The organism is Streptomyces sulphureus DSM 40104 (assembly GCF_000381025.1).
Lineage (GTDB): Bacteria > Actinomycetota > Actinomycetes > Streptomycetales > Streptomycetaceae > Streptomyces > Streptomyces sulphureus.
On sequence record NZ_KB905828.1, the window covers coordinates 56,810 to 112,567 of the forward strand.

50 protein-coding genes and 1 rRNA gene (1 of these 51 running past the window's edge) are annotated in these 55,758 nt (G+C 71.0%); 17 read left to right on the top strand and 34 right to left on the bottom strand.

Annotated elements, in window-relative coordinates:
- The 6 genes from F603_RS0129295 to F603_RS0129320 all read right to left on the bottom strand — a co-directional run.
- Positions 1-1,374, bottom strand: partial view of a sensor histidine kinase gene (locus F603_RS0129295; RefSeq protein ID WP_019549492.1) — the 5' portion only. Its footprint begins 159 nt before the window's first position; only the first 1,374 of its 1,533 coding nucleotides appear in the window; the start codon lies at positions 1,372-1,374; its stop codon lies off the left edge, out of view.
- A complete protein-coding gene (locus F603_RS0129300; protein ID WP_019549493.1) occupies positions 1,374-2,120 on the bottom strand; it encodes a response regulator transcription factor in 747 nt (248 codons plus the stop codon). Before F603_RS0129300 ends, F603_RS0129295 begins: the two co-directional genes overlap by 1 nt.
- A 91-nt stretch (positions 2,121-2,211) precedes the next feature.
- The gene (locus F603_RS0129305) at positions 2,212-3,837 is read right to left on the bottom strand and encodes a CotH kinase family protein (protein ID WP_019549494.1); all 1,626 of its coding nucleotides are present in this window, start codon (positions 3,835-3,837) and stop codon (positions 2,212-2,214) included.
- Entirely contained in the window at positions 3,837-4,514 is a 678-nt protein-coding gene (locus F603_RS0129310; RefSeq protein WP_019549495.1) for a DUF4956 domain-containing protein, read from the bottom strand. Before F603_RS0129310 ends, F603_RS0129305 begins: the two co-directional genes overlap by 1 nt.
- Positions 4,511-5,476 (bottom strand): polyphosphate polymerase domain-containing protein, encoded by a 966-nt coding sequence (locus F603_RS0129315; protein WP_026328821.1) that lies wholly within the window; start codon positions 5,474-5,476, stop codon positions 4,511-4,513. The genes F603_RS0129310 and F603_RS0129315 overlap by 4 nt, the downstream gene beginning before the upstream one ends.
- Before the next feature lie 213 nt (positions 5,477-5,689).
- A complete protein-coding gene (locus F603_RS0129320) occupies positions 5,690-6,376 on the bottom strand; it encodes a UbiX family flavin prenyltransferase (RefSeq protein WP_019549497.1) in 687 nt (228 codons plus the stop codon).
- A 105-nt stretch (positions 6,377-6,481) separates the two neighbouring features.
- Here F603_RS0129320 and F603_RS0129325 point away from each other — a divergent pair, with 105 nt between their 5' ends.
- Both F603_RS0129325 and F603_RS0129330 read left to right on the top strand, forming a co-directional pair.
- On the top strand, positions 6,482-7,657 hold the full coding sequence (locus F603_RS0129325) for a hypothetical protein (protein ID WP_019549498.1): 1,176 nt from the start codon (positions 6,482-6,484) through the stop codon (positions 7,655-7,657).
- Positions 7,658-7,835: 178 nt separating this feature from the next.
- Positions 7,836-8,426: a rhomboid family intramembrane serine protease gene (locus tag F603_RS0129330; protein WP_019549499.1), complete on the top strand. Its 591-nt coding sequence runs from the start codon at positions 7,836-7,838 to the stop codon at positions 8,424-8,426.
- Positions 8,427-8,429: 3 nt separating this feature from the next.
- Here the strand turns inward: F603_RS0129330 and mqnP are convergent, their stop codons facing one another.
- Positions 8,430-9,350 (bottom strand): menaquinone biosynthesis prenyltransferase MqnP, encoded by a 921-nt coding sequence (mqnP, locus tag F603_RS0129335; protein ID WP_019549500.1) that lies wholly within the window; start codon positions 9,348-9,350, stop codon positions 8,430-8,432.
- A 16-nt stretch (positions 9,351-9,366) separates the two neighbouring features.
- Positions 9,367-10,818: a menaquinone biosynthesis decarboxylase gene (locus F603_RS0129340; RefSeq protein ID WP_019549501.1), complete on the bottom strand. Its 1,452-nt coding sequence runs from the start codon at positions 10,816-10,818 to the stop codon at positions 9,367-9,369.
- A 140-nt stretch (positions 10,819-10,958) separates the two neighbouring features.
- On the opposite strand from F603_RS0129340, the gene F603_RS0129345 reads away from it, so the two are divergent.
- A complete protein-coding gene (locus tag F603_RS0129345; RefSeq protein ID WP_019549502.1) occupies positions 10,959-11,447 on the top strand; it encodes a PLD nuclease N-terminal domain-containing protein in 489 nt (162 codons plus the stop codon).
- Positions 11,448-11,484: 37 nt separating this feature from the next.
- Here F603_RS0129345 and F603_RS0129350 read toward each other — a convergent pair whose 3' ends face one another.
- From F603_RS0129350 to hemL, 9 genes are all read right to left on the bottom strand, one after another.
- A complete protein-coding gene (locus F603_RS0129350; RefSeq protein WP_019549503.1) occupies positions 11,485-13,026 on the bottom strand; it encodes a type 1 periplasmic-binding domain-containing protein in 1,542 nt (513 codons plus the stop codon).
- Between the two features lie 65 nt (positions 13,027-13,091).
- Positions 13,092-15,161 carry a hypothetical protein gene (locus F603_RS0129355; RefSeq protein WP_051096421.1) on the bottom strand — a complete coding sequence of 690 codons (2,070 nt, stop codon included), beginning with the start codon at positions 15,159-15,161 and terminating at the stop codon, positions 13,092-13,094.
- Between the two features lie 187 nt (positions 15,162-15,348).
- A complete protein-coding gene (locus tag F603_RS0129360; RefSeq protein ID WP_245600939.1) occupies positions 15,349-16,311 on the bottom strand; it encodes a hypothetical protein in 963 nt (320 codons plus the stop codon).
- Positions 16,312-16,487: 176 nt separating this feature from the next.
- Positions 16,488-17,627, bottom strand: coding sequence for a c-type cytochrome biogenesis protein CcsB (gene ccsB / locus F603_RS0129365; RefSeq protein WP_019549506.1), 1,140 nt, complete (start codon positions 17,625-17,627; stop codon positions 16,488-16,490).
- Positions 17,624-19,498 carry a cytochrome c biogenesis protein ResB gene (gene resB / locus F603_RS0129370; RefSeq protein WP_019549507.1) on the bottom strand — a complete coding sequence of 625 codons (1,875 nt, stop codon included), beginning with the start codon at positions 19,496-19,498 and terminating at the stop codon, positions 17,624-17,626. The genes ccsB and resB overlap by 4 nt, the downstream gene beginning before the upstream one ends.
- Before the next feature lie 3 nt (positions 19,499-19,501).
- The gene (locus F603_RS0129375; RefSeq protein ID WP_019549508.1) at positions 19,502-20,317 is read right to left on the bottom strand and encodes a cytochrome c biogenesis CcdA family protein; all 816 of its coding nucleotides are present in this window, start codon (positions 20,315-20,317) and stop codon (positions 19,502-19,504) included.
- A 7-nt stretch (positions 20,318-20,324) separates the two neighbouring features.
- Positions 20,325-20,936 (bottom strand): TlpA family protein disulfide reductase, encoded by a 612-nt coding sequence (locus F603_RS0129380; protein WP_019549509.1) that lies wholly within the window; start codon positions 20,934-20,936, stop codon positions 20,325-20,327.
- Between the two features lie 95 nt (positions 20,937-21,031).
- A complete protein-coding gene (locus F603_RS0129385) occupies positions 21,032-21,760 on the bottom strand; it encodes a histidine phosphatase family protein (protein WP_019549510.1) in 729 nt (242 codons plus the stop codon).
- A gap of 60 nt (positions 21,761-21,820) precedes the next feature.
- Positions 21,821-23,140, bottom strand: coding sequence for a glutamate-1-semialdehyde 2,1-aminomutase (gene hemL / locus F603_RS0129390; RefSeq protein ID WP_026328824.1), 1,320 nt, complete (start codon positions 23,138-23,140; stop codon positions 21,821-21,823).
- A 138-nt stretch (positions 23,141-23,278) separates the two neighbouring features.
- Here hemL and F603_RS0129400 point away from each other — a divergent pair, with 138 nt between their 5' ends.
- From F603_RS0129400 to F603_RS0129425, 6 genes are all read left to right on the top strand, one after another.
- Positions 23,279-23,824 (top strand): hypothetical protein, encoded by a 546-nt coding sequence (locus F603_RS0129400; RefSeq protein WP_193386468.1) that lies wholly within the window; start codon positions 23,279-23,281, stop codon positions 23,822-23,824.
- Between the two features lie 161 nt (positions 23,825-23,985).
- Positions 23,986-24,441, top strand: a complete 456-nt coding sequence (locus F603_RS0129405; protein WP_019549513.1) for a tellurite resistance TerB family protein — start codon at positions 23,986-23,988, stop codon at positions 24,439-24,441.
- 88 nt (positions 24,442-24,529) lie between these two features.
- A complete protein-coding gene (locus tag F603_RS33190) occupies positions 24,530-25,099 on the top strand; it encodes a BlaI/MecI/CopY family transcriptional regulator (RefSeq protein ID WP_019549514.1) in 570 nt (189 codons plus the stop codon).
- Positions 25,096-26,094, top strand: coding sequence for a M56 family metallopeptidase (locus F603_RS0129415; protein WP_019549515.1), 999 nt, complete (start codon positions 25,096-25,098; stop codon positions 26,092-26,094). Before F603_RS33190 ends, F603_RS0129415 begins: the two co-directional genes overlap by 4 nt.
- 342 nt (positions 26,095-26,436) lie before the next feature.
- On the top strand, positions 26,437-26,850 hold the full coding sequence (locus F603_RS0129420) for a hypothetical protein (RefSeq protein ID WP_019549516.1): 414 nt from the start codon (positions 26,437-26,439) through the stop codon (positions 26,848-26,850).
- Positions 26,847-28,211 (top strand): LCP family protein, encoded by a 1,365-nt coding sequence (locus tag F603_RS0129425; protein WP_019549517.1) that lies wholly within the window; start codon positions 26,847-26,849, stop codon positions 28,209-28,211. The genes F603_RS0129420 and F603_RS0129425 overlap by 4 nt, the downstream gene beginning before the upstream one ends.
- Positions 28,212-28,227: 16 nt before the next feature.
- Here F603_RS0129425 and F603_RS0129430 read toward each other — a convergent pair whose 3' ends face one another.
- Positions 28,228-29,445, bottom strand: coding sequence for an RtcB family protein (locus F603_RS0129430; RefSeq protein WP_019549518.1), 1,218 nt, complete (start codon positions 29,443-29,445; stop codon positions 28,228-28,230).
- A gap of 181 nt (positions 29,446-29,626) precedes the next feature.
- On the opposite strand from F603_RS0129430, the gene F603_RS0129435 reads away from it, so the two are divergent.
- From F603_RS0129435 to F603_RS34855, 3 genes are all read left to right on the top strand, one after another.
- A complete protein-coding gene (locus F603_RS0129435; protein WP_019549519.1) occupies positions 29,627-30,565 on the top strand; it encodes a hypothetical protein in 939 nt (312 codons plus the stop codon).
- 167 nt (positions 30,566-30,732) lie between these two features.
- Positions 30,733-31,428 (top strand): hypothetical protein, encoded by a 696-nt coding sequence (locus tag F603_RS0129440; protein ID WP_019549520.1) that lies wholly within the window; start codon positions 30,733-30,735, stop codon positions 31,426-31,428.
- 237 nt (positions 31,429-31,665) lie between these two features.
- Positions 31,666-33,435 carry a DUF2637 domain-containing protein gene (locus tag F603_RS34855; RefSeq protein ID WP_026328826.1) on the top strand — a complete coding sequence of 590 codons (1,770 nt, stop codon included), beginning with the start codon at positions 31,666-31,668 and terminating at the stop codon, positions 33,433-33,435.
- Positions 33,436-33,777: 342 nt separating this feature from the next.
- Here the strand turns inward: F603_RS34855 and lysS are convergent, their stop codons facing one another.
- Positions 33,778-35,520 (bottom strand): lysine--tRNA ligase, encoded by a 1,743-nt coding sequence (gene lysS, locus F603_RS0129450; RefSeq protein WP_019549522.1) that lies wholly within the window; start codon positions 35,518-35,520, stop codon positions 33,778-33,780.
- A gap of 346 nt (positions 35,521-35,866) precedes the next feature.
- Between lysS and argS the strand changes: the two genes are divergently transcribed.
- Entirely contained in the window at positions 35,867-37,633 is a 1,767-nt protein-coding gene (gene argS, locus F603_RS0129455) for an arginine--tRNA ligase (protein ID WP_019549523.1), read from the top strand.
- 48 nt (positions 37,634-37,681) lie between these two features.
- Positions 37,682-38,326 carry a nucleoside/nucleotide kinase family protein gene (locus F603_RS0129460; RefSeq protein WP_019549524.1) on the top strand — a complete coding sequence of 215 codons (645 nt, stop codon included), beginning with the start codon at positions 37,682-37,684 and terminating at the stop codon, positions 38,324-38,326.
- 4 nt (positions 38,327-38,330) lie between these two features.
- Here the strand turns inward: F603_RS0129460 and hemB are convergent, their stop codons facing one another.
- The 6 genes from hemB to F603_RS0129490 all read right to left on the bottom strand — a co-directional run bounded on the left by hemB (position 38,331) and on the right by F603_RS0129490 (position 44,688).
- Positions 38,331-39,323 carry a porphobilinogen synthase gene (gene hemB / locus F603_RS0129465; protein WP_019549525.1) on the bottom strand — a complete coding sequence of 331 codons (993 nt, stop codon included), beginning with the start codon at positions 39,321-39,323 and terminating at the stop codon, positions 38,331-38,333.
- Positions 39,320-41,020: a bifunctional uroporphyrinogen-III C-methyltransferase/uroporphyrinogen-III synthase gene (locus tag F603_RS0129470; protein ID WP_019549526.1), complete on the bottom strand. Its 1,701-nt coding sequence runs from the start codon at positions 41,018-41,020 to the stop codon at positions 39,320-39,322. The genes hemB and F603_RS0129470 overlap by 4 nt, the downstream gene beginning before the upstream one ends.
- The gene (gene hemC / locus F603_RS0129475; RefSeq protein ID WP_019549527.1) at positions 41,017-42,012 is read right to left on the bottom strand and encodes a hydroxymethylbilane synthase; all 996 of its coding nucleotides are present in this window, start codon (positions 42,010-42,012) and stop codon (positions 41,017-41,019) included. Before hemC ends, F603_RS0129470 begins: the two co-directional genes overlap by 4 nt.
- Positions 42,009-43,340 carry a glutamyl-tRNA reductase gene (locus tag F603_RS0129480; protein WP_026328827.1) on the bottom strand — a complete coding sequence of 444 codons (1,332 nt, stop codon included), beginning with the start codon at positions 43,338-43,340 and terminating at the stop codon, positions 42,009-42,011. The genes hemC and F603_RS0129480 overlap by 4 nt, the downstream gene beginning before the upstream one ends.
- Positions 43,337-44,116 carry a redox-sensing transcriptional repressor Rex gene (locus tag F603_RS0129485; protein ID WP_019549529.1) on the bottom strand — a complete coding sequence of 260 codons (780 nt, stop codon included), beginning with the start codon at positions 44,114-44,116 and terminating at the stop codon, positions 43,337-43,339. Before F603_RS0129485 ends, F603_RS0129480 begins: the two co-directional genes overlap by 4 nt.
- A 335-nt stretch (positions 44,117-44,451) precedes the next feature.
- Complete coding sequence (locus F603_RS0129490) at positions 44,452-44,688, bottom strand: glutaredoxin family protein (protein WP_037957352.1); 237 nt, start codon at positions 44,686-44,688, stop codon at positions 44,452-44,454.
- A gap of 136 nt (positions 44,689-44,824) precedes the next feature.
- Between F603_RS0129490 and F603_RS0129495 the strand changes: the two genes are divergently transcribed.
- The 3 genes from F603_RS0129495 (at position 44,825) to F603_RS0129505 (ending at position 48,590) form a co-directional block, all read left to right on the top strand.
- A complete protein-coding gene (locus F603_RS0129495; RefSeq protein WP_019549531.1) occupies positions 44,825-45,769 on the top strand; it encodes an HAD family hydrolase in 945 nt (314 codons plus the stop codon).
- Positions 45,770-46,195: 426 nt separating this feature from the next.
- Positions 46,196-47,086 carry an ECF subfamily RNA polymerase sigma factor, BldN family gene (locus tag F603_RS0129500; RefSeq protein ID WP_019549532.1) on the top strand — a complete coding sequence of 297 codons (891 nt, stop codon included), beginning with the start codon at positions 46,196-46,198 and terminating at the stop codon, positions 47,084-47,086.
- Positions 47,087-47,357: 271 nt separating this feature from the next.
- On the top strand, positions 47,358-48,590 hold the full coding sequence (locus tag F603_RS0129505; RefSeq protein WP_019549533.1) for a DUF5667 domain-containing protein: 1,233 nt from the start codon (positions 47,358-47,360) through the stop codon (positions 48,588-48,590).
- A 27-nt stretch (positions 48,591-48,617) separates the two neighbouring features.
- Here F603_RS0129505 and F603_RS0129510 read toward each other — a convergent pair whose 3' ends face one another.
- The 9 genes from F603_RS0129510 to rrf form a co-directional block, all read right to left on the bottom strand.
- On the bottom strand, positions 48,618-49,721 hold the full coding sequence (locus F603_RS0129510) for a lysophospholipid acyltransferase family protein (RefSeq protein ID WP_026328829.1): 1,104 nt from the start codon (positions 49,719-49,721) through the stop codon (positions 48,618-48,620).
- 13 nt (positions 49,722-49,734) lie between these two features.
- On the bottom strand, positions 49,735-50,766 hold the full coding sequence (locus tag F603_RS0129515) for an NAD-dependent epimerase/dehydratase family protein (RefSeq protein WP_019549535.1): 1,032 nt from the start codon (positions 50,764-50,766) through the stop codon (positions 49,735-49,737).
- A gap of 212 nt (positions 50,767-50,978) precedes the next feature.
- Positions 50,979-51,077 carry a 30S ribosomal protein bS22 gene (locus F603_RS34475; RefSeq protein WP_003948845.1) on the bottom strand — a complete coding sequence of 33 codons (99 nt, stop codon included), beginning with the start codon at positions 51,075-51,077 and terminating at the stop codon, positions 50,979-50,981.
- A 204-nt stretch (positions 51,078-51,281) separates the two neighbouring features.
- Positions 51,282-51,491 carry a helix-turn-helix domain-containing protein gene (locus F603_RS0129525; RefSeq protein WP_033196280.1) on the bottom strand — a complete coding sequence of 70 codons (210 nt, stop codon included), beginning with the start codon at positions 51,489-51,491 and terminating at the stop codon, positions 51,282-51,284.
- Positions 51,449-52,156: a phosphatase gene (locus F603_RS36630; RefSeq protein WP_078503789.1), complete on the bottom strand. Its 708-nt coding sequence runs from the start codon at positions 52,154-52,156 to the stop codon at positions 51,449-51,451. Before F603_RS36630 ends, F603_RS0129525 begins: the two co-directional genes overlap by 43 nt.
- A 163-nt stretch (positions 52,157-52,319) precedes the next feature.
- Positions 52,320-53,498: an acetoin utilization protein AcuC gene (locus F603_RS0129530; RefSeq protein WP_019549536.1), complete on the bottom strand. Its 1,179-nt coding sequence runs from the start codon at positions 53,496-53,498 to the stop codon at positions 52,320-52,322.
- Entirely contained in the window at positions 53,467-54,663 is a 1,197-nt protein-coding gene (locus tag F603_RS0129535; RefSeq protein ID WP_019549537.1) for an MFS transporter, read from the bottom strand. Before F603_RS0129535 ends, F603_RS0129530 begins: the two co-directional genes overlap by 32 nt.
- 45 nt (positions 54,664-54,708) lie before the next feature.
- Positions 54,709-55,365 carry an HAD family hydrolase gene (locus F603_RS0129540; protein ID WP_019549538.1) on the bottom strand — a complete coding sequence of 219 codons (657 nt, stop codon included), beginning with the start codon at positions 55,363-55,365 and terminating at the stop codon, positions 54,709-54,711.
- 104 nt (positions 55,366-55,469) lie between these two features.
- Positions 55,470-55,586 (bottom strand): 5S ribosomal RNA (gene rrf / locus F603_RS0129545).
- Between the last annotated feature and the right edge of the window lie 172 nt (positions 55,587-55,758).

Consider the following 55,758-nt stretch of genomic DNA (forward strand, 5'->3'; position numbering starts at 1 on the left):
CAGGTCGGTGCGGTAGAAGCGCTCGAAGACACGTGAGGCGTCCTCCTCGGCCAACCCCGGCCCCTCGTCGGCAACTTCCACCACGCAGATGTGCTCCCCCCTGGGCAGCGGCGGGGACCCGGCGGTCCGTCCCTTCCGCTCGCAGCCTCCGGCCGAGGTACCGGCCAGGGCCGTCCCGACCCGCACGGTGACGGGTGTACCGGCCGTTGCGTGGGTGAGCGCGTTGGTGAGGAGGTTGCCGACGACCTGGCGCAGGCGGTGCGGGTCGCCCAGCGCCTCGACCCTCTCGTAGGCCTCGCCCTCGGCCCGCTCGGGTCCTCGGCGCCGCAGCGGCTCCAGGTGGACGGCGCGGTCCGGGCAGCTCACGGCAGCCGCTGCCACCGCGTCGGCTGCTGCGGAGAGCAGGTCCACCGGGGCGTTGCCGTAGGAAGGCTCACGGCCGAGCTTGGCGAGCAGTACCAGATCGTCGATGAGTACGTTCATGCGTTCCGCGTTCTGCGCTATGAGGCGCTGCGCCTCCCGCTGCTCCTCCCCCGTCAACTCCTCCGAGCGCGAGGTGAGTTCGGCGAAGCCCTGGATGGAGGTGAGCGGGGTGCGCAGCTCGTGCCCCGCGTCGGCGACGAAGCGGCGCAGCCGCTCCTCTGACTCAGCGCTCTGGCGCAGCGCCTCCCGGAGACGCTCCAGCATGGTGTTGAGGACGCTTCCCAGGTAGCCGATCTCCGTGCGCGGGTCGGTGTCGGAGAGGCTCAGCCAGAGGTCTCCTGCGGCGATCCGCTGGGCCGTGCGCTCCGTGCGCGTCAACGGGCGCAGCGCGACACGCACGACGCCGTGTCCGAGCACGACCAGCCCCCCGGCGGCGACGGCCAGGAGCCCGAGGTCGAGCCAGAGCAGCTTGGAGGTGGCACCCTCGACGGTCGCGAGCGGCAGGCCGACCACGGCCTGCACGCCGCCTGGGCCCGCCACTCGCAGCACCCGCCAGTTGCCGCCGCCGGAGTCGGCGGGGACGGTCGCGAGGCCGCCCTCCGCGGTGTCGAGCCCCTCGGCGCGCTGCGGCAACTCCGGGCCCGCGTCGCCCTCTTGGCCGAGCGCTTCGTCCTGGAGCCCTCCCGAGGCGTCGTAGAAACGGACTTGGAAGTCCGTCGGCAGCATGTCGGTGTTCCTGACGTGCTCGGGGAAGCCGTCCGGGCTGACGGCGTCGCGGTACGCGCGCTGCGGGAGATGGAAGTCGCGGAGCTGCTGGTCGACCCTGTCCCGCAGCCAGGAGTCGAGGACCGTGTACCCGACCCCCTGGGAGGCGAGGACGGCGACGGTGGCGAGCAGCGTGGCACCGAGGACGAGGCGCAGCCGCAGGGACCTCGGGCGGGGGAGGTGCATCAGGTCCCCGTTCGCGGGTTCCCCGGCTGCTCGCGCGGTAGCCGCAGGCAGTACCCGACGCCGCGCACGGTGTGGATCAGCGGGGGGTCGAAGCGGTCGATCTTGCGCCGCAGGTACTTCACGTACGTGTCGACGATCCGGGAGTCGCCGGCGAAGTCGTGGTGCCAGACCTCTTGGAGGATCTCTGCCTTGCCGAGCACCTGGTTGGCGCGGGCCAAGAGGCAGGCGAGCAGCCTGAACTCGGTCGGCGAGAGCGGGATGTACTCGCCCGCGCGGTGGACCTCGTAGGCCGCCGTGTCCAACTCCAGGTCGGCGAAGCGCCGTACGGGGTCCGACCTCCCCTGTTCCATACCGCCCGTGCGCCGCAGGACGGCCCTGACCCGCAGCAGTACCTCCTCCACGTGGAAGGGCTTGGTGACGTAGTCGTCGCCGCCCGAGCTGAGGCCCGCGATCCGGTCGCCGACCTCCGTGAGCGCGGTGAGGAAGACGACGGGTGTGTAGACGCCCGTCGCCCTCAACTGCCGAGTCACGGCGAAGCCGTCGAGGTCGGGGAGCATCACGTCGAGGATGATCAAGTCCGGGCCGAGGCGCTCGATCTCCCGCAGCGCGGATCTGCCCGTCTCTGCGGAGCACACCTCGAAGCCGCCCACGCGCAGCGCTGAGGTGAGCAGAAACCTGATGCTCTGGTCGTCCTCGACGACGAGGACCGTGTGCCGGGCGGGCGGGAGGTGGTCTGGCTCGGACATGGGGCTCCGATCTGTGGCGGTGTTCGGTCGCCGGCAGGGCATACGCGCGCGCCCGCGGGCCGCCGACGGCGGCCCGCGGGAGAGGAGTTGCTCAGCCGGCTACCTCTTCGTCCTGGGAGAGAGCCTTGGCGCGCTGGGTGAGCGTCCGGCGGAGCTTCTTCACCTCGGCGTCCAACTTGTCGCCCGCGCCTGCCTTCTTCGCCTGGTCGGTGAGGTCCTCCAGCGCTTCGCGGGCCTCGCCCGACTCGTAGAACCGCTGGTACAGCTCGCGGTAGGCCGACTTGTAGTCGGAGTCGAAGGCATCCGAAGCGAGGAACTTCTCCTTGAGGACGTGGCCGCCCATCTTGCCGGGGCCGCCGCCGCTTCCTCCTCCGGGAGCTGTGCTGGGCATACCTTCGGGCAGCCCCTCGGGCGGTCCGTCGGGCATGCCCGCGGGGGCTTCGCCGTCCTTTCCGCCGGGCTGCATGCCGCCCATGCCGGTGTCGTCATCGGGGCCGGTCCCCGCGTCGCCGCTGAAGGTGAGGTTGAAGTCCCAGCCGAGGACACTGAACTTCTTGGTGTCCAGGTCGTACCAGAGGAGGTAGTTGTTGCCCGGACCCGCCATGTCGTCGAAGTTGAGCAGGAGGTTCTGCGTCGCGACGTACTTGGCGAACGAGTCGACATCGACGTGGTCGCCCAGCTCCTCCTCGAACTCCTTGTCCGACGCCCGGTCCGCCCACTTGATCAGCTTCATCACGGGTTCGAGGTCCTGACTTCCCTTCTTGTTGAGCTGGTTGAAGGACTCCTCGTAGTCGGTCGGGTCGTCGCCCTTGTACTCGAAGCCGCCTCCCGCGCGCGCTTTGTAGAGCACGCCGTTGCCGTCGACGGCCGTATCGGCGTAGTCCTTGCTCGGGTTCTCCACCATCAACCTGGTTACCTCGGGGCGGTCGTTGACCTCGACGGAGGCGAAACCGGCGCGCTCCGCCGTCTGCCCGGAGTCCCGCATGAGGGAGAGGGAGAGCGCCTCGTTCATGGGAACCTGCTCGTCCGTGCCGGGGCGCAGGGAGATCTGCCGGTGGCCCTGGTAGGCGCGGCCCTCCAGGTACTGGTCGACCTGGATCAGCCAGGGCAGCTCCTCGGGCTTGTCCGCCGACAGGTCGTAGGCGACCATGCCGCCGCCGGGCTGCCGGCCGCCGCCCTTTCCGCCTGGCTGCTTGCCGTTGCCCTGCCGGCCACCGTTCTGCTGGTTGCCCTGCTGCTGCCCGCCGCCCTTCCGGTCGCCGCCTTGGCCGCCGCCCTGGCCGCCGCCCGGTGGACCGCCGCCGTTGCCGTCGTTGCGGAGGGACATCAGTGTGGAGTTCCCCTTGAGGCGGATGCCGACGCTTTCGAGGAAGGTGCCGTCGATGGTCAGATCGGCCTCGATGAAGTCCTTGCTGCCCTCGTCCTTGAACTCCTTCATCATCTTGTCGAAGTCGGTCTGGCTGTACTGAAGTTGGATCGAGTGCGGGACGGAGTCGTCGTAGAGGTCGACGGAGCCCTCGATGTTCTCGGTGATCCGGTCGGCTTCCTGGACGGAGGCGCTGGTGACGTACGGCGAGATGCGCGCGTCCCCGAAGAAGGCGACGAGCAGCAGGAGTCCGACGCACAGCGCAGCGGCGGGCTTCCAGTGGTGCCGCAGCCGTACGGGTATCCGGTGCTTCAGGCGCCTCGGCCCTGGTGCTGGGGTTGGAGTACTCATCACAGGTCGGTCTGGTCGTATCCGGTCAGTACCGTCACCCGCTGGCCCGAGGTGCGCTCCTGCAGAGCCGAGACGAGGTCGCTGGGCTCCGCCCCCTTCTTCATGCGCACCGTATAGAAGACTTCGGTGAGTGCGCCGCCCCGGATGGTCTCGGTACTGACGAGTTCGTACTCGGTGGTGTACTTGATCAGCACATCGCTGATGGCCGGGGTATGGTCCCCGCCCGCCGGGATCTGAACCTTGACCACCTGGCGCTGCACGTTGAGCTGGAACCAGTTGAACTTGTGCATGACGATGATGATCAGGCAGATCGCGACAGCCGCCACGGCGGCGAGTACGTAGAAGCGGGCACCGCAGGCCATGCCTATGCCCATCGTCAGGAAGATGAACCCGACGTCCCTGGTCTCCTTGATGGCGTTCCGGAAACGCACGACGGACAGGGCTCCGACGAGCGAGAACGCGCGCGCGAGGTTGGAGCCCACGACGAGCATGATCAAGGCGACGATCATGCCGACGATGACGAGCGTCTGCACGTACGACTGGCTGTACGAGACGTTGCGGTGCGTGCCCCGGTAGACGTAGCCGATCATGGTGCTGAGGACGAAGGACAGCCCCATGGCCGCCACGATGTCCAGGACACTGAAGGTGCCGCTGAGTTCCTGCAGGTCGAAGTTCACTGTGCTCGTGCCTCCGTGGGCGGTGTGACGGGCTGCTTGTCCAGCCGTGTTCTCTCGGTTGCGGGCGCGGGCTTCTCCGTCGCCGGCACGGGGAAGTCGGCTTCCCTGATGTGGAAGACGGAGCGCGGCGCGAGCCCGTGGGCCTCGATGCTCTGCACGTACTTGGAGACACGGACGAGGTTGAGGTTCCGCTTGGCCGCGAGGTCGGTGATCCAGTACGGGGTGCGCTCGTTGACCTTGACCTCCATCACCGCCAGGTGCGGCGGGATGGTGAAGCGGTTCTCCGCATGCGGGGTGCCGAGGTGGAAGTCGCGGTCCCTGCCGCGTACGCGCCGGTCGAGGGTGACGCGCAGGCCGGTGTCGACGTCACGGCCGACCAGGGCCTCGCGCTGGTAGCCGGTGATCGCGGTGGGACGCAGATCGAGGCGGACGATCAGCTCCAGGACCTCCTGGACGAAGGCCGCCTCCTTCGGCGAGTGCTCGATCAGCTCCCGTCCGTCGCAGAGCCTCCGGGCCGCCTCGTACGGCAGGGTCATCCGCCGCTTCTGCGTGACCCGGTTGACGCGCTGCTTGATCTCGACGCAGACCGGTGAGTCGTCGTCGATGCCCGCGAGGTCGCCGTAGTGCCGGATGCGCAGCTTCCGGCGGAACTTCAGACCCTCGATCTTCTCCCAGTAGAACCGCAGTCGGGGTGTGTCGTAGTACAGGCTCCACACCCCGTACCCGCCGGGCGGGCTGTTGCGGTCGACGTCCATGCGCTCGGCGAGTTCGTCGCGGATCTCGGAGGCACGCTCGACCGGCACGAGGTACTTCAACTCGAACCTGTTGAACGCATGCAGACGGCTGGCGACTTCCAGAGCGGGCTCCTCGGCCTCTGCACCGGTCCGACCGCCCTCCGGCACGTCGGCCGGCTCACCGGAATCGGACCGCCGCAACCCGCCAGGGGTGCGTCGCCACCACATACGTCTCCTCTCACCGCGGTTGGCCAGGTACGGAGACCAAGAAACCCGGCAGCGATGAGAAGCCGATGAGAGAAAGGGGAGAATCGCGAGAGTATTCAGCGCGTACCTGAGGCGATCACAAGGTGTACGCGCAGCGAACCGCCGACGACGGCGGCGCGGAGCCCGGGCAAGTGCCCCGGGTCGGCCGGGTGCGGTCGGACTCGAGGGTGCGCCTCACCGTCCGGGCGTGACGCCGCCGCGCCACCGGCGGTAGAGGGTGTGCTCGACGCCGGCGGCGTCGAGCACCCGTCCGGCCACGAAGTCCACGAGCCCCTGCACCGTCCGCGCCCCCGAGTAGAACGCAGGAGAGGCGGGCACCACGACGGCGCCGGCCTCGTCGAGCTCCACCAGGTGCTGCAACGTCCCCCGGTGCAGCGGCGCTTCGCGTACCGCGACCACCAGCGGGCGGCGCTCCTTCAGCGTCACCGAGGCGACACGCTGGAGCAGGTCCTTGGAGAGCCCGAGTGCGACGCCCGCGACGCACGCCGTCGAAGCCGGCACGATCAGCATCCCCTGCGCCGGGTACGAGCCGGACGAGGGCCCGGCGGCGAGGTCGCCAGGAGTCCAGTGGCGGACGCGGGCGGCGCCGAGCGCTTCCGCGTCGAAGGTGTCGTCGGTGCCGTCCGCGCCCTGCGCGAGCCAGCGGCCGAGGTCCTCGGCGGCGTGCGCGTCGCGGAACGGGTGGCCCGTCTCGTCGAGGACGGTGAGCCGGGAGGCCCTGCTCACCACGAGGTCGACGTCCTCGCCCGCCTCCAACAACCCCCGTACGACGGCCGCCGCGTACGGGGTGCCCGAGGCACCCGAGACCCCGACGATCCACGGTTTCCTCGGGTTCCGGGTGCGCGCGTCCTCGTCGTTCACATCCGCCGAGCCTACTCGTCCGCCGACGGGCGGCAGCCGCCGCGGTGGAGCGGAAGCAGGCGTACCGACTGGCGCCTGCGGCCGTCGATACGGTTGGCTCTGGGGATGGACGTCTCACGCCTCTTCCGCTCACGCGCCCGAGTGGCCGGTGCCGCGGTGTGCGCGGCGGCGCTCGCCGCAGCGGTCACCTCCTGTTCCGCGACCGAGAAGCTGACGACAGGGCTCCAGGTGAAGCGGTCCGTGGAGAAGCTCGGCGACAAGCCGGCGGCGACGGTGCTCGTCGCGGCCGACGCCTCGCAGCAGGAGGCGCACGACTTCCTGCGGGCGGCGAGGGGCGGCTCCGCCGGCGGCTCCCTCGAGGAGCAGGCCCGGCTCCTCTCGACGGGCGAACTCACCTTCGCCGTCGGCTCGGAGGAGGAGAAGACGGCGCTCGCGGACCTCAGCAAGTCGGAGCGCCTCAACGTCGCCGCCGCGCTCAACTTCGGCGGCAAGGACACCGTCGCGGCGAAGTCCGTCGCCGAGCAGCTCTACGTCCGTGTCAACCTGCGCTCCGTCGCCCACCACTTCGAGTCCGCGCAGCTCGACGCCGACCGGGCCGACCGCCTCGTCGCGCTCGCCGACCGGCTCCCCGCGACGCTCGGCTCCGCCAAGGACGCGTTGCGGGGCAAGTGGGTCCGCGTCGACCCGGACGCCTTCGACGCGTTCGTCGCGGCGGCGCAGCAGATGCGCGAGGCGGCGCAGGCCCCGGCGACCTCCGAGGGTGAACGCGCGGGCCAGGAGCGGGAGAAGAGCCCCGCGCCGAAGCCGACCCAGGAGTTCGCCCGCGCGACGGCGCTCGGTTCGGCGCTCGCCGGGCAGTCGGAGCGCGAGTTCCTCGACGGGCTCCAGAAGACCCTCGCCGAGCACGCGACGTTCGCGAAGGCGGGCGAGCGCGACGGCGCCGAGCACGTCACGGCGTCGATGCCCGGCAGGGAGACGGCGCGCGACCTCTCCCGCGCCCTCACCGCACTCGGCATACGTCTCGACCCGTCGACGGTCCCGGACGAGCGGATCACCGCCGACCTGGAGATCCGCCGCGGGCAGCTCACCGGCATGACGCTCGACGCCGGGCAGTTCCTTCCGCCGCAACGGGACGCCGAGTCCCCCTCGCTCCCGCTGGAGTTCGACTTCGGCGGCGGCGACGCCATCCCGACCCTCGCGCCCGACGGCGCCCGCACCCTCCAGCCGCAGGACCTCCTCGCCGCCGTCGTCTACGGCGCCTTGGGCACCGGCAGGCTGTAGCAACATCCTTGGGGAGCGGAGTTGCCCTCCCGCCTGGAACGGGTAGGGATCGCGCTCCGTTGTACGTGCGAGGGGGACCCGGAGGGGCCCCTGCGACTGCCCGTGAAAGCCGACCGCACGCGGAGGCCGCCACCGCGGCACCGCCGACCGAACGAGCACCCGCCGCAGGGGAGGGCCCATGCCGAACGGCTCCGCGTCCCGCACCAGGACGGCCTTCCAACTGGTCCTGGGGTGGCTGGCGCTGCTCTGGGTCCTGGAGATCGTCGACCAGGCCACGGGCAACGCGCTCGACACCTTCGGCATCGAGCCGCGGAAGATGGACGAGCTCGTCGACATCGTCCCGGCCGCCTTCATGCACTTCGGCTTCGACCACCTCGTCGCCAACACGCTGCCGCTGGCGGTCCTCGGCTTCCTCGCCGCGGTGCGGGGTCCGGGGCGGTTCGTCGCGGTCGCGCTGATCACGATCGTGATCAGCGGCTTCGGGGTGTGGCTCATCGCGCCGCCGGGGAGCAACACGGCGGGCGCCTCTGGGTTGATCTTCGGCCTCTTCGGCTTCCTGCTCGTCCGCGGCTTCGTGGACCGCCGGATCACCGACGTCGCGATCGGCGCCGTCGTCGCCGTCTTCTACGGGTCGATCCTCTGGGGGGTGCTGCCGACCGAGTCGGGCGTCTCCTGGCAGGGGCACCTCTTCGGGCTCGTCGGCGGCGTCGTCGCCGCCTTCGTCACGGCGCCCCCGCGCCCGGAGGGGGTCAAGCCCGCCTGGCACTGAGGCTCAGACGTGCAGCCCGCGGACGGCGAGGTCGAGCAGGGTGCAGACGAAGAGCGCCACCCCGATGAAGCCGTTGACGGTGAAGAACGCGCGGTTGAGCTTCGAGAGGTCGTGGGGCCGCAGCAGCGCGTGCTCGTAGACGAAGGCGCCGACGGTGACGAGGAGCCCGAACCAGTACCAGAGCCCGGCCCCCGTCATCGCACCGAAGACCGCGAGCAGCGCGACCGTGACGACGTGCGCCCCGCGTGCGCCGTAGAGCGCGGCAGCGATCCCGAACCGCGCGGGCACCGAGCGGACGCCGCCCGCGCGGTCGGCCGCGACGTCCTGGCAGCCGAAGATGAGGTCGAAACCGCCGATCCACACGCCGACGGCGAGCCCGAGCACCACCGCCTCCCACGACCAGGCCCCCGTCACCGCGAGCCAGGCGCCGATCGGCGCGATCGCCTGCGCGAGACCGAGGATCGCGTGGGGGAAGTCGGTGAACCGCTTGCCGTACGGGTAGACGACCATCGGCACGACGGCGAGCGGCGCAAGCGCGAGGCAGAGCGGGTTGAGCAGGGCGCAGACGCCGAGGAAGAGGACGAGCGCGATGAGGGCACCCGTCCACGCGGTGCGCACCGAGACGGCGCCCGTGACGAGTTCGCGCGAGGCGGTGCGCGGGTTCCGCGCGTCGATCTCGCGGTCGATGATGCGGTTGGCGGCCATCGCGAACGTACGCAGGCCGACCATGGCCGCGGTGACGAGGAGCAGCTCCCGCCAGTGCACGGTGCCGTCGGCGAGGAACATCGCGGTGAGCGACGCGATATAGGCGAAGGGCAGAGCGAAGACGGAGTGCTCGATGAGCACCAGCCGCAGGAACGCTTTGATCTTTCCCGGCTCGGGGCGCGCAGGGCCCTCCCCCAGTACGCCTTCCGCAGCGCTCACCGCAGGGTCACTCCACTCACAGTCCGTACTCCTTCCACCGCCTGGTGACCTTTTCGGCCGTCCGCGGGTCCGACTCGATCATCCGCGGCCAACCGCCGTCCCGCGTGTAGCCCTCACCGGGGAGCTTCCGGGTGGCGTCGACGCCGGCCTTGCCGCCCCAGAACTGCTGGTACGAGGCGTGGTCGAGGTGGTCGACCGGGCCCTCGACCACGGTGAGGTCCCGCGCGTAGTCGACGTTGCCGAGCGCGCGCCACGCGACCTCCTGGAGGTCGTGGACGTCGCAGTCCGCGTCCACGACGACGATCAGCTTCTCCAGCGAGAGCATGTGCGCGCCCCAGATCGCATGCATCACCTTCTGCGCATGCTTGGGGTACTTCTTGTCGATCGCGACGATGATGCAGTTGTGGAAGCCGCCGGCCTCCGGCAGGTGGTAGTCGACGACGTCCGGAACGATGATCTGGAAGAGCGGCAGGAAGAACCGCTCCGTCGCACGGCCGAGCGGGCCGTCCTCCGTCGGCGGGCGCCCGACGACGACCGACTGGAGGAGGGGGCGGCGGCGCGTCGTGACGCAGTCGATCGTCAGCGCGGGGAACGGCTCCTGCGGCGTGTAGAAACCGGTGTGGTCGCCGAAGGGGCCCTCGGGGAGCATCTCGCCCGGCTCCAGCCACCCTTCGAGCACCACCTCGGCCGCGGCAGGGACCTGGAGCGGGACCGTCTTGCAGTCGACCATCTCGACGCGCTTGCCCTGGACGAAGCCGGCGAAGAGGTACTCGTCGATGCCGCCGGGCAGCGGGGCCGTGGCTGCGTAGGTGACGGCGGGCGGGCAGCCGAAGGCGATCGCGATCGGGAGCTTCTCGCCGCGGCGGGCGGCGACTTGGTAGTGGTTGCGGCTGTCCTTGTGGATCTGCCAGTGCATGCCCACGGTGCGCTTGTCGTGGCGCTGGAGGCGGTAGAGGCCGAGGTTGCGGACGCCGCTCTCGGGGTCCTTGGTGTGCGTCAGGCCGAGGTTGAAGAAGGAGCCGCCGTCCTCGGGCCAGGTGAAGAGCGCGGGGAGTGCCTCCAGGTCGACGTCGTCGCCGCGGGCCACGACCTCCTGGACCGGCGCCTCCTTGACCTTCCTCGGCGGCACGTGCGTCATCGAGCCGAGCTTGCCGAACGCCTCGCGGACGCCGAAGAAGCCCTGCGGGAGCTCGGGTTTGAGGAGTCCGCCGATCTGCTCGGTGATCTGCTCGAAGGAGTCGAGGCCGAGCGCCTTCAGCAGCCGGCGGTCGGTGCCGTAGACGTTCATCGCCAGCGGCATCGACGAGCCCTTGACGTTCTCGAAGAGGAGCGCGGGGCCACCGGCCTTGTTCACACGGTCGGTGATCTCACCCACTTCCAGGTACGGGTCGACTTCCGCCTTGATCCTCGTGAGGTCACGGTCGCGCTCCAGCGCCCGCAGCAGCGAGCGGAGGTCGTCGTATGCCATGCCCCCAGTATCCGGCATCGCCTCTCTCCCCCTCGCCGCGGGGCCGCCCCGGGCCAGTACCCTTGCGTGGTACGGGGGCCGGACCACCCGAAGACGCGCGCCCCCAGCGCCCCGCACCTGCGCACACCGAGGGAGCATCCATGCTCAGGTACCTGCCCTTCCTGCTGATCATCGCGGTGTGGATCTACTCGTTCATCGACGTCCTCAACACCCCGGAGAAGGAGGTACGGAAGCTTCCCAAGCTGGCCTGGGTCTTCATCGTCCTCCTCTTCGGCCAGGTGCTCGTCGGCCCGATCGCCTGGTTCGTCGCCGGCCGCCCGCGGAAGAACGCGCCCTACGGCGCCGTACGGCCGCAGGAGCGGCGGTGGGTGGCGCCCGACGACAACCCGGACTTCCTCAACTCCCTGAAGGACAAGCCCACTTCCCGCGACGACGACCCCGCGCCCGAGCCCCCGGAGGGCGAGGCCGGGACCGAGGAGCGGAAGCCGGGGCAGGACGCCGCCGACACGGGCAAGGGCGAGGAGCGCCCCCGGGACGGCGGCGGCCCGGCGGCCGGCGGTGTCGAGGACCACCTGCGGGAGTGGGAAGAGGACTTCAAGCGCGGCGGCGACGACAACCCCGGCCGCTGAGCCCGCCTCACTCCCCGTGCGGGCAGTTGCCGGCGGGTCACTCGTCCTGCGGGCAGTCGTCTGCGGGGGACTCGCTTTCGGTTCGGTAGAGTTCGGCCGGTCCTGCCCGCTTGCCGCTGCGCTCGCCGTCGCCGCGCCGCGCCGCCTTCGGCGCCGGGTACTCCAGGATGTGGACCGCCTTGCAGACGGGCCACAGCCCCTTGCTCTCCAGTTGGTTGAACCCGTAGGTGCCGCTGGCCCCTGTGACACAGGAGCCGCACCGGCCGTCGGAGTCCCGGTACGGCTTGAAGTTGAGCAGCTTGTTACGGACGTTGTTCCGGACACGCGCCGCCGTCTTCTGCTCGTCCTTGCCGGCCTCCGCGAAGGCGTGCCCCGACGCCTCGGTGACGGTGTGGACGGCGTCGTAGTACATCACCGCGTAGCCGTCATCCAGCAGCTCGGGGTCGTCCACGTCCATCCCCGCCTTCTTGGCGACGGTCGCGAAGTACTTGGAGAACCGGGGGAACCCGGTCGGCTTCGACTTTTCGCGCGGCCACTCCGGGTCGACGGCCGCGGCGTTGACGAGGACGATGCGGGCCTCGCGCATCTGCTTCGTCAGGTCGTCGTCCGTCAGCTCGGGCGGCAGCCCTATGCCGACCTTCAAAATGCGCAGCGGCTTCTTGCCGCATTTGTAAGAGTCGGCGAGTTCTTCCACCAGCAAGGGGAGGTCGTCGTCGCGGCCCACGTAGAAGATGGTGTCGACGGGCGATTTGCAGATGTCGGCGACCGGCGTCTTGAAGAGCCGCACCTCCCCGGCCTCCTCGCCACGACCGCCGATGAAGCTGGAACTGTTCTTCCGCAGTCGGTACTCGTCGCCGAAGCTATCCTCTATCTTCTGGCGCAGGTTGAGGGAGTAGGTGTCCTTCGGGTGGTCGTCGTAGACGAGGTGCTTGTCGCCGTCGCCCGGGTTGTCCTCGAGCCACTCGTCCAGCGCCTCGACGAAGTGCTTGTTGGACGGCGAGTTCTTGAAGAAGTACCCGTCCGCGTTCATGTTCGACGAGGTGATCACCGGGCCCATCGACGGGATGTCGCGGGCGCGGAGCGCCTCTATGAACTCCTTGGAGTACGAGGTCGAACTGCCCAGCCCCGCCGTGGCGATCAGCGGTGAGTCGTCGTTCCCCTTGAGTTGCCCGAGGGTCTTGACGACGGGTTTCCACTCCTTCATCCCCCTGCCGATGTCGGCAAGGAGAAGCTGGTGTTCCGGACCGCCCCCGGCGGCCTCGTTGGCGGCACGCTGCGCGGCGGCGGCGCCTGCGAGTCCGTGCTGGATGAGGTCGAGCGGCATCGCACTCGTGCGGTCGGAGGAGAACGGCATCGTCACCGCGATCCGTTGGAACGACTCCGCCTCTTTTGCCACCCTGTTGTTCTCCTCGGCGATGGAGCGCACCAGCCCGCGCAACTCGCCGTCGTACGCGAAGTCTTCGGCCGAGACTCCCATGCAACTCTCCTCGACCTGCTGGAGCCCCTCGCTGCACTCGGAGTCGCGCGTCGCGAAGGCCACGGCGACGAGGACGCCCGCGAGGACGGCGAGACCCAGCACGGCAGCGACTGTCTTCTCCCCCGGACCGAGGGGACGGCGACGCGTTCGATTCGGCACGGCTGTCTTCAGTCCAATCCTTCGACGGGATACGGCCGCCTGCCCTCCCAGGCGGCCGTCGGCCACGAGCGGGCAGCGGCGTTGAGCACGTAGCGGCCTGAGGCATGGCGCAGTGAGAGGAAGTCCAACTCGGTGCCGAGGTCCGTGCACACCTCGCGGATCGGTGCGCGCAGCGGGTCGCCGAGGTACCAGAGGCCGTGGACCAGCCGGTTGATGGAGCGCTGCACGTCCCCCGCGCCCGCGTACCTGTGGTCCAGTTCACCGCGCGCGGTCTCGGTGCGCTCGTCCCGCCACTCGGCGAGCGGCGGGTGCGGGGCCGTCGCGACGTGCCGCACCGCGGCGAGGAAGGCCGGCGCGTCCTCGCGCTCGGTGAACCACTCGGCGAGGAGCTCGCAGACGCGCGGCGCGTCGCCCAACGCCAGGGTGTGGCGCAGCGCTTCGGCCTCGTCGCCCGGCGCTCCCCGCCTCGTGTGGAAGTCGCGGAGGAAGGCGTGGAGGTCGCCCCACTGGCGGCCCGGCTCCTCGCTCGGCGAGGCGCGGCGGGTCTCGTGGACGAGCAGCGTGTACAGCAGCGGGTCGGAGACGAAGGAGGGCGCGGGGACGAAGGGGTGCCCGCGCGGCACCGTCCACTCCTCGCGCTCCAGGTAGCGCTCGGCCTCCACGACGCGCGCCCGCTCCGCGTCGACGACGCCCGCGTGCCCCTGAATCGCCTCGCTCGTGAGGCCCTCCCCCGCCAGCGCCTCCGCCGCCTCGCGGTCGCGTGCGAGCGAGAGGACCATCAGGTGGTGCCTGGTCGGCAGCGCGGGAAGGAGCCTGCGGACGAGGTGCTCGCCGACGGGCACACCGTCCTCCGTCGGCAGGTCGAGGAGGCTCTCCGGGGTGACGGGGCGCTCCTCCGCCGCCTCGACGGCGACGTCGCAGAGGACGCTGCCGCCGAGCGGGTGCCCGCCCGTGAGGCGGTATATGACGGTGCGGAGTTGGGCGTGGCCGGGCGTGGCGGTGCGCTGGAGGAGGGTGAGCAGGTCGTCGGCGGTGAGCGGCGGCAGCGGGACGCGGAGCACCCCGGCGGAGCGCCGGTCGGAGGAGCGGCGCTGCCACTGCAACGGCTGGGCGAGGTCGGCGAGTTGGCGGCGCTGGGCGTGCGGGTAGCGGTCGGCCCCGTCGCCGAGGTAGGTGGCGAGAACGACGAGCGGGTCCGCGGTGCCGCTCTGCGCGGCGATGCGGCGCTCCTCCAGCAGCCGCTCGAGGAACGCGCGGCCCGCCTCCGTGTGCACGTCGTCGAGGAGCGCGAGCGGGCGCGGAACCCGGTTGACCCGGCGCCACCAGCCCGTGTAGCCGTCCGCCAGGTCCTCCAACAGGGCTGCCACGAGGGTCTGTTCGACGGGCGGGAGGAGGTCGCCGCCCTGGTGGAAGTCGAGGCAGAGCCGGACGAGCGGGTCGATCTGCTCGGTGTCTGGGGCCTGCGGGCGCGCGCGGTACCAGGCGTTGGCCTCGGCCCGCTTCGCCGCCGTCGAATGCTGCTGCATGTACGCCTCGACGACGAGGGTCGCGACGGTCTCGACGTCCTCGTCGCCCCCCGCGTCGGCGAGTTGGTCGGCCACCGCCGTGACCCAGTCCTCCCCGTCGCGCTCGGCACCGCCCACGGCGAGCGGCAGCAGGCGGCCGATGCGCTCCGTGGCGAGGACGCGCTGTGCCTGCTGGGCGCGGCGCCAGCTCGTGACGGCGAAGAGTCCCGGGAGGAGCCTCGGGAAGCGGCACGGCTGGTAGCCGGGGACGGCGGCGGAGAGCCCGACGGCGATCCGCTCCAGGACCTCGACGACCCCCGAGGTGTTGGGGAGTTGGGTGTAGGGCTCGGGCCCCGCCTCCTGCTGGGGCGCGCCGAGTGCGGCGAGGTCGACCCGCGCGAAGGGCACCAGGCCCCGGTAGTTCTCCTCCGCCGCGTCGAGCGCCGCCGTCTTGCCCGTGCCGTGCTGGCCCGTGAGGAGAACGACGGGAAGGTCGCCCTTCGGCTCCTGCCGCACCAGCCGGACGCGCGGCACCGTCTCCAGGCCGACCAGCCTCGGCAACAGCTCGTCCACGAGCGGCTCTTGCCCGTACAACCGCACTTGCGTGTCCCCCCGCTAGTTGGTCCGAACCGACGTCGACGACCTGCCCGTGACCGCCGCTGCAACGCCGTCCGCCACGACGTCGTCGCCGTCCCGCTACCCAATCGTCACCCTCCGACACGCGGGCTCCCGGCGGGGAGGGGGCGGCACGGCGGCGGCGTCAACCTCCCATCGCCCGGCTCATCACCTGCTCCATCACGAGATCGAGGAGCTCCTTCGCCGCGCCGTTCGACGCCGAGGACATCACCTGGCGCATGCGCTGGAGCACCCCGCCGGAGCGCGTCTGCGCCTCCTCGCCCCCGCTGTCGTCCTGGAGGGCGAGCTGGTCGCTGAGGCGGACGAGCTCCTGCGTCGGCCCTTCGGGCAGGTGTAGCTGCGGCGCCATCTCCCTGATGAGCACGGCGAGTTGCTGCGAGTTGAGTTCGATCGAGTAGGTGACGTCGCTGCTGTAGAGGTCGCGTCCGGCGATCTGGACCTTGTTGGCCTGGTGGATGACGGTCTGCATCACCGGCTGCTGGCGCTCCCTGCGCTGCCGGAGGTAGTCGTCGAGGCGCGCGCCGCCCCAGACGAACTCACGGCCGTCGTCGGTGAGCGAGAGCTGACGGCCGCCGAGCGCGTCCTCCTCGCCGTAGGCGACGAGGTCGATGGAGACGAGGTAGTCGACCGCGGCCGCGACCTCCTGGCTGGAGAGCGCGTCGCCGAGGAAGAAGACCTGCGGGGAGTCGTGGAACTCGCCGATCCGGGAGCCCGGTTGACCGCGGCGGGAGCCGAGCCAGTCGAGGAGCGCGTCCTGTGCGTACCGCCAGCGCTCGTTCTCGTCCTGCCTGCGGTGGTTGAGGCGGCCGACCTGCTCGACGCCCGCGGGTTCGAGGACGACCTCTTCGCCGCTGCTGCCGTAGTGGGTGTACCTGCGCAGGAATCCGAGCCCTGCGAGGTGATCGACGAGGCTGTCGAGGACCGTCGGATCGAGGCTCTGCCGCTGCCGGAACTCGGTGCAGTCGACGGGGTGTTGGGAGTCCGCGCCGGAGTTCTCCGAGACCCACAGCAGTAGCCGCGGCGCGTACCGGTCGAAATCCGCGTCCGGAGCGCCGTGGCTGGGGCGAGAGGGCAACGAAGCAGTCACTGTGTCGGCGAGCCTACCCAACACGGTTGATGCAACCAAGGGTTGTCGGCCAATCACCAGCTCACCACGCACACGTGTGCGGCGCGGCGCAAGAGCGCCCCGCCGCACCGATTGCCCTCTTGGAAGGGGGAGTTGCCGCCCGCGGGGTCCGTGTGGCGGACCCCGGCGCGGGCGGCTCAGATTCCGGCGTACGAGTGCTTGCCGTTGAAGAACACGTTGACGCCGTAGTAGTTGAAGAGGAAGCACGCGAAGGCGAACAGCGCGAGGTAGGCCGCCTTGCGCCCCTTCCAGCCGGCCGTGGCGCGTGCATGCAGGTACATCGCGTAGGCGACCCAGGTGATGAACGACCAGACCTCCTTGGGGTCCCACCCCCAGTACCGGCCCCAGGCGTCGCCCGCCCAGATCGCTCCGGCGACGATCGTGAACGTCCAGAACGGGAAGACCGCCGCGTTGATCCGGTAGGCGAACTTGTCGAGCGAGCCGGAGGAGGGCAGCCGCTCCAGGACCGAGGTCGCGAACCCGCCGGGCTTGCCGCCCGACATCAACTTCGTCTCGTAGCGGTCGCGGAAGAGGTAGAGCACGGTCGCCACGGCGCCGAGGTAGAAGAGCGCGCCGCAGATGATCGCCAGCGAGACGTGGATGTAGAGCCAGTACGAGTGGAGCGCGGGGACGAGCTGGTCGCTCTCGGTGTAGAGGACGGTCACGGCGAGACCGAGGTCGAGGAGGACCGTCGTCACCAGCGGCAGCCCGATCCAGCGCACGTTCTTCTTGGCGAGCAGGAAGGCGAGGTAGGCGCCGACCGCGACCATCGCGAACGTCGTCGAGAACTCGTACATGTTCGCCCACGGTGCGCGCTGCACCGAGAGCGCACGCGTGAGGACGCCGGCGAAGTGGAGCAGGAAGGCGAGGACGGTGAGCGATACGGCGATCCGCCCGTACATGTCGCCCTGCACGTCGCCGCCCGCGGCGCCGGGGCCGTCGGGGACGTCGCCGCGCCTGCCCGCGCGGGTGACCACCTTCGGCGGCTCCAGCACCGTGGTGCTGGAGCCCGACTTGACCTTGACGGAGGGCGCCCCCGCGTCCGCCGACTCCTCGCCCTCGCCCGCCTCTCCCGCGCGCGCGTTCGCCGCGCGGGCCTTCGCTCCCGTGGCGCCCTTGCCGAGCGCGGCGGCCGTGCGGGCCACCTTGCTCCGGCTGCCGAAGGTCCACTCGGCGATGTGCCCGACGAAGGCGAGCACATAGACGGCCATGGCGGAGTAGATCAGGTAGTTGCTGATCTCCGCGAGGCTCTCGTTGGTTGCAGCCGCGATGTTCACTCGCGCTCTCCCTCTGTCTGTTGTCCGCTCGCCTCCGGGCGCGCGCGCCCGTCCCGAGGTTCGCCCGGTGCGGAGTCGCCCCCGTCGCCGGCCTGTTCCGCACGGGCGCCCGGCACGTCGTCAGGGCGCGCCTCCCCGTGCGGCTCGTCCTGCTGCGGTTCCGCTGCCGCGTCCCGCCCCGGCTCCGCCGTGCGGTCGGCCGCCTCCTGCCCGTCGGCTCGGGGACGCGGGGCCTCGGCGTAGAGCGAAGCGGCGAGCCCGGCGAGCTCCTCCGGCAGCCGAGTCGACTCGCTGCGCCCGAGCCCCGCCATCTCGACGACGGTGCGTCCGTCGCGCCCCTTCTTCGCCCGCACCCATACGCGCCTGCGCTGGATGAAGAGCGAGCCGGCGAGGCCGCCGATGGCGAGCAGGGAGCCCGCGAGCGCCCAGCCGTTGCCGACCTGGTGGGAGACGGTGAAGTTCGCCCACTGCTCGATGCCCTCGAACTCCAGCGAGCCCGCGCCGTCCGGAAGCTTCATCGTGTCGCCGGGCTGGAGCCGCTCGGCGAGTGCGTCGCCGTCGTCGTTCTTGAACTGCTTGAGGTTGCTGGTGTCGAGGCGGTAGACGTTCTGCGCGGGGCCGCCGTCGACGCCGAGGTTGCCGTGGTAGGCGGTGAGGAACATCTGCGGGTTCTTCAGCGTCGGCGACTGCGAGAACATCGTCCCGGAGTTCGGCGCGAAGTCCGGCACGAAGAAGCCCTGGAAACCGAGTTGGTCCTTGCGGCCCTCGGCGTCCCGGTAGTCGGGCACCTTCACCACCCCGCTGGAGGTGAGGTTGTTGTCCTGCTGGAGGAAGGGGACGGGGCCCGCGTACGCGACGTCGCCCTGCCCGTCCCTGACGGTGACCTTCGGCGCGTAGCCGTGCGCCTGGAGGTACACCTTCGACTCGCCCACCCGCAGCGGCTCGTTGACCTTGACCGTGGCGTCCTTCGGCTTCCCTTCGGCGCCCTCCCAGTAGGAGATGTCGGCCTGGTAGTCGCGGGCCGAGCCCTTCTGCGGCCCCGTCATCTCGTACTCGGCGCGGAAGTCCTTGAGTGTGAAGCCGAAGGTGTCGAGGTCCTGCGCGGTGAAGAGGGAGCCGGAGGAGAAGTCGTCGTACTGCGTGAGGGTGTTGGAGAAGCCCTCGCCCATGACGACGAGCTTGCCGCCCTCCGACTTGAAGAGCTGCCCGGCGCCGAAGGCGAGGAGCAGCACGATGAGGGAGATGTGGAAGAGCAGGTTCCCCGCCTCGCGCAGGTACCCCTTCTCGGAGGCGACGGAGTCCGTGCCCTCCGCCGTGTGCACCCGGAACCGCTTCTTGCCCAGCAGCGTGCGGGCCGTCGCGAGGACGTGGTCGGCTTCCGCCTCGGTCTGCCACGTGGTGTAGACGGGCATCCGGTCGAGCTTCCGGGGCGCCCGCGGCGGCCTGCCACGGAGCTGGCCCACGAACTGCCAGGTGCGGGGCACGATGCAGCCGGCGAGCGAGATGAAGAGCAGGATGTAGATCGCCGAGAACCACACCGAGGTGTAGACGTCGAAGAGTTGGAGCTTCTCGTAGAGCGGCGCCAGCGTCGTGTGGTCGTCCTTGAACCGGTCGACCGCGATCGCGTCGACGTCCGTCTGCGGGATGACCGAGCCGGGGATCGCCGCGAGCGACAGCAGGAAGAGCAGTATCAGCGCGAACCGCATCGACGTCAGATGCCGCCAGACCCAGCGCAGCCAGCCGATCGGTCCGAGCGAGGGAACGTTGAGCCGCTCCTCGCTCGGCGCCGTCGAGAGCTGCGAGGTGGCGGCCTCCTGGTCGGCGGCCTCGTCCTGCCCTGAACGCTGGTCGGTGCTGCCGGTGGTGCTCATCGTTCAGATCCCCACGGTGAAGTCGGAGGACCAGATCTGCATCTCGTAGACGATCTGGTCCCAGATACCGGTGACGAGGAGGACGCCGACCGCGACGAGCATGCCGCCGCCGATCCGCATCACCCAGGTGTAGTGCCGCTTGACCCAGTCGAAGGCGCCGAGCGCCCGGCGGAAGCCGATCGCCGCGAGGACGAACGGCACTCCGAGCCCGAGGCAGTAGGCGACGGTCAGCAGCGCCCCGCGCGCGGCGCTCGCCTCGGTGAGTGCGAGCGTCTGCACGGCGGCGAGGGTCGGCCCGATGCAGGGCGTCCAGCCGATCCCGAAGAGCGCCCCGAGCATCGGCGCCCCGGCGAGGCCGACGGCGGGGCGCTTGTGGATGCGGAACTCCCGCGAGGTGAACCGCGAGAGGAGCCCGGTGCCCGCGCTCATGAAGCTCAGGCCGAGCACGATGGTGAGCACCCCGAGCACCTGCGTGATGCCGGTCTTGTGCTCCTGGAGCGCCCAGCCGACGCCGCCGAAGAGCGCCCCCGTGGAGACGAAGACGGCCGTGAACCCGAGGACGAAGAGCCCGGAGCCGGCGAGCATCCGCCCCCTGCGCGCGTGCGCGAGGTCGGTGCCGCTGACGCCTGTGACGTAGGAGAGGTAGCCGGGTACGAGCGGCAGCACGCACGGCGAGAAGAAGGAGACGAGCCCGCCGAGGAGCGCGATCGGCACGGCGAGGAGCAGCGCACCACCGAGGACCGTCTCGTTCATGCCGGTGGCTGCGGCGTGCACGTCCGAGGTGAGGAGGGACTGCGCGGCGAGTGCGTCGGCACTCATACGGGGCTCACTTTCCGCCGTCTTCCTCGACGACGGGCTTCAGCGCGTCCTGGAGCTCCTTCTCGCTGAGCTCCTTCAGCGCACGCGCGGCGATCCTGCCCTCCCGGTCGAGGACGAGCGTGGAGGGGATCGCCTGCGGCGAGAGGCTGTTCTTGGGGAACTTGAGGATCAGCTTGCTGTCGGGGTCGTAGTAACTCGGGTACTCGACACCGAAGTTGCGCTCGAACGCCTTCGCCTGCGCCTTGTCCGGGTCCCTGGTGTTGATGCCGAGGAACTGGACGTCCTTCGGGTCGCTCTCCTTGGCGACCTTCGCGAGGTTCGGCGCCTCGGCCCGGCACGGCGAGCACCAGGAGCCCCAGACGTTGAGGACGACGACCTTGCCGCGGTGGTCGCTGAGTTTGAGGCGCTCGCCGTCGAGTGACTTGCCCTCGATGTCGGGAGCCGCCTGCCGCTTCCCCTGGGGAACGGTGCTGATCTCCCCCGTCCCCTGCACGAACTTGGTGTCGCCCGACGCCGATCCGGCGTCCCCGCCACTGCACGCCGTGAGCGTCAGCACGCTCGCTGCGGCAACGGCGGCCACCATGGTGATACGCGTACGGACGGCACGGCTCTGGCTCATGTGAAAAGTTTCGCATGAGCCTGCGGGGGATCTTTGGCACCCCCCTTGTCCGATACGTACGGCCTGCTCAGCCCCGTACGAAGGGACCGGCCTGCTCAGGCCCCCACGCCTCCGGAACCGCCCACCGGCCGTGCGCCTGGGCGCAGATGGGCGGGGACGAGGTCGCCCGCCGGCTCCCGGTAGCCGACCGAGACGATCCGGTCGCCGAGGAAGGTGAAGCTGGTGAGCGAGGCGAGCGAGCACTGGCGGCGGCGCGGGTCGTGCCAGAGGCGTCGCCCCTCGACGTAGCTGCGGAGCGTCCAGATCGGGAGCTGGTGGCTGACGCAGACCGCCTCGTGTCCCCTGGCCGCGTCCTTCGCCGCGTCGAGCGCCGCACGCATGCGCACCACCTGCTCGACATAGGGCTCCCCCCAGGAGGGGCGGAACGGGTTGCGCAGGTACTTCCAGTTGTCGGGCTTGCGCAGGGCGCCGTCCCCGACGCCGAAGGTCTTCCCCTGGAAGACGTTCTCGGCCTCGATGAGCCGGCGGTCGCTCGCGATCTCCAGGCCGTGCGTCTTCGCGAGCGGCGTCGCCGTCTCCTGCGCCCGCTCCAGCGGGGAGGCCGCGACGTGCGTGACGTCGCGCTCGGCGAGGTGCTCGGCGACGCGCTCGGCCATCTCGCGGCCGAGCGGCGAGAGGTGGTAGTCGGGCAGCCTGCCGTAGAGGATGCCCTCCGGGTTGTCGACCTCGCCGTGGCGCATCACGTGGACGACGGTGACCGTCTTGTCCAACTCCTCGGCGCCTTCGGAGTCCTGCGCACTTCTGGCGCCTTCGCCGTAGCTCACCTTCGCCGCTCCGCTCTCTCTCGCTCCCGCACGCCGGTGCATGCCGGCGTGCGCTCGGTCCTACTCGGGCTGGGCCTGCGCGGCGGCGGTCGCCGCCGCCGGCAGCGCCTCGGCGATCCGCTCCAGCGCGCGGTCGTCGTGCACCGCCGAGACGAACCAGCACTCGAAGCCGGAGGGCGGGAGGTACACGCCCCGTTCCAGCATCGCGTGGAAGAACGCCGTGAAACGGTACGTCTCCTGCTGCTTCGCCGCCTCGTAGTCCGGTACGCCGCGCTCGCCGAAGTCGCCGAAGAAGACCGAGAACATGTTGCCCGCGGTCTGCACGGTGTGTGCGACGCCCTCCTTGTCGAGCGCCTCGGCGACGAGTCCGCGCAGCCGCTCCGACGCGGAGTCGACGGCGGCGTACGCCGCGTCGTCGAGGAGTCGGAGTTGGGCTGTGCCCGCGGCCGTCGCCACCGGGTTTCCCGCGAGCGTGCCCGCCTGGTAGACGGGGCCGACCGGCGCCAGGTGCTCCATCACCTCGCGCCGCCCACCGAAGGCGGCCGCGGGGAAGCCTCCGCCCATCACCTTGCCGAAGGTCATCAAGTCCGGTACGACGCCGTCGATTCCGAACCAGCCCTGCCGGCTGACGCGGAAGCCCGTCATCACCTCGTCCGAGACGAGGAGCGCGCCCTCAGCGCTGCACAGCTCCTTCAGGCCGCGGTTGAACCCGTCGCGGGGCGGCACGATGCCCATGTTCCCCGGCGACGCCTCCGTGATCACGCATGCGATCTCGCCCGGGTGCGCGGCGAACGCCTCACGCACGGCGTCGAGATCGTTGTACGGCAGCACCAGGGTGTCGCCGGTCTGCGCCCCCGTGACGCCCGGGGTGTCCGGGAGTCCGAAGGTCGCGACGCCCGAGCCGGCCGAGGCGAGGAGCCCGTCGACGTGGCCGTGGTAACAGCCGGCGAACTTCACCACCTTCGGGCGCCCCGTGAACGCGCGGGCGAGGCGGATCGCCGACATCGTCGCCTCGGTCCCCGAGGAGACGAGCCGCACCTCCTCCACCGGGTCGATCCGCTCGACGATCGCCTCGGCGAGCTCGACCTCGCCGACACCGGGCGTCCCGAAGGACGTTCCCCTGGCGACGGCGGCGTGCACCGCGTCGGTCACCTGCGGGTGCGCGTGCCCGAGGATCATCGGCCCCCACGAGCAGACGAGGTCGACGTACTCGCGCCCGTCGGCGTCGGTCAGGTAGGGACCGGAGCCGGACACCATGAACCGGGGCGTACCGCCCACCGCGTGGAAGGCGCGCACCGGGGAGTTCACACCTCCGGGTGTCACGGCGGCGGCTCGGTCGAAGAGCGACTGCGATACTGGGGCCTCGTACGAGTAAGTCACGGAAGCCATGGTGTCAGAGCCGCCACCGGGGCCGCGCCGCGCGTTCCTGCACACGCGTTTCGTAGTCGGCTGGGCGGGGAGGTCTCTGTCACGATGATCGGGTTGCGCGGCCGTGGCCGTGAGTGGTCGGGTGGTGACATGCATCGCGGAGGCGAAGTCGGAGAGGGGACCGGCGACCTCGGACCAGAGCGCGCGGGCGGACGCCATCGTCGCGATGCAGCAGAACCGGGGAGCAGGGGTGGCAGCCCAGTGGGGGTGACCTACAAGTACTTCGGCGCTCCTGACGGCGCCACAGCCGCCAGGGTGCCCCTTTCGATGCGCCCCGAGGAGCTCGGCGGGGACGAGCTCGGCCAGGGCATGTTCACCAAGATCAAGCCCGAGACCATGGCGGCGATGGTCCTCACCGGCATCGAGGGCCTCCCCCTCTACCGCGTCCCCCCGCTCGAACTCGTCGTGCTGCACCCGGATTACGCCGTCGTCAAGCTGCCGATGACGGTCGTCGACCCGCTCCTCGGGATCGGCGAGGAGTCGGTCGGCGCCGCGGCTTTCATCTGGTCGACCGTCCCGGACCGCGCCGGCCCGCAGGATGCCTTCGCCATCTACGAACTGCTCCACCACTGGCAGGACTTCTCCGACCGTCTTCACGCGGCGGGCCATCAGCCGTACTGCCTCGTGTGGCCGTGAGCGGGCGCCCGGCGTGCTGAGCGGCGCCTCGTTTTCCGTCCCATCGAGGATACTTGGGACAGTTCGCCGCACCCGGCGATACTCTTCCTTTACTCTCTGCGTACCTGCCGTTGGTGATACGTCCGCCGCGGCAGCCCGTCACGTTCTGCCCAAGGAGAAGCATGGCGCTGTGGGATCGGCTCAAGGAGTCCGCATCGACGATGCAGTCCCAGCTCAACGCGAAGAAGAACGACCTGAAGAGCGGCGCCTTCAGAGACGCCAGCATGGCGATGTGCGCCCTCGTCGCCGCTGCTGACGGCAGCGTGGACGCGAGCGAACGCCAGCGCGTCGCCGGCCTCCTCGCCACCAACGAGGTGCTCCAGAACTTCCCCGCCGAAGACCTGCGACAGCGGTTCGAGGAGGGGTGCGAGAAGCTCTCCGCCGACTTCGACTTCGGCAAGGTCAGCCTGCTCCAGACGATCAGCAAGGTCGCCAAGAAGCCGACCGAGGCGCGCGCCGTCATCCAGATCGGCATCGTCATCGGCGGCGCCGACGGGGACTTCGACGACACCGAGCGCGCCGTCGTCCGCGAGGCGTGCTTCCAACTCAACCTGCCGCCCCAGGAGTTCGACCTCTGAGCGAGCGAGCCCGGCGGCCCTGAGCATGCCGCCGCCCGGCCCCGCCTCCCTTGCGGCGGCGGTGGCGCCCCGCCCGGTTCGGGGTGCGATGATGCCGGGCGGCGGCTTCGTCGCGGCGGCCGGTGTCTGCCGGGCCGTCGATGCGCCGGAAGGGCCGACAGGGAGGTGGGAGATGACCGAGAGACCGGACGAGTTCCCACGCGGCGGAAAGAAGCGCCGCCAGGGCGAGTTGGAGGCACAGGTCCTCTCGGCGCTGCGCTCCTCCCCCGAGCCCGCGACGGCCGCCTGGGTGCAGCAGTGGCTCGGCGGCGACCTCGCGCACACCACCGTCGTCACCATCCTCACGCGGCTCCACGCCAAGCAGACGGTCACCAGGCACCGCAGCGGACGCTCCTACGTCTGGAGCCCGGCGGCCGACGACGCGGGGCTCGCCGCGCTCCGGATGCGCCGGGTGCTCGACAGCGAGAGCGACCGCAGCGCTGTCCTCACCAGCTTCGTCTCCTCGCTCTCGCCCGAGGACGAGCGCCTCATGCGCGAACTGCTGCACGAGGCGTCGGCAGGACCCGAGGAGGTGGAGCGCAGCGAGGCGGCGGGCCGCCGGGGCGTCGAGGGGACCCAACGCGGCCCCGGTGCACGCGCGTTCGGGAGCGAGCCGTGACCGGCGCGATCTTCCTGCCCGTCGTCCTGCCGCTCACGGCCCTGCCGATCTCCCACCTCGCGGAGCAGTACCTCCACCCCCGGGCCGCCACGCGGCTCCTCACCTCGTTCGGCTGCGTCCTAGCCGTGTGCAGCACGCTCTGCCTCGGCCTCCTCATGGTCGTGGGCACCGCGCACCTGCCGGGGAACCCGCTCCCCGACGGCTGGGCCGACCCGCAGGTCCGCGCCGTCGTCCCCTATCCCGACCTGACGGGGACGACCGCCATCGTGGCGCTCGCCGCCGCCCTCACCGCGGCGCTCACCACGCTCCACCGGCACCGCCGCGTCCGGAACCGCGCGCACGCCGCACTCGCCGGGCTCGGTCCGGGACCGGGGCCGGCCGTCCTGCCGGACGACGAGCCGTACGCCTACGCGCTGCCTGGGCCGGGCGGCGGGCGCGTCGTCGTCTCCACCGGGATGCTCGCGCGGCTCGAAGGGAACGAGTCTCGGGCGCTCTTCGCGCACGAGCGCGCGCATCTCCGTGCACGGCACCACCGTTACCTGCTCGCCGTCCGGCTCGCCGCCTGCGCCAACCCGCTCCTGCTGCCGCTGCGCGAGGCGGTCGCCTACGCCGCCGAGCGCTGGGCCGACGAGGAGGCGGCCCAGGCCGTCGGCGACCGCCGGCTCACCGCGCGGGCGGTGGCGAGGGCGGCGCTCGTCTCCCGGGCGCGAACCGCCCCCGGCATACCGCACTTCGCCGCGCTCGTCCCGGCGCCCGACCCGACCGACGGCGCCCGCCCGCCGGGAGGGCTCCCCGCCTTCGCCGCCGGGCCCGTGCCCCGCAGGGTCGCCGCGCTGCTCGGGCCCGTGCCTTCGAGCAGGCAGTGGCCGCCGCTCGCCAGCAGGGGCGGGGTGGCGGCCTTTCTCGCGGCGGCCGGGACGACGGCTTCCGCGATGGCTTCGCTCAATGCGGCGATCGCTCTCTTCTTCGTGCTGAAGGCCGCCACGCCGCTCTGATGCCGGTTCTGAGCGATTTCCGTCGGTCGCACGCGAGTTGGGTCGCCTGCTCGGGCACCTGTGGGGTGTGTAGACGTCCGCCAGTGTGCCGGCCGTGGGCGGAGCGCGCTCCCCGGCGTACGTGGACGGCCGTGCTGCCTCTGCGAGTTCACCTCTGATCGATTCGCCGCCCCGGGGAATTGCCCCGAACTTCTACACCTCTGTAGAGTCAACGTCGTCTTGCAGCCGGTGCGCCGACGTGCACCGCCGCACGCAGTCCGCGCGCGGTGCCCAGCGTCGCCGCACCCGCGGTGTGCCGCGGTACGGCAGCGGGCGGCAAACGGCCGGCGGGAGGAGACCGGAGTGCACGGCAGGGCAGAGCGCAGGGCGGAGCCCGTCTCGCTGCTGCGCGCGAGCACGGGAGAGCACCGCGGCGTCGACCTCAGCAAGCAGTGCTCCGCGCGCCGTGCGGCCAGGGTTGTGCCGCCCGAGTCCGAGGTCCGCAGGGACTACCGCCCCGTCGAGATCCGCTATGCGGACGGGAGTTGGCGCACGGGGCGGATCACAGCTTGGTGGCGGCCCCGGGCCGCCGACGGGGAGCAGTGGCCCCGGGCCGCCGACGGGGAGCAGCGGCCACCGGTCGCCGAAGAAGGGGACCGACCCGTCGTCGACGGTGGCGAAGAGTGGTGCGAGTTGCGTGAGGCGGGTGTCCCCGGGACCCGCTGGATGCGGTACGACGCGGCGCGGATCGCCGTCCTCCCGATAGAGGGCACATGAGCGGCAAGCGGGCGCGCCGCAACCACAGGAGGGTCGACCGCAGCAGGCGCAATCGCGTCTTCGCCTGGAGCGGCGGCGTGCTCGCGGTGCTCATACTCCTCGCGGGGGCCGGCGGCGCCTGGGTGTACACCAGCCTCGACGGAAACATCCACTCCGCCGACCTCAGCGACCGGCTCGGCGGCGACCGCCCCGACAACCTCAGCCCCGGCTCGAAGAACATCCTCGTCATCGGCTCGGACAGCCGCGACGGCGCAAACAGCAAGTACGGCAAGGACCTTGAGACGATGCAGTCGGACACGCTCATGGTGGTCCATGTCTCCGCCGATCACGAGTGGGCGAGCGTCGTCTCCCTCCCGCGCGACAGCTACGTCCCCATACCCGCGTGCGACCGGGGCAACGGCTCGCAGTCGCAGCCGCACCGCTTCAAGATCAACGAGTCCTACGCCATAGGCGGTACGACGGGCGACGTCTCCAGCGCGGCAGCCTGCACGATCAAGACGGTCGAGAAGAACACCGGCCTGCGCATCGACCACTTCATGTCCGTGGATTTCCAGGGCTTCAAGGGGATGGTGAACGCGCTCGGCGGGATCGAGGTCTGCCCCAAGGAGCCGATAGACGACGAGAAGGCCCAACTGAAGCTGGACGCGGGCTGCCAGACGGTGAAGGACGAGGACGCCCTCGGCTACGTCCGCGTCCGCTACAGCGTCGGCAACGGCAGCGACACCGACCGGATCGGCCGCCAGCAGGAGTTCATGCGGGCGCTCGCCGAGAAGGCGCAGGCGAAGCTCACCAGCCCCAAGCAGCTCTACGACTTTCTCGACTCCGCCACCAAGTCCCTCACCACGGACAAGGAGTTGGCCGGCATCAAGCCGCTCTACGAACTCGCCTCCAAGATGAAGGACATACCCCAGGACCGGCTGCACTTCGTCACCGTCCCCAACTACCCGCGGGAAGCCGACGTTCCGAAGGACAAGGCGAACCTCGTCTGGCAGTACCCGCAGGCGCCGAAGCTCTTCTCCGACCTCGCCAAGGACCGCGAGACGGACGAGAAGAAGCTCAAGAAGCAGACGTCGTCCCTCATATACGCAAGCCGCGTGCCCGTGCAGGTGCTCAACGGAACGGGGAAGCCGGGCGCCGCGGCCGAGGCTGCCGGCCACCTGCGTGCCCTGGGCTTCCCCGTCACCACGGGCAACGCACCGTCGAACGTCGAGGAGACGGAGGTGAGTTACCCGCCGGGCATGGGCCGCAAGTCCCTGGTGCTGAGCTCCAGGCTCGCCGACGTCACGCCCCAGGAGGACTCCTCCGCCTCCCCCGGCCACGTCACCCTCGTCCTCGGACCTGACTACGAGCGCGTCGACTGACGCGGCGCCGGCGTCGTCATCCCTTGACGCACACCACCTGCTTCAACCGGGCCACGACCGCCACGAGATCGCGCTGCTGCTCCATCACCTTTTCGATCGGCTTGTACGCCTTGGGGATCTCGTCGACGACGCCGGTGTCCTTCCGGCACTCGACGCCCTCCGTCTGCCGGGCTAGGTCCGCGGCCGTGTACTGCCGCCGCGCCTCGCCCCGGCTCATCCGCCGACCCGCCCCGTGCGAGGCCGAGTTGAAGGACAGCGGGTTCCCCAGCCCCTGCACGATGTACGAGGAGGTGCCCATCGACCCCGGGATGATGCCGAGCTCGCCCGCGCCCGCGCGGATCGCCCCCTTCCGCGTCACCAGCAGTTCCGCGCCGTCGTACTGCTCCTCGGCGACGTAGTTGTGGTGGCAGGAGACGACCTCGTCGAAGACGGGCTTCGCCTTCCCGAACTCCCTGCGCACCGCGTCCTTGAGCAGCGCCATCATCACCGCGCGGTTGTAACCGGCGTACTCCTGCGCCCAGAAGAGGTCGTTCCGGTACGCCGCCATCTGCGGGGTGTCGGAGACGAACACGGCGAGGTCCCGATCGACGAGGCCGCGGTTGTGCGGGAGACGCTGGGCCTCGCCGATGTGGTGGTCGGCGAGCTCCTTGCCGATGTTCCTCGAACCGGAGTGCAGCATCAGCCACACGGAGCCCTCGGTGTCGAGGCAGACCTCGCAGAAGTGGTTACCGGAACCGAGCGTCCCCATCTGCTTGGCAGCGCGATCGGCACGGAAGTGCACCGCCTCCGCGACGTCTTCGAACCGCTGCCAGAAGTCTGCCCAACGCGCGGCGGGGAAGGCGTGGAGCCGCGCCGGATCGACCGGCTCCCGGTGCATCCCGCGCCCGACGGGGATCGCCTCCTCGATCCGGCTGCGCAGCCGGCCCAGGTCCTCGGGCAGGTCCTCCGCGGTGAGCGAGGTACGCACGGCCGACATGCCGCAGCCGATGTCGACGCCGACGGCCGCGGGGCAGACGGCACCGCGCATGGCGATCACCGAACCGACGGTGGCGCCCTTGCCGTAGTGGACGTCGGGCATCACGGCGAGCCCCTCGATCCACGGCAGAGTCGCCACGTTGGCCAACTGCCGCAGGGTGTTCTCCTCGACCCCTGGCGGCATCCCGCCCTCGTGGGCAGGCGGCTCCCCCCACATCCGGATCGGCACCCGGGCGCCCGGCATCTCGAAGTACGGCATCGCGCTCAACTCCCCGTCGGTTTCCCCCTATACCTACCGCAAGCCAATGAAAGGGAAAAAGTTCCCAGAGAAGGCATAACCGCCGGCGAACCGGACGGTCGTACGGAAGGTGAGGTAGACATTGTGTTCCGCGGCCCCCAGCGGGCAGCAACACGTTTTCGACCGAACCGGGAGGCCATCCGTGCAGCGGAGGGCAACGTCGTACGCCAGGCACGCGGCACGCACCGCACTCTCCGTCGCCCTCCTCGGCGCCCTCGGGACCGCGGCCTGCACCTCCTCCTCGTCCACTGCCGACGAGGAGGACGCAGCCCCCGGCCCCTCCGCCTCCACCTCGGCGCCTCCCGGCAAATACCGCACCCTGCCCGAACCCTGCGGCGCCGTACCGCTCGGAACGCTCAAGGACATGCTCCCCGGCGCCGACGACGAGGACGAGGAGCCCGAGGCGACGAGCTCGCCCTACGAGGGCGAGGCACGCGTCACCTATGACACCGACCGCCGCGTCGGCTGCCGCTGGAAGAGCGAGGACACCCTCGGATCGCACCGGCTCAGCGTCGACTTCGAGCGGGTCGTCTCCTACGACCCCGCCGTCAGCGACGACGAGCAGGCAGCCACCCTCTTCGAACGGCGCGCCAACGCCGCCGACATCCCCCCGCCCCCCGACGAGTCGGAGGACCCCGAGGAGACCGCCGACCCCGAGGACTCCGGCAGCCCGTCCTCCAAGTCCCCCGGCGGGGACGGTAAGGCGTCCGAGTCGGCGGGCGACTCCGCGCAGGACTCGGACCCGCCGGCCGGGGAGAAGGAGTCGGACGAGGAGGGCAACCCGTCCGAAGAGTCCCCCGAAGAGGCGACGGAGGACGCCGAGGAGGAGGACGGCGAGTCGCTCGCCCCTCGCCATCTCGACGACCTGGGCGACACCGCCTACGTCGACGACGCGCTCGAAACCGGCGACGCCAGCGTTCACCGTGACATCACTCTCGTCTTCCGCACTGCCAACGTGATCGCCACCGTCAAGTACACCCGCTGGTCGACGGAGGACACCCGCACGCCCGACAGCCGCGAACTGCAGGACCGAGCGGTGTCGTTGGCCGACCAGCTCACCGGCACGCTCAAGGAGGACTGAGCGTCCAGGCCCGGCCGCCCGGAGAGGAATCCCACACCCCTCCGGGCCGCCGAGGAAGGGTGACAGGGCCCCGCCGCCGCCTCGGCCGCGTACCGTACGGGCCGTGCCGTCAAGCCACCCCCCTCAGTACGAGTAGCCGAAGAAGTCTTCCTGGAAGCGAAGGAACCATGCACCGAAACGCACCGCGCCACGTCCGCACCCTTCTCTGTGCGGCCGCAGCTCTCCCCGTACTGCTGGTAACCGGATGCTCCTCGGACTCGGACGGCGACCAGGACTCCGCAGCACCCTCCGCCTCCGCGAGCGAGAGCGCCGAGGCGCCCGCGCCGGCGAAGATCAAGGAGCTCCCCGACTCCTGCAAGAGCATCAAGAAGAAGACGGTCGACTCGCTGGTGCCCGGCGCCGAGAACGCGGGCGGCAAGCGGGTCGGCTCGGGCGACGTCGGCGACTTCAATAGCTGCCTGTGGACCGGGCTGAAGAAGTACGACTACCGGCAACTCGTCGTCACGATGAAGCGGTTCGACTCCGACGAGTCGCTCGGCAGCGGTGCCAAGCGCGCCGGCGAGTACCTGACGAGCCAGGCCAAGAGCGTGGAGGACAACAAGGACCTCAAGGGCGCGAAGAAGGCCGCCGTCAAGGGGCTCGGCGACGAGGCCACCAGCTTCAGCTACAAGACCGAGAAGAAGGCCACGAAGAAGTCGAAGGAGGACTTCCAGGGCCAGCACCTCCTCGTCCGCAAGGACAACGCGGTGGTGAGCGTCGAGTACGAGGGCGCCGGCTTCGAGGGCGGCAAGATGCCCGGTGCCGACACCGTGAAGGAGAACTCGGAGAAGGCCGCCAAGGACGCGCTCGCCGGGCTGAAGTGACCGCGGTACACCCCTGAACGCGCCCGCGGCGCCCCGGCTTGCCCCGGGGCGCCGCGGGCGCTCCCACGGCACGCATGACGGATCGGTCACAACCCGGCCGACGGAACCTCCGCCTCCGCGCGCTTGGTCCGGAACGTACGGCGGCTCCCGCGTCCCCGTGCGGGCGGATCGCAGATACCGTCGGACGCGGTATGCCAGTCTGGGCTGGCCAGTTTCCGAGGGTGGGGGACAACTCCAGTGCAGGCCGTACAACTGACGCGAATACACCGGGTGCTCATCGCGGTGGTGGTCACGGGCGCCGTCGTGATCGCCGCCATCGGCTTCGCCGGGTCGTTCTCCGCCGTCCGCGATCTCGCCGAGAAGAAGGGGTTCGGGGACTTCGCTCCGTTCTTCCCGATCGGCATCGACGCGGGGATCGTCGTCCTCCTCGCGCTCGACCTCCTCCTCACGTGGATTCGCATCCCCTTCCCGCTGCTGCGGCAGTCCGCCTGGCTGCTCACCGCCGCCACGATCGCCTTCAACGGCGCCGCGGCGTGGCCCGATCCGCTCGGCGTCGGGATGCACGCGGTCATCCCGCTGCTCTTCGTCGTCACCGTCGAGGCGGCCAGGCACGCCATCGGGCGGATCGCCGATCTCACGGCCGACCGGCACATGGAGGGCGTCCGCGTCTCCCGCTGGCTGCTCGCCTTCCCCTCGACCTTCCGGCTCTGGCGCCGCATGAAGCTCTGGGAGCTGCGCAGTTACGACGAAGTGATCCGGATGGAGCAGGAACGCCTCATCTACGAGGCCCGGTTGCGCGCCCGCTACGGACGGGCCTGGCGCCGCAAGGCACCCGTCGAGTCCCTGATGCCGCTCAAGCTCGCCCGCTACGGCATCCCCCTCACCGAGACCGCGCCCGCCGGCCTCGCCGCCGCCGGGCTCGAACGCACGCCGCACCCCCAACTCACCGCCGCAGCAAGCCCCGACGCGCGCACCGCAGTCGCCGGCAGGGACGGCACCGACCACCGCCCCGTGAGCGGCGGGAACCGTGAGCCGGAGGCGGCACCCGACCGACCGCCGGCCGCCGAGTCCGCCGTCGCCACGGAACACGCCCGTCGGGACGGCGCCGCTGCCGGGGCCGTGGGAGCCTCGGCGCATCCTGCCTCCGGAGACGAGCAGCCGGCCTTCACTGCGGGTGCGTCGGCCCAATCCCCTGCGGAAGCAGACCAGTTCGCACCCGAGCCCTTCGCCCCCGCTGCCGGTGCGGGCGCCGTACCCGACGCGGCCCCCGGCGGGTACGCGCAGCCGGGCGGAAGGACTCCCGAGGTCCGATGGCCCGAGAGTCCGGACTCCTCGGGCGGTGCTCCTGCGCCCGCGCCGTCGGCCGATCCGTCCTCGCTCTCGCCTCTCCCCCACTCGGCGGGCTCCTCCTGGACGGACGCACCCGCACCGCCTCGGACGCCCGAGCCCCAGGCAGCCTCCTACGCCGCCGACTCGACGGCCGCACCTCAGGTCACCGTCCCCGTCGGTTCGGGCGGCCGCCGCCGCAACCTGACCTCTCCCCCGCACCTCAACGGAAGCCCGGCGCACCCCGGTTCGGCCGACCACACGGCTACGGAGCCACCCCCGCACGCCCGGCAGCCCGAGCTCTTCCCCGAGCCGCTGCCCGGGCCGAACGCGACCCAGGACGGCGGTGCCCTCCGCCCCGCGGACGGCCAAGCACCGGACCCCGCGCCGCAGCCGGTCGAGCCACCCGACGCGCAAGCCGACGCGGAGGCCGAAGTACCCCCGTCGGAAGAGCCGCTCGGCATCCCCGAGGGCGTCGCGCGGGACGACATCTACTACACGGCCTACCTCCAGTACGCCGCCAACAGCCACGGCCACCCCACCGCGCGCCAGCTCTCCCGCCTCCTCTACGACGAGTTCAACGTGACCGACCGCGACGGCAACATGCTCTCCGAGACCTATCTCCGCCCGTACACCCGGGACTTCAAGGAGCGGTACCGCCTGGAGATGGGCATGGGCTGACCGCGCCCCCTCCCACTCCCTTCCGTCCGTTGCCGGTCGGAGAGGGCACGCCGGAGAGGCCGCAGCACGACGGGCGCCGTGCACGTCCCGCAGCCGGGTGCCGACGAGGCAACCGGCCGGCCTCCCGCCCCCTCGGAAGCCGTGTCCCTGACTCCCTCGGGGTCGGGCTGCTGCCCCACGGGCACATCACCACCGCAGGCCCCAGCGCCCACCGCAGGCCCCGCGACAGCGCACCTCCTCCGCAGCCACGAACCCGGGCGCTTCGGCCCCCGGCCGCCACGCCCCCGCAGCACTCAGTCCGCGGGGGCACCGCCGGCAGCCACCGGCGGAGGCGGCCCCGGGTCAGCCGCCCAGCAGCTTCCGCACCCGCTCCGCGCCGACCGCCAAGAGCAGCGTGGGCAGCCGCGGCCCCGTCTCGCTGCCGACCAGCAGCCGGTAGAGCAGGGCGAAGAACGACCGCTGCGCGACCTTGAGTTCGGGGGTCGGCTTGGCGTCCGGCGACAGCCCGGCGCGCACCTTGGGCACCCCGTAGACGAGCTGGGTGAGCCCTTCGAGGGACCAGTGCTCGTCGAGCCCGTCGAGGAGCGTCGCGAGGGATGCGCGCTGCTCCTCGTCGAGTGACGCGAGGAGCTCGGCGTCGGGCTCCTCGCGGACTCTCGTGCGCTGCTCGGCCGGGACCTGGGTGGTGATCCACCGCGCAGCGCGGTCGAGCCGGGGCCTTACCTCGTCGAGCGAGCGGACCGGGTGTTCCGGATCGAGTTCGCTGAGGATGCGCATCGTCTGCTCCTCCTGGCCGCCGGTGATGTCCGTGACCGAGGCGAGGGTGCGGTACGGCAGCGGACGCGGGGTCGACGTCAGCGGGCCGAGCGCCGTCGAGGAGGCGCGGGTGTGCGAGGCGAGGTCGGCCGGCTGCGCCGAGCCGGAGTCGATCTTGCGCACGAGGGCGTCCCACTCGTCGTAGGTGCGCTGGATCTCCTGGTCGAAGGCGACCTTGAAGGACTGATTGGGCTTGCGCCTGGCGTAGAGCCAGCGGAGCAGCGGTGCCTCCATGATCTCCAACGCGTCGGCAGGCGTGGGCACTCCGCCCTTCGACGAGGACATCTTCGCCATACCGCTGATGCCGACGAAGGCGTACATCGGCCCGATCGGCTGCTCACCGCCGAAGATCTCCTGCACCAACTGCCCGCCGACGACGTACGAGGAGCCGGGCGACTGGTGGTCGACGCCCGAGGGCTCGAAGGTGACGCCCTCGTAGGCCCAGCGCATCGGCCAGTCGACCTTCCAGACGAGCTTCCCGCCGTCGAACTCGCTGAGGTGGACCGTCTCTCCGTGGCCGCATGCGCAGGTGTAGGTGAGAGCGGTGGTCTCGTCGTCGTACGCGGTGACGGTGGTCAGGTCGCGGGCGCAGACGGTGCAGTACGGCTTGTACGGGTAGTAGGCGCCGGCGCCCGAGCCGTCGTCCTCGGAAGCGGCGCCCGAGCCCTGCTCGGCCTCGGCCTCTGCTGCCGCGTCGGCCGCGTCCTTCACCTGCTTCTTCTGCTGCTGCTTCTTGCCGCCGGACTTGTCGAGCGTGCGGTACCGCTCCAGCACCGCGTCGATGCGCTCACGCTCGCGCATCGCGAAGAGGATCTGCTCGCGGTAGGCACCCGAGGTGTACTGCTCGGTCTGGCTGATGCCCCGGTACTCCACGCCGAGCTCCAACAGCGAGGCTTCCATCGCCGCCTTGAAGTGCGTGCCCCAGCTCTCGTACGGGCTGCCGACCGGAGCGGGGACGGAGGTGAGCGGCTTGCCGATGTGCTCCTCCCACGAGGAGTCGACGCCCTCGACGCCGGCGGGCACCTTGCGGAAGCGGTCGAAGTCGTCCCAGGAGATGAGGTGTTCGCACGGGACACCGCGCCGCTTGATCTCGTCCGCGACGAGGTGCGGGACCATCACCTCGCGGAGGTTGCCGAGGTGGATCGGTCCCGAGGGGCTCAGCCCGGAGGCGCAGACCACGGGTTTGCCCGGGGCCCGACGCTCCGCTTCGGCGATGACCTCATCGGCGATACGGGAGACCCAGTCGGCCTCGTGAGTGGTCTGAGCCACGTCAGGCACTTCCTTACTCTCTGGCCGGAACGGCCATTGCATCCACTACGTCCACGGGCGGCCGCAGGCGGCTCCTGCCGCAGCGGCCGTCCTCGACCGCCGCACCCGCACCCCGACCGGGGCACGGCTGCGGCCTGCCCGCCCATTGTTCCATCCGTTCCGAAGCGCCCCGAAGTTATCCACAGGCTCGACGGCGGCGCAGGCCACCGCCGTTCCCCCGGCACCGCTGCCGCCTGTGCCCCTCGGCCTCCCACCCGGAAAATGCGGGCGACACCGTCCCCCTCCACCGTGGAATACTGGCTGCGGACGACATCCACCACGCGATACGAAACGGTCTGCATCCCTTATGGCATCGGTCCCCTCACTCGCCAGCTCGCTCCGCCAGCGCGTCGCGGAAGCCTTCTCGGCCGCCCGGCCGGAGGCGTCCGGGGCCGACCCGCTGCTGCGCCGCAGCGACCGGGCCGACTTCCAGGCCAACGGGGCGCTGCCGCTCGCGAAGGAGCTGAAGTCGAACCCGCGCGAGCTCGGCGGCGAGATCCTCGCGCGGCTGGAGAAGGGCGACCTCGTCGCGGAGGCCGAGGTGTCGGGCCCCGGCTTCCTCAACCTCACCGTCAAGGACGCGGCCCTGGTGACCAACCTCGCCGCCCGCTCGGCCGACGAGCGCCTCGGCGTACCCGGCGCCGCGCACCCGGGCACCAGCGTCATCGACTACAGCCAGCCGAACGTCGCCAAGGAGATGCACGTCGGCCACCTGCGCAACACGGTCATCGGCGCGGCCCTCGACAACATCCTCACCTTCCGCGGCGAGACGGTGGTCCGCAGGCACCACATCGGGGACTGGGGCACCCAGTTCGGCATGCTCGTGCAGTACCTCATCGAGCACCCGGGCGCGCTCGACGCCGAGTCCGCGGCGGACGACGGCGGCGCCTCCATGTCCCGCCTCAACGCGGTCTACAAGGCGTCGCGCGCGCTCTTCGACTCGGACGAGGGGTTCAAGACCCGCGCCCGCGCCCGCGTGGTGGAACTCCAGGCGGGGGACCCGGAGACGGTCGCCCTGTGGCAGCGCTTCGTTGACGAGTCGATGCGCTACTTCCACTCCGTCTACGACCTCCTCGACGTCGACATCCACGACGAGGACGTCGTCGGCGAGAGTGCCTACAACGACGATCTCCACAACGTCTGCAAGGAGTTGGAGGAGTCCGGTGTCGCCGTCCGCTCCGACGGGGCGCTCTGCGTCTTCTTCGACGACGTCAAGGGCCCCGACGGCACCCCCTCGCCGCTGATCGTCCAGAAGTCCAACGGCGGCTTCGGCTACGCGGCCACCGACCTCGCCGCGATCCGCGACCGTATCCGCAGGCTCGGCGCCGACACCCTCCTCTACGTCGTCGACTCCCGCCAGGCGCTCCACTTCCGGATGGTCTTCGAGACGGCCGAGCGCGCCGGCTGGCTGCCGCAGGGTGCGGCGCACCACCTCTCCTTCGGCTCCGTCCTCGGCAAGGACGGCAAGCCGTTCAAGACGCGCGAGGGTGAGACGGTCCAGCTCAGCCGACTGCTCGGCGAGGCCGTCGAGCGGGCCCGCGAGGTGGTGGCCGAGAAGTCGCCGCAGCTCCCCACCGAGGAGCTCGACGAGCGCGCGGCCCAGGTGGGCATCGGCGCCGTCAAGTACGCGGACCTCTCCACCTCCCGCACCCGCGACTACGTCTTCGACCTCGACCGCATGGTCTCGCTCAACGGCGACACCGGCGTCTACCTCCAGTACGCCTACGCGCGCATCCAGTCGATCCTCCGCAAGGCGACCGAGGGCGCGACGGAGCACGCCCCCGTCGCCCACCCCGAGCTGATGCTCTCCCCGGCCGAACGCGCCCTCGCCCTCGCCCTCGACGAGCTGGGCGAGACGATCGAGGACGCGGCGGAGACGTACGAGCCGCACAAGCTCGCCGCCTACCTCTACCAACTCGCCACGCTCTACACGACGTTCTACGACCAGTGCCCCGTCCTCAAGGCAGGCGAGCCGGAGCTGGTGGAGAACCGCCTCTTCCTCTGCGGGCTCACCGCCCGCACCCTCCACCAGGGCATGGCACTCCTCGGCATCCGCACCCCCGAGCGCCTCTGAGCCACCGGGGCGCACCACCCGCGCCCCGGTGCATGGCACCATCCCCGCATGCCCACGTACGCCACGGCCCGCCTCGCCGCCCGCGCCCGCGCGCTCGCCGCCGACGCACCGCCCGGCGTCCGCCCCGTCCTCGGCCTCGCAGGACCGCCGGGCGCGGGCAAGTCCACGCTCGCGGAGGCCCTCGTCGAGGAACTCGGCCCCGCGGAGGCCGCGTTGGTCCCGATGGACGGCTTCCACCTCGCCGAGAGCGAGCTCCGCCGGCTCGGCAGGCTCGCGCGCAAGGGCGCGCCCGACACCTTCGACGCGCACGGCTACCTCGCACTCCTCTCGCGCCTCCGGACCCCGGCCCACGGCGAGACGGTCTACGCACCGACCTTCGCCCGCGCGCTGGAGGAGCCGGTGGCGGGGAGCATCCCGGTGCGGCCCGAGGTACCGCTCGTCGTCACCGAGGGGAACTACCTGCTGCTCGACCGCCCACCGTGGGACGCGGTCCGGCCGCTCCTCGCCGAGTGCTGGTGGATCGACCTGCCGGACCCCGAGCGTCTGCGGCGCCTCGTCGCGCGCCACCGCCGCTTCGGCAGGTCGGCCGTGGAGGCCGAGGAGTTCGTGCACGCCTCGGACGAGGCCAACGCCCGCCTCGTGGCAGCAGAAAGCGGCGCCGCGGACCTCGTGGTCGCAGCGCCGCCCCGCTGAAGTCTCAGAGCCCCCTGAGCCGTTGGGCCACCTCGGTCGCCCAGTACGTCAGGACGGTGTCGGCCCCCGCGCGCTTGAACCCGGTGAGCGACTCCATGATCGCGGCGTCCCTGTCGACGAGCCCCTGCGCGGCGGCGTTCTCGATCATGGAGTACTCGCCTGAGACCTGGTAGACGGCGAGCGGCACGTCGACGCGCTCCGCGTAGTCCCGCACCACGTCGAGGTACGGCATCCCCGGCTTGACCATCACCATGTCCGCGCCCTCCGCGAGGTCGAGCTCCAGCTCGCGGAAGGACTCACGGCGGTTCGCCGGGTCCTGCTGGTACGTCTTCCGGTCGCCCTCCAGAGAGGAGCCGACCGCCTCGCGGAACGGCCCGAAGAACGCCGACGAGTACTTCGCCGTGTAGGCGAGCACCGCCGTGTCCACGTGCCCCGACTCCTCGAGTGCCGTCCGGACGACGCCGATCTGCCCGTCCATCATGCCGCTCGGGCCGAGGACGTGCGCCCCGGCCTCCGCCTGTACGACGGCCATCTCCGCATAGCGGCGCAGGGTCGCGTCGTTGTCGACGCGGCCCTCGGAGTCGAGCACGCCGCAGTGGCCGTGGTCGGTGAACTCGTCGAGGCACAGGTCGGACATGACGATGAGGTCGTCACCGACCTCGGAGCGCACGTCGCGCAGCGCCTGCTGGAGGATGCCGTCCGGGTCGGTGCCGGCCGAGCCGAAGGCGTCCTTGAACTCGGGGACCCCGAAGAGCATGATCCCGCCGACACCGGCGGAGACCGCCTCGGCGGCCGCCTTCCGCAACGTGTCCCGCGTGTGCTGGACGACGCCGGGCATCGAACCGATCTCCACGGGCTCGTCGATCCCCTCCCTGACGAAGGCGGGGAGGATCAAGTCGCCGGCGTGCAGCCGGTTCTCCGCGACGAGTCGCCGCATCGCGGGGGTGGTACGCAGCCGTCGCGGCCGTACCTCGGGGAACCTTCCCTGCGCTCTCACGAGCGGGACCTCCTTCGCGCCGGGCGCTTCTCACTCGGCCGCTTCACCTGCTCCCCGGCCTCGACGGCCGTCGCCCGGCGCTTGGCGCCGAACTCGGCGAGCGCCTCGGCGAGTCTGTGGACCGAGGGTTCGGGCGAGAGTACATCGACCCGCAGGCCGTGCTCCTCCGCCGTCTTCGCCGTGGCCGGGCCGATGCAGGCGATGACGGTCACGTTGTGCGGCTTCCCCGCGATCCCCACGAGATTCCGCACAGTGCTCGACGAGGTGAAGAGTACCGCGTCGAAACCACCGCCCTTGATGGCCTCCCGCGTCTCGGCAGGCGGCGGCGACGCACGCACAGTGCGGTACGCGGTGACGTCGTCCACCTCCCAGCCGAGCTCGATCAGCCCCGCGACGAGGGTCTCGGTCGCGATGTCGGCACGCGGCAGGAAGACGCGGTCGATCGGATCGAAGACGGGGTCGTACGGCGGCCAGTCCTCCAGGAGCCCGGCGGCCGACTGCTCGCCGCTCGGCACGAGGTCGGGCTTGACCCCGAACTCCACCAACGACTTCGCCGTCTGCTCGCCGACGGCCGCGACCTTGATCCCGGCGAAGGCCCGCGCGTCGAGCCCGTACTCCTCGAACTTCTCGCGCACCGCCTTGACCGCGTTCACCGAGGTGAAGGCGATCCACTCGTACCGGCCCGTGACGAGGCCCTTGACCGCGCGCTCCATCTGCTGCGGCGTGCGCGGCGGTTCGACGGCGATCGTCGGCACCTCGGCCGGTACGGCGCCGTAGGAGCGGAGCTGGTCGGAGAGCGAGGCGGCCTGCTCCCTGGTGCGGGGCACCAGGACCTGCCAGCCGAAGAGCGGCTTCGACTCGAACCAGGCGAGCTGCTCACGCTGCGCCGCCGCGCTCCGCTCACCGACCACGGCTATGACCGGCTGCCCCCCGTCGGCCGCCGGCAGGACCTTCGCGGACTTCAACACCTGGGCGATCGAACCGACGGTCGCGGTGAAGGTGCGCTGCCTCGTGGTGGTGCCGGCGAGCGTCACCGTCAGCGGGGTGTCGGGCTTCCGCCCCCCGGAGACGAGTTCGCCCGCGACGGCGCCGACCCCGTCGAGCGTCGTCGAGACGACGGCGGTCACCTCGCTGGCGCCGACCTCGGTCCAACACCGCTCGTCGGCCGTACGCGCGTCGACGAACCGCACGTCGGTCCCCTCCGCGTCGCGCAGCGGCACCCCCGCGTAGGCGGGGACGCCGACGGCCGGTGTGATGCCGGGGACGACCTCGAACGGGATGCCGTCGGCCGCGAGCGCCAGCATCTCCCGTGCGGCGTCCGAGTCGAACCCGGGATCGCCCTCGACAGCACGGACGACCCGCTTGCCTGCGCGCGCCGCGGCCATGGCAGAATCGGCCGCATCCTCGGCATTCGGGAGGTCACTTCCCTTGCTTGCAGGGGCAGTTGAGGCTGCGTCAGATTCGGCTCGGAGCGGTGTGTCCACCCCCGGCCGGATGTGCGCGGCGACGATGTCGTGCACCCGCGCGTCGGCGACCAGCACGTCGGCCTGCGACAGTGCTTCGACGGCGCGCAGCGTCAGCAGGCCGGGATCACCCGGGCCCGCGCCGAGGAAGGTCACGTGGCCGTGCGCGCCATAGAGGTGCGGGCTGCTGCCTTCCGGGGTGGTACTCGGATTCTGGGCGGCGGTGGGGCTCAAAGTGCTCGCTCCCCCATCAGACCGGCCGCACCCTTGGCGAGCATCTCGTCGGCGAGCTCCCGGCCCATGTGCTGCGGGGCCGAGTCCTCTCCGTCGGACGCCGGTACGGGACCGGTGGTGGACAGCTGCACCAGCGTGGAACCGTCGGTGGTGCCGACGACGCCGCGCAGGCGCAGTTCGGTGACTACCTGCCCCTCGACAAGGAGGTCGGCCAGTGCACCCACGGGTGCGCTGCAACCGGCCTCCAAGGCGGCGAGCAGGGTTCGCTCGGCCGTGACGGCGGCCCGCGTCGGCAGGTCGTCGAGCTCGGCGAGCTGTGCTGCGAGTTGCGCGCTGCTCGCGGCGCACTCCACAGCGAGTGCCCCCTGACCGGGGGCGGGCAGTACTACGTCGGGGGCGATGAGCTCGGTCGCCTCGTCGAGCCGTCCGAGCCGGGACATCCCCGCGGCGGCGAGCACGATCGCGTCGAGCTCGCCGGAGCGCACGTACCCGATCCGGGTGTCGATATTCCCCCGAATCGGAACCGTCTCGATCTCTGCGCCCAACGCGCGTGCCCACGCGTTGAGTTGGGCCATACGCCGGGGCGACCCCGTGCCGATGCGCGGCACCCCGCCGCTCTCCAGGAGCCCCCGGAAGTCGAGCCCGTCCCGCGCGATGAGCGCGTCCCTCGGGTCCGCGCGCAGCGGCACGGCGGCGAGCCTGAGGTTCTCGGGCTGGGTCGTCGGGAGGTCCTTGAGCGAGTGGACGGCGAAGTCGATCTCGCCGTCGAGCAGCGCATCGCGCAGCGCGTTGACGAAGACACCCGTTCCGCCGATCTGCGCGAGCTGCTCGCGGCTGGTGTCGCCGTAGGTGGTGATCTCGACGAGCTCGACGGCCCGCCCCGTGAGCGTCCGCACCTGCTCGGCGACGAGCCCGGACTGCGCCATGGCGAGTTTGCTGCGGCGCGTACCCAGCCTGAGCGGGGATCGGGTGGTCTGGACGGCGTCGGTCATTGCCGCTCCTGTTCGGGATTGCTGACGGCGGCGACCGTCTGCGGGTCGAGGTCGAAGAGTTCACGCAGCGCGTCCGCGTAGCCGGCTCCGCCCGGCTCGCCCGCGAGCTGCTTCACCCGCACCGTCGGGGCGTGCAGGAGCTTGTCGACGACGCGGCGCACGGTCTGCGTGATCTCCGCGCGCTGCTTGTCGTCGAGCCCGTGCAACCGCCCCTCCAGGCGGGTCATTTCGGAGGTGACGACGTCCGCCGCCATGGCGCGCAGCGCCACCACGGTGGGGGTGATCGTCGCAGCGCGCTGTGCGGCGCCGAAGGCGGCGACCTCCTCGCCGACGATGTTCCGGACGGCGTCGACGTCGGCGGCCATCGGCGCGTCCGCCTCGGCCTCGGCGAGCGTCTCGATGTCCACCAGCCCGACGCCGTCGATCCCGTGGACGGCGGCATCGACGTCCCTCGGCATGGCGAGGTCGAGGATGCCGGGCTCCGTGACCGGGCCGCGGAACGCCAGCGCCTCCCCCACGGCTTCGGCGGTGAGGACGAGCCCTGTGGCGCCGGTGCAGGAGACGACGATGTCGGCGTAGGGCATCTCGCGCGGCACCTCGTCGACGGAGACGGCGGCCGCCTTCACGCCCGTGGTCTCCGCGAGGCTCTCGGCGAGCCGCTCGGCGCGGCCCACGGTCCTGTTGGCGATCACCAGTTCGGCCACGCCTTCCCGTGCGAGCGTCGTGGCCGCGAGCGACGACATCGAGCCGGCGCCGATCACCAGCGCCCGCTTCCCCTCGGCCCACCCGGCCAACTCCGGCGCACCGGCGAGCTGCTGGAGCCCGAAGGTGACGAGCGACTGCCCGGCTCTGTCGATCCCCGTCTCGGTGTGCGCCCGCTTGCCGACGCGGAGCGCCTGCTGGAAGAGGTCGTTGAGCAGCCGTCCCGCGGTGTGCTGCTGCTGCGCGAGCGCCAGCCCGTCCTTGATCTGCGCGAGGATCTGGCCCTCGCCGACGACCATCGAGTCGAGCCCGCAGGCCACCGAGAAGAGGTGGTGGACGGCGCGGTCCTCGTAGTGGACGTAGAGGTAGGGGGTGAGCTCCTCCAGGTCGACGCCGCTGTACTCGGCGAGCAGCGTGGAGAGTTCGGCGACACCGGCGTGGAACTTCTCCACGTCGGCGTAGAGCTCGATCCGGTTGCACGTGGAGAGGACGGCGGCCTCGGCTGCGGGCTCGCTGCCCACCACGGCGCCGAGCAGCCCTCCGCGCACCTCGGCGGCGAGCGCCGCGCGCTCCAGCACGCTCACCGGCGCGCTGCGATGGCTCAGACCTACGACGAGCAGACTCATGCCGGCATCACGGCGGGCAGGTCCCCGTCAGGTCCGGAGTCGGTGCGCTTGGTGACGGAAGCAGCGGGCGGCGCGGCCGGCGGCGCCGTGTCCTCCTCGGCCGGCACGTCCTCACCCGCCTTGCGCTGCTCGTGAAAGGCGAGGATCTGGAGCTCTATGGAGAGGTCGACCTTGCGGACGTCGACCCCCTCGGGCACCGACAGCACGGTCGGCGCGAAGTTGAGGATGGAGGTGATCCCGGCGGCGACGAGGCGGTCGCAGACCTGCTGCGCGGCGCCGGCCGGGGTGGCGATCACGCCGATCGAGACGCCGTTGTCGTCGACGACCTTCTCCAACTCGTCCGTGTGCTGCACACCGATACCGGCGACCGGCTTCCCGCTCAGCGAGGGGTCGGCGTCGATCAGGGCGGCGACGCGGAACCCGCGGGAGGCGAACCCCCCGTAATTGGCGAGCGCGGCACCGAGGTTGCCGATACCGACGATGACGACGGGCCAGTCCTGGGTGAGCCCCAACTCGCGGGAGATCTGGTAGACGAGGTACTCGACGTCGTAGCCGACGCCCCTCGTCCCGTAGGAGCCGAGGTAGGAGAAATCCTTGCGCAGCTTGGCCGAGTTGACGCCGGCGGCGCTCGCCAGCTCCTCGGAGGAGACCGTCGGCACCGAGCGCTCGGAGAGCGCGGTGAGCGCCCGCAGATACAGCGGAAGGCGGGCGACGGTGGCCTCGGGGATGCCTCGGCTGCGGCTCGTCGCCGGTCGGTGGTTTCGGCCAGTTGCCACGTTGCTCCTGCCGTTTGCGCGAAGCGGTGAGCGGTCCTCCGCGAGGCTTTTGCCCTGACCGCTCCGTCGCGCCCAGGCTATGCCTTTGTGAACGCGTGCACAAAGATGGTGTCCGCTTTGTCCCGGCAACGTGACCGGAGCCACAAACGCCAACAGGGACACGCGGACACACTCCTCACGTATACGCCCCCGGACGGCAAAACGACCTCGATGGTAATCGAATCCGGCTCGAATCCCGACCACGAACGACCGCACCCCGGACCGTGAAAGCCGACCCCAACTCCCGCCGCACGCACCGCGTCCGGCCGCTCACCGAGCGTCCGTCCGCGACCGCGCTAGCCGACGAGCGCCCGCCGCAGCCGCTCCGGATCGACGCGCCAGAAGTCGTGCTGCTCCCCGTCTACGAGGACGACCGGAATCTGCTCCCAGTACTTCCGGTACAGCTCCTCGTCCTTGTTGATGTCGCGCTCCTCCCACTCGGCAGCGGTCTCCTCGCAGACCCGCGCCACCACGTCGCGCGCCACCTCGCACAGGTGGCACCCCGGCTTCCCGATCAACGTCACTTTTCGCATACGCCCATTCTCCCGTCGCGCGACCGGTGCCAGGCGCCGAACGCCCGTCCGCTCGCGCACCGCGAACCGCTCGCCGCACACCCGCAGGACGTCCGGCCGTAACAGGCGCGGTCCGCGGTATGGCTATGCTCGCCACATGCCCCTTCCCGCATGGCTCTCCCCACGCAAGCGCTCCGCGACCGCGCGGAGCGTGCTGGCAGGCGAGGCGGCCGCGGAGGCGGCGCGGAAACAGGAGCAGGCCGAACAGGAGGAGCTGGCGCGGGAGTCCGCAGCCGCCGAGGAGCACGAGGAGCAGTTCCCGGTCAGCGGTGACCCCCTCGCCGCGGCCTTCTTCGACCTCGACAACACCGTCATGCAGGGCGCCGCCCTGTTCCACTTCGGCCGCGGCCTCTACAAGAGGAACTTCTTCCAGACCCGCGAACTGACCCGGTTCGCCTGGCAGCAGGCGTACTTCAGGCTCGCAGGCACCGAGAACAGCGGCCACATGGAGGAGGCTCGCGACAGCGCGCTCTCGATCGTCAAGGGCCACCGCGTCGCGGAGCTGATGTCGATCGGCGAGGAGATCTACGACGAGTACATGGCCGGCCGCATCTGGCCCGGCACCCGCTCCCTCGCGCAGGCGCACCTCGACGCCGGCCAGAAGGTCTGGCTCGTCACCGCGGCCCCCGTCGAGGCTGCGACGATCATCGCCAGGCGCCTCGGCCTGACGGGGGCGCTCGGCACCGTCGCCGAGTCCGTCGGCGGCGTCTACACCGGGCGACTCGTCGGCGAACCGCTGCACGGCCCGGCGAAGGCGGAGGCGGTCCGCGCGCTCGCCGCGGCCGAGAGCCTCGACCTCGACAGGTGCGCCGCCTACAGCGACTCGGCCAACGACATCCCGATGCTCTCCCTCGTCGGCCACCCGTACGCGATCAACCCGGACACCCGACTCCGGGAGCACGCACGGGAGATGGGCTGGCGGCTGCGGGACTACCGCACCGGGCGCAAGGCGGCGAAGGTCGGCATCCCGGCCGCCGCCGGCGTCGGCGCGGTCGCAGGAGGCGCGGTCGCAGCGGTCGCGCTCCAGCGCCGCCGCCGCTGAACTCCTGCCCCTGCCCCGCGCGTCACCGGCGCTCCACCCGCACCGCACGCCGCTGCGCACGTCCGCGCGCGAGGAAGCCGCCGCAGCGCGACCGTCACGGAGCGCGCCCGGGCGAGGGCCGAACTCGTCTTGTTACCCCGTACCGCGGCGACCAGTCCTCCGGAAGCGCCGCGGAGGGAGGGTCGTCACAGAACGCCCCTGAAGCGACAGAACCTGTCTCAAAACTGATCAGTTTCTCGTCTGCATTCCCCTAGAGCTCTGACCCCAACTCATAACAGACCAAACCGAATCGACGATTTCAACAACTAGGGGTAGTGCCGCCTTTACGAAGCGTTATTCTCCTCAGACGCAATTCGGTACCCATCCGTCCACACGGGCGAACGGTCCCGCACTGCACGTGATGGAAGCTCTGCCTCTGGGAGTCCCGTGTACCCACACGTCGGGGTTGACGCCTCGGGCCTGGCTACGCTGCGCACGACAGTCGTCGACCAACTGCGTGCATTCGTCCCCACCGCGTACGCCGTCCCGGCCCTGGCCGCCGCAGCCGCACCACCCGCACCTGTCCCCGCAGGCCCCCGATACGCCCTCGCCGACAGCGCACAGGGCACACAGGGAGCCGCCACCCAACCGACCGACCACGCCACCGCCAACGCCACCGCCGAAGCAGCGAGCCCCGGCACCGGCACCGCGGTGAGCGCACATCCGCCGACCGCCGCCCGCCGCCGCGGCCGCGCCGCCGCGAGCAGGCGCACCCCGGCCCAGGACGCCGACAGCCGCCGCATGATGGAGCTCGTCGAACGGGCCCAGTCCGGCGAGGCGGAAGCGTTCGGCCGGCTCTACGACCAGTACAGCGACACCGTCTACCGCTACATCTACTACCGCGTCGGCGGCCGGGCCACGGCCGAAGACCTCACCAGCGAGACCTTCCTGCGCGCACTGCGCCGGATCAGCACCTTCACCTGGCAGGGCAGGGACTTCGGCGCCTGGCTCGTCACCATCGCGAGGAACCTCGTGGCCGACCACTTCAAGTCCAGCCGTTTCCGTCTGGAAGTGACGACGGGCGAGATGCTCGACGCCAACGAGGTCGAGCGCTCGCCAGAGGAGTCCGTCCTCGAATCACTCTCCAACGCCTCCTTGCTCCAGGCCGTCCGTAGACTCAACCCCCAGCAACAGGAATGCGTCACGCTCCGTTTTCTCCAGGGCCTCTCGGTGGCCGAGACGGCGCGGATCATGCACAAGAACGAGGGCGCGATCAAAACCCTCCAGTACCGCGCCGTCCGCACCCTGGCGCGGCTGCTCCCGGACGACGTCCGCTGAGCACTCCCCGCCGCACCCGTAGGGCCCAACTTCCTTTCGCCGACCGCGGTTTGAGCTCCGGAGCCGATACGCTCCGGAGGGCCGCGGGCACCCGCGGTCACATCATCGTGGTTCCGTAACCCGACTGCTCCGCCGCTCGTTGTGGGGGTTGCAGACTCCCCGCAGCCGCGGCACGCCCCTCGCGCGCCCCACCGGAGCGCGTTCGGCTCGGCCGCACAACCACCCCTGTCTCGCGGGGAGTCGACCGTGTCGACGAGAGGAGGTGCCGCCTGTGATCGGATCGACCTCGACGGGCCGCCGGGCCCTCGCCTTCGCCGATGCCCTGGAGCGCGAGCTCACCGAGGGCACGGCGGTCGGCGAGGCCGGGCCCGGCACCGATGGTCCGGCGGCGCAGCAGTCCACCGCCGAGAGCCTGTCCCCCGGTCCGGACGGCGGCGTTCCGCTCGCCGTGGCGGCCCGTCTCGCCTCCGTCCCCCGGCCCGAGTTGGCCGAGGACGTCAAGGAGACCCAGCGCGCCGGCCTCGTCGCTGCGATGGAACGTGCCTACGCCGAGGCACCGGAGCCGTCCCTCCCCGCACAGCGCGACGCCCGCCCCGAGCCCGGCGGAGGCCCGCTCCACCGGCTGCGCCCCAAGTCCCGCTGGGGCAAAGGGATCGCGGTGGGCGGCCTCGGGCTCACCGTGGCCGCCGGCACGCTCGGCGGCGTCGCCGCCGCCAGCACCGGAGCGCTCCCCGGCGATTCGCTCTACGGGGTGAAGCGCGGGATGGAGGACCTCCGCCTCGACCTCGCAAGGGACGACGCCGCCCGCGGCGCCCTCCTCCTCGACCACGCCTCCACACGCCTGCACGAGGCCCAACGCCTCCTCGAACGCGACCGCAGCGGCCCCCTCGACGACTCCTCCGTCACCGAGATCCGCAGCGCCCTCTCCGGCATGCACGAGGAGGCGAAGGAGGGCCACCACCTCCTCAGCTCCGCCTACCGCCGGGACGGCGACATCGCCCGCATCCGCTCCCTCTCCGCCTTCGCGGGCCAGCACCGCTCGGGCTGGGCCCGCGTCGAAGAGCGCCTCCCGCAGCAACTCAGCGACGTGAGCAGGGAGGTGAACTCCGTCTTCGACGCCATGGACGATGAGGTCCGCCCCCTGCGCTCCCTCCTCCCGCGCGAGGACGACCACGCACCCCCCGAGCACAGGCGCGGCACAGGCGACCGCACAGGCGAAGAAGCGCCCTCCCCGCCGCCGACCCCTCGCTCCTCCGACGATGCAGGCGGCCGCACAGGGGACCACGGCGAAGCCGAAGAGCCTTCCCCCACCGACGGCTCCGGGCACGAGGAGGGCCTGCTCGGCGGCCCGGGCGTCCTCGTCCCCGACCGCGACGAGGACGACGAGTCCCCGTCCCAGCAGGAGCCCCGGCCCGAAGGCCCGTCGGGCCCCGCCCCCGAACTCACCGTCCCGCCGATCCTCCCCGACGTGCTCCCGGGGCTCGGTCTCGGCGACAAGGAGTAGCGCGGCGCGCGAAGAGCCGCCGCCGGCTCAGAAGAAGACCGAGCGGCGGCCCACGAGCAGCTTGTAGAGCGTGTGTTGGATCGTCTCGCGCACCTGGTCGGTGAGGTTGAACAGCAGCATCGGGTCCTCCGCCGCCTCGGGCGCGTACCCGTCGGTGGGGAGCGGCTCCCCGAACTGGATCGTCCACTTCGTCGGCAGCGGTACCGCGCCCAGCGGTCCGAGCCAGGGGAAGGTCGGCGTCACCGGAAAGTACGGGACGCCGAGCAGCCGTGCGAGCGTACGGGAGTTGCCCACCATCGGGTAGATCTCCTCCGCACCCACCACCGAGCACGGCACGATGGGCGCGCCCGTCCGCAACGCCGTGGAGACGAAGCCGCCCCGCCCGAACCTCTGCAGCTTGTACCGCTCGGCGAACGGCTTCCCCAGCCCCTTGAACCCCTCGGGCATCACACCGACGAGTTCGCCGCGCTCCAGAAGCGCCCCTGCGTCCTCGGCACAGGCGAGCGTGTGCCCCGCCTTGCGCGCCAACTCCCCGACGACGGGCAGCACGAAGACGAGGTCGGCACCGAGGAGCCGCAGCGTGCGATCGGCCGGATGGTGGTCGTGGACGGCGACCTGGAGCATGAGCCCGTCGAGCGGCAGCGTCCCCGAGTGGTTGGAGACGATCAGCGCTGCGCCCTCGTCCGGTATGTTCTCCAGGCCGCGCACCTCGACGCGGAAGTACTTCTCGTACAGGGGGCGCAGGAGCGACATCAGCACCTGGTCGGTGAGTTCGCGGTCGTAGCCGAAGTCGTCGACCTCGTACTCGCCGGTGAGCCGCCGCCGCAGGAAGGCGAGCCCGTGCGCGGCGCGGTCCTCCCAGTCGGAGCCGAGCAGCCGCTCGAGCATGCTCGGTTCTGACACTTCGGTTGCGGGCGTCGCCTCTCCCCGCCCCTCGTTCGGGGGAACGGGTTCTCCTTCCGAACGTGACTGCTCCGGCACGGACTTGAGCGGACCTTCGCCGGGAGTCGACCGCCGCGTGGACGTGCCGCTCCCCCTCTCGCCCCCTTCGGTGCGCATGCGACGCTCCCGCCCCGTACCGCGGCCCCGACCGCGGTCGTCGTCGAACGGAATCACCTTCGCATCAGCCACTTCGACGCACCTCCTACCCCTCCTTGCGCCCGGGCAGCAGCCCGGCGAACAGGTCCACGGCACCGGCCAGCCGCTGCGGCGGAACCGGTCCGGACCCTCGCCTCCGCAGGAACGCCTCCAACACCTCGGCCGTGCTCCGCCGCGCGGTGAAGCCGAGCACCTCCCGCGCGTGCCCCGTCGCCACCGCGCCCCCGTGCGTCAGCACGTCGACGAGCTCCGCCGGCAGATCGGGCGCTCCGGCGGCACGCAGTGCGGCGCCCGACCACCCCAGCGCCGGAAGCGGCAGCGGCAGCGTCGGACGCCCCAACCGGCGTGCGCACTGCGAGAGAAGGAGCACGCCGTCACCGGCGATGTTGAACGTCCCCGCGGGCCCGTCGGGTGCGAGTACCCGGTGGAGCGCGCCGAGCACGTCCTCTTCGTGCACGAACTGGAGCCGCGGATCGTGCCCGAGCACCGTCGGAAGGACGGGCAGCGAGAAGTAGCCGGCGAGCGGGGCCTCCCGAGCCGACCCCAACTCGTGGGCGAAACGCAGCACCGAGACCGCGACGTCGGGCCTGCGCCGCGCGAACCCGCGGACGTACCCTTCCGCCTCGACCGCGTCCCTGGCGAACCCGCCGCGCGGCAGGGCCCTCGAGCGCATCGTCTCGTCGAAGAGCGCGGGGTCACGCGGCGCCGAACCGTAGACGCCCGTGGTCGACTTCACGACGAGCCGCCGCAGTGCCGGCGCCTTCTGGCACGCTCCGAGTAGCTGCATCGTCCCGATGACGTTGGTCTCCTTGACCGCGGTGCGCGAACGCCCGAGCGGCGACGGCGTCCCCTGCAAATCCAGGTGGACGACGGTGTCGACGCCGTGCCCAGCGAGCACGCCGGCGATCGCGGGCTGCCGTATGTCGAGCCGGACGAACTCCGCGGCCCCGAGCGGATGTACGGGCTGCCGCAGGTCGACGGCGACGACCCGCTCCACCTCTTCCGAGTCCTGGAGACTGCGGATGAAGGCACCGGCGCTCGCACGTGCCGCCCCGGTGACGAGTACGACCCTGCCCAAGGCCCCTCCCTGAAGGCTGCTCCCTGGTCCCCACCGACGCGGCGCCACGCCCTCACAGGCGCCCGCCGGGTGCGCCCACGGTACCGATCGGGTGTGGCACCCCGGTGACGGAAGGCGTCTGCGGGCGGACTTCCCCCTGGAGCGACGAACGCCGCCCTCCCCGACACCGAGCGGTGCGGGAAAGGGCGGCGATCAACGACGTCGGTGCGCGCTCACTTCTTGTTGCGACGCTGCACGCGCGTGCGCTTCAGCAGCTTGCGGTGCTTCTTCTTCGCCATCCGCTTGCGCCGCTTCTTGATGACAGAACCCACGACAACCCTCGCTCACGCGATGCGACCCCGCCTCATGGGCGGGGGCGACTCATTTCGAATCACTCGGTGCGGGGCGTCCGAGCCCACACGACCTACACAGGGCCAGCCTACCCGGCACCGGGGAGTGCTCGTTAACCGAGGGTCGCCGGAGGAACGGGTGCGGTCCGGCTGACCGCACCCGCACTCTGCGAGCGCCGCTGAACGTCAGGCGCTCTCCACCCCCACGTAGGACTCCTGGAGGTACTCGTGCACGGCCTTTTCCGGAACCCGGAAGGACCGGCCGACCCTGATCGCAGGCAGATGACCGCTGTGCACCAAGCGGTACACGGTCATCTTGGAGACTCGCATCACCGAGGCGACTTCCGCCACGGTCAGGAACACGACCTCGTTGAGAGGTCCCTTACCAGCAGCCATGTCACACCTGAACCTTCCGCACATGTCGGGCACCGGCTTCCCCTCCGGTGACTCCTGGTCGCATGTGCGCTCCTCCCCAGATTAGGGGCGGGTGATGCAAGTGGTGAAGAGGAGTAGCGTTCAGCACGCTTCTGGGACAGACACGCTCGATTGAGTACATAGCGAGTAAGCGCACGGTAGTAACCGAACCGCACCGCGTCATCAACCGGAACCGGCACACGCCCCGCACCCGCCCACCGCCCGACCGACTCCCGCTCTTCCCCTACCCTTGCCCGGCCCTCCGCCAACCGGCTCCGACCAGCGAGTTTTCCACGTGCACCGCTCTGAACTCCCACCGGACGAGGGCGAGTTGCCACCGCGCTCCGGGAACTTCCCCGCCACGAACAGGAGGCTTCCGACGCGCCCGTACCGCACCGCGTCGTACCGCCCCCGGGTCCCCGCCGAGCCCGCACCGGGACTCTCCGTGCGTAGCTCCGGTTGTACGGGCGTACTCGGAATCGGGTCGTTATGTCGACACGTCTGCCCGTCGCTGATCCTAGTACACCGCAGCAGAGTGCCGAGGACGATGAGTCCCATGTGGCGTAGCGGCCCGGGAGTCGACGCGCGTGCCCGCTCCGCCCCGCGTCCCACGCCGCTCGCCGCTCGCCGCACACGAGCCCGCGCACCGGGCTTCACCGTCGCAACGGCCCGACGCCGGAGGCTCGTTGCCGGTCACTTTCCCCGGATCGGGTGACGCACCACACCGGCGAACATCCCAACTCGACGGGTCCGCCGCCACGTTCGCAGCTCCACTCCAGCCCGCGCCGAGGCCCCGTTCAACAGCCGCGCCTACGGCAGGAGTCCGTGCGCGGGAAAAACGGCCCGCCGCACCCGCACCACGGCCCGATCGAGCGCCTCCGCCGGGTCGTACCCCGACTCCCAACTCCGCCAGGTGACTTCGACACCGTCGGTCATCCGGCGCGGCTCAAGCACCTCACCGGTCCGCGCGTACACCTCGGCAAGCCAGTCGGCCGGCACCTCGGTCCCCGGCTCGACGGGCGCACCCGCGGCCAGCCCCACCAGATGCGTCCAGGTCCGCGGCACCACCTCCACGACCGCGTACCCTCCGCCGCCGAGCGCGAGCCACCTGCCTCCGGCGAACTCGTGGGCCCAGCCGTGGCACGACTCGGCCGCAGCCCGTTGTGCGTCCACGCTCACGCCCAGGTGAGCCAGCGGGTCGTCGACGTGGGTGTCCGCACCGTGCTGCGTCACCAGCACCTCCGGAGCGAAAGCCCGGAGCAGCTCCGGCACCACCGCGTGCATCGCGCGCAGCCATCCGGCGTCCGAAGTCCCCGCAGGCAGCGGCAGGTTGATGGACGTGCCCTCCGCGTTGGCGCCACCGGTCTCCTCCGGCCAGCCCGTGCCGGGGAAGAGCGTGCCGGGGTCCTCGTGGACGGAGATCGTCAGCACCCGGGGGTCGTCCCAGAACGCAGCTTGCACACCGTCCCCGTGGTGCACGTCGGTGTCGACGTACGCCACGCGCTCGGCGCCCATCTCCAGCAGACGCGCGACCGCGAGAGCCGCATCGTTGTACACGCAGAACCCCGAGGCGCCGCCCGGCATCGCGTGGTGGAGGCCGCCGCTGAAGTTCACCGCGTGCTCGGCCTCCCCTCGCCATACCGCTTCCGCCGCGGCGACCGACATCCCCGCGATCAGCGCCGAGGCGTCGTGCATACCGGGGAAGGCCGGATCGTCGATCGTCCCGAGGCCGTACTCTCCGCGGGCCGACGCGGGATCGGCCGCCGCCTTGCGCACCGCGTCGATATAGTCCTGCCGGTGCACGAGCCGCAGCGTCGAGTCACCGGCCGCCGGCACCGAGCGCACCCGCAACTCCGGGGCGCGGGGCAGGACCAGGGCCTCCGCGAGACGCATCGTCAGGGCGAGCCGGACGGGGTCCATCGGATGTCCCGGACCGAAGTCGTAGGCGGTGACCGCCTCATTCCACATCAGCTGCGCGCGACCGCTCATGCCGCTCACCGTATCCGCCGCCCACTCCCTCGAACGAGCGCGCGTACCCCAATGTCACCAGTACGAGCACCATCGGGATCAGCATCGCGCCGCGATAGCTCCACACGTCCCCGACGGCCCCCACCAACGGCGAACCGACGAGGAAACCCACGTAGTTGAAGATGTTCAACCGTGCCACCGCGGCGTCCGAGGCCCCGGGGAAGAGCCTGCCCGCTGCTGCGAACGTCTGCGGCACGAGCACGCAGAGGCCCAGCCCCAGCGCAGTGAACCCGGCCATCCCAGCCCAGGCACCCGGGGCTCCCGCCACCACCGCGAACCCCAGCGCGGCCAGAACCGTCCCCGCACGCACGACAGCCACCGCGCCGAAACGCCGCACCCCGAGGTCCCCGACCGCGCGGCCCAGCAGCGTCGTCACCATGTAGACGTTGTAGGGCACCGTGGCCAACTGCTCGGAACCCCCGAGCACGTCGTGCAGGTACTTGGCGCTCCAGTTGGAGACGGTCGAGTCACCGATGTACGCGAACGACATCACGAAGCAGAGCGGCAGCAGCAGCCGCATCCCCGGCCCGACGCCCTCGGGCTGCGTAACCGGAGCATCCTCAGCAGGAGCGTCCCGGTACCACCGGCTCGCCACCAACGCAGCCGGCACGGCCACGAGCACCACGGGCCCGTACAACTCCGCCAGCCCCCACGCCCAGTGGGCCCCGCACCACGCCAACGAAGCGCCCACGATCCCGCCAAGACTGTAGGCAGCGTGGAACCCCAGCATGATGCTTCGCCCGTACTCGCGCTGCAAGCTGACACCGAGCATGTTCATCGACGCATCGAGAGCACCCACGAAGAGCCCGAACGCGCCGAGTACGAGGCACAGTTGCACGAGCCCGTCGAACGCGCCGACCCCCAGCAGCGCCAGCCCCACGACCGGCTGCGCCCACCGCAGCACGACGCTCGGCCGCACCCTCCGCACAACCCGCTCGGTGCAGACGCTCCCCACCCCGGCCAACACCGGCACCGCAGCAAGAAAGGCCGGCAACACGGCGTCCGACAGCTCGTACCGATCCTGCACCGCAGGGATACGCGTCACCAGAAGAGCAAAAACGACGCCCTGCGCGAAGAAGGCAACAGCAAGGGATATCCGCCCACGAGAGCGCCGCGTACGTGACATGAACGCACCCTAGAAGCGGGAGTGGTTCACCGACAGATGTAGCGCTCACTCACTTTCGAGCCCCAACAGCCCAGGCAGCTCGGCCATTTCGGAGAAACACGCCCTGGCCCCGCCCAACCGCTCCCTCGGCGTCATCGCACAGAACCCGAGAACGTCCATCCCGGCCGCCCGCGCAGCCTGCACCCCCGCAGGACTGTCCTCGACGACGACGCACTCCTCGGCCTTCACCCCGCGCACAGCGGCCGCATGCAGAAACAGGTCGGGCGCCGGCTTACCCCGCCCCACATCGTCCGCACTGAACAGCGCCCCCCGGGAAAAGAACCTTTCCAGCCCCGTCTTCCGCAGCGCGACCCGTATCCGCTCGTGACTCCCCGACGACGCCAGACAGTACTCGACGCCGGCCTCGCGGAGGGCCAGCAGAACCTCGGCCGCCCCGTCCACCGGCTCCAGTTCCTCGCGGAACGCCTCGAAGACCCGCCCGTGGAACACCTCGTCGAAGTCGGCCGGGAGCTCACGCCCGCTCCGCTCCCGAATCGAGTCGTGGATGCTGTGCACCGCCGATCCCATGTACCGCTCGATCGATTCCTCGTAGCTGGTCGGATGCCCCAGCTCACTCAGGTACTCGGCGAGAATGCGATTCGATATCGGCTCGCTGTCGACGAGCACCCCGTCGTTGTCGAAGACCACCAGCTCACAACCCATACCGGCACCCTACGAGAACCGGCGGCCCAGAAAAATGTGCACAAACGAAAAAGGCCCCTGGCCTCCAGCGTCTGAACGCTGGGGGCCAGGGGCCTTTAATGGTAGTTCGGCGGTGTCCTACTCTCCCACACACTCCCGTATGCAGTACCATCGGCGCAGAAAGGCTTAGCTACCGGGTTCGAAATGTGACCGGGCGTTTCCCCAACGCTATAACCACCGAAACACACACAACACCAACACACCCAACCCCCCACAACAGGGGGCCGGTATGTGCTGTTCGTTGTTTCAGAACTGCACAGTGGACGCGAAGCCTCTATGGACAAGCCCTCGGCCTATTAGTACCGGTCAACTCCACCCCTCACAGGGCTTCCATACCCGGCCTATCAACCCAGT

Bases quoted from the DNA above. Each gene is read 5' to 3' on its own strand.
- F603_RS0129305 (WP_019549494.1), bottom strand. From the start codon at position 3,837: ATGAGTACTCCAACCCCAGCACCAGGGCCGAGGCGCCTGAAGCACCGG.
- F603_RS0129340 (WP_019549501.1), bottom strand. From the start codon at position 10,818: ATGGCATACGACGACCTCCGCTCGCTGCTGCGGGCGCTGGAGCGCGAC.
- F603_RS0129345 (WP_019549502.1), top strand. From the start codon at position 10,959: ATGCTCAGGTACCTGCCCTTCCTGCTGATCATCGCGGTGTGGATCTAC.
- resB (WP_019549507.1), bottom strand. From the start codon at position 19,498: ATGAGCACCACCGGCAGCACCGACCAGCGTTCAGGGCAGGACGAGGCC.
- F603_RS0129525 (WP_033196280.1), bottom strand. From the start codon at position 51,491: ATGGCTGCTGGTAAGGGACCTCTCAACGAGGTCGTGTTCCTGACCGTG.
- F603_RS33190 (WP_019549514.1), top strand. From the start codon at position 24,530: ATGATGCCGGGCGGCGGCTTCGTCGCGGCGGCCGGTGTCTGCCGGGCC.
- F603_RS0129300 (WP_019549493.1), bottom strand. From the start codon at position 2,120: ATGTCCGAGCCAGACCACCTCCCGCCCGCCCGGCACACGGTCCTCGTC.
- F603_RS0129380 (WP_019549509.1), bottom strand. From the start codon at position 20,936: ATGAGCCAGAGCCGTGCCGTCCGTACGCGTATCACCATGGTGGCCGCC.
- F603_RS0129495 (WP_019549531.1), top strand. From the start codon at position 44,825: ATGCCCCTTCCCGCATGGCTCTCCCCACGCAAGCGCTCCGCGACCGCG.
- F603_RS0129405 (WP_019549513.1), top strand. From the start codon at position 23,986: ATGGCGCTGTGGGATCGGCTCAAGGAGTCCGCATCGACGATGCAGTCC.
- F603_RS0129460 (WP_019549524.1), top strand. From the start codon at position 37,682: ATGCCCACGTACGCCACGGCCCGCCTCGCCGCCCGCGCCCGCGCGCTC.
- F603_RS0129375 (WP_019549508.1), bottom strand. From the start codon at position 20,317: ATGAGTGCCGACGCACTCGCCGCGCAGTCCCTCCTCACCTCGGACGTG.
- F603_RS0129330 (WP_019549499.1), top strand. From the start codon at position 7,836: ATGCCGAACGGCTCCGCGTCCCGCACCAGGACGGCCTTCCAACTGGTC.
- argS (WP_019549523.1), top strand. From the start codon at position 35,867: ATGGCATCGGTCCCCTCACTCGCCAGCTCGCTCCGCCAGCGCGTCGCG.
- F603_RS0129440 (WP_019549520.1), top strand. From the start codon at position 30,733: ATGCACCGAAACGCACCGCGCCACGTCCGCACCCTTCTCTGTGCGGCC.
- F603_RS0129400 (WP_193386468.1), top strand. From the start codon at position 23,279: ATGCATCGCGGAGGCGAAGTCGGAGAGGGGACCGGCGACCTCGGACCA.
- F603_RS0129430 (WP_019549518.1), bottom strand. From the start codon at position 29,445: ATGCCGTACTTCGAGATGCCGGGCGCCCGGGTGCCGATCCGGATGTGG.
- F603_RS0129325 (WP_019549498.1), top strand. From the start codon at position 6,482: ATGGACGTCTCACGCCTCTTCCGCTCACGCGCCCGAGTGGCCGGTGCC.
- F603_RS0129490 (WP_037957352.1), bottom strand. From the start codon at position 44,688: ATGCGAAAAGTGACGTTGATCGGGAAGCCGGGGTGCCACCTGTGCGAG.
- F603_RS0129315 (WP_026328821.1), bottom strand. From the start codon at position 5,476: ATGTGGTGGCGACGCACCCCTGGCGGGTTGCGGCGGTCCGATTCCGGT.
- F603_RS0129540 (WP_019549538.1), bottom strand. From the start codon at position 55,365: ATGGGTTGTGAGCTGGTGGTCTTCGACAACGACGGGGTGCTCGTCGAC.
- F603_RS0129480 (WP_026328827.1), bottom strand. From the start codon at position 43,340: ATGAGTCTGCTCGTCGTAGGTCTGAGCCATCGCAGCGCGCCGGTGAGC.
- hemC (WP_019549527.1), bottom strand. From the start codon at position 42,012: ATGACCGACGCCGTCCAGACCACCCGATCCCCGCTCAGGCTGGGTACG.
- F603_RS0129535 (WP_019549537.1), bottom strand. From the start codon at position 54,663: ATGTCACGTACGCGGCGCTCTCGTGGGCGGATATCCCTTGCTGTTGCC.
- F603_RS0129530 (WP_019549536.1), bottom strand. From the start codon at position 53,498: ATGAGCGGTCGCGCGCAGCTGATGTGGAATGAGGCGGTCACCGCCTAC.
- F603_RS0129425 (WP_019549517.1), top strand. From the start codon at position 26,847: ATGAGCGGCAAGCGGGCGCGCCGCAACCACAGGAGGGTCGACCGCAGC.